Source organism: Vibrio sp. 10N.261.46.A3, assembly GCF_041472995.1.
GTDB classification, from domain to species: domain Bacteria; phylum Pseudomonadota; class Gammaproteobacteria; order Enterobacterales; family Vibrionaceae; genus Vibrio; species Vibrio coralliirubri.
Genome location: NZ_JBFRRH010000115.1, coordinates 1 through 56,928 on the forward strand (window position 1 = coordinate 1; position 56,928 = coordinate 56,928).

The window sequence follows — 56,928 nt, forward strand, 5'->3', positions numbered from 1 at the left end:
TAATTGCGGTGCGCAACTTTATTTCTTAATTCAAAGGTAGGTAGTTATGAATTCTCAACAGTTAAGAGACTATTCTCGTCAAACGGTTCGTTTACTTGGCATGCTTGATAAGCAGTGTGGCGATGTCGACCTCACTCCAGTCCAGGCTCATACTTTTGGTGAAATCCAGTTACAGCCAATCACCATCAACCAATTGGCGCAGCAACTCAACGTAGATAAATCCAATGCTAGCCGCACTGTCACGGGTCTGATCAAGCTTGGTTTAGTTAAGAGCCTAGAGAATCCAGCAGACAAGCGTAGCCAATTAATCGCCCTAACCGCTCAAGGTGTTGATGCGTTATCTCAACTCGACCAGCAGCAAAGCATCTTCTTTGAAAAAGTACTTTCGGCACTCAATGACAACGAACAACAACTGCTTAAGCAAGGACTTGAGAGCTATTTAAAAGGGCTAACGAAAGCATGCCAAGCCGATGAGTTTGTATTACGCCCACTCACAGAGTCAGACAACCAACAATTAGCCGAAGTCATTCGCCAAGTTTCGGCTGAGCATGGACTCACAGAAGATAAAGGCTATGGCGTGGCCGATCCGACACTCGACGATATGTACTCTGTCTATAGCCAAGCGAATGCAATGTACTGGGTTATCGAACACAACGGAAAGATCGTCGGAGGCGGTGGCTTTGCCCCTCTAGCAGGTAAACCCAATGTGTGTGAGCTGCAAAAGATGTACTTCTTACCGCAAACTCGAGGGCAGGGCCTAGCCAAGCGAATTGTCGCTTTGAGCTTAAAGCAAGCCAAACAACTTGGGTATCAACACATGTATCTAGAAACGACGGAATGCTTAGGTGCTGCGGTCAAACTCTATGAGAAGCTTGGGTTTGAGCACCTTGACTCAGCTTGGGGAGAGACAGGCCACGACGCTTGTGAGGTTGTCATGGCCAAATCGTTATAAGTAGAATACACCGCTATAGCGAAAGAAGATGGCGCTAAAATACAAGGAGTTAACGTAGAAAGTTACTGACGCAAGAGGTTGGGTTCAAGGCAACAAAAGAACTCTCTTCTTGCCCATCAAGTACCACTTCTAATGGGTATAGATGCTTAGGGTTAGGATTCTCAATATCAAAAATGATAGGAGCTTCGACCTGGAACACGACGCCAGTATGTTCAGCGCGCACATCAATCGGCATTACGAGAGTCATACCATTAAACTTGATGGATGCCGATACTAACCCCGCCTTTAGCGTTTGATAGATAACATCCACTTTAAACTCACAGCCGCCACCGTGGTGCCAGATCTGCTCTGTGACAACTTGCTCTAGCTTGACGTTTCGAACGAACTGCAGGTATGGCGCTTGCCAAATCCCGATACGTGAATCAGATTTAGCGATAGCTTGTGAAGAGATAGACTCATCCATGTCTTCTTCAAGCAATAGGCTCTCCTCTTCTTCAAGGAAAAGGATCTCGAAACGGTTTCGGCCGGACTGCATATAAGGACGGATATCTTTACGGTATTCAGCTTGGCTGCCATCACAATCAAAAACAGCCACACCATTAAGTCGAACTTCAGCAAAGTAATCGACTCCTGCCATCACTAACTCAACAAATGGACACGCCAACATAGCGTCATCTACTTCGATGTCGTGCATCAGGTGCCACTCTTGCTCTGCAATTTCATTTTCACTCAAGCTATCAGGTAGCTTTGAGCTTAACGGAGCCGGAAAAGTGATGTCATCTTGTGGGATAGAGAGATCCGTCAGTGGCGAAATTTGCCAAAGACCATCGAGAAGCAACCGCATATCATTCCTTGAGCTAGATCAATTTTGACCGCATTATAATGAATGAATGCATATAAAGACATTTATTTTTCTGAGGGCAAAAAAATGCCAGCTCGAGGCTGGCATTTTTTAAAATTGGGAAAGAATTACTCTTCGCCTTCATCATCTTCGTCTGGGTAGATAGCATCTTCACCTTCGTAGTAAGTGCCCCAGCCGTCGTAGATAATGTCAAACTTCTCTGCAAGGTTTACAAGCTTCTCAACTTGCTCATCAATCGCTTCTGCATTCAGAGTACATTGCATCGTTGCATCACAACAAAGTAGCTTATTGCCATCTTCGTCTTCTGTCTCTTCAGCTTCAAGCACTTCAAAGCCCATTTTGAATGCTTCAACAACCGCTTTCTCAAGCACATCGAAATCTTCAGCAAATAGGTGATGCTCGATATCGTATAGAGCTTCAGGATCGCTACCATCTTCAATTAATGCTGTAATGATGTCGCGAGTCTCTTCCTTTTGAAATTCAATTAATTCCGCTACTGATAGATATTCATCTTCGTGAGACATGTGTCTGCTCCAGAGTGTTGACTATGAAAAGATCAAATTTGATTGCCACGAAATATGGCACGGATCGTCCAGAAAAGCCACCCAGATCAAGCCTAGAAAGGTAAGTTTATCGCGAGATCGCAGCGCCAATATCAATTCAAAAGTGAAATCAAAATCACAGAAACAAATTTTCAACATTTTATTAACCGCGCCGTATTTTAGCATTTCGTTTTTGTGGCCACTTTAGAGCTTATTGAATAAAACTTGCGTGATTAGTCACGTTAGGTGCATACGCTAAACCGCTTTTTGGGTGCATAAATCCTCAGCTTGTTATCAAAAAGTGCATAATAGTGAATAAAAAATCACGATTAATAAGCAAAATTCAATTCTAACAAGCCACGAATTGAGCATAGATCCTCAAAAACGTTGTTCCGTTCGATAGCCAGTTAGTTGGAGTTTAATCTGTATAAACTTAAAAATTACAGGTTTTATGACCAATTATTAGCCAAATACCTTGTATTAACTCAATCTACAAAACTTGCATATTACGGACAAGCTTGTCATAAATAGACGCTGGATTAATAGTAAGGATGCAAAATGAGTAAGCTGTACGTTGGCTCCGAAGTCGGTCAATTGAGACGAGTTCTCCTAAATAGACCTGAAAGAGCACTCACCCACCTCACCCCTTCAAACTGTCATGATCTTCTATTTGATGATGTACTTGCCGTTGAAGCCGCTGGTGAAGAACATGATGCCTTTGCAGAAACGCTGCGCAGCCAAGACGTAGAAGTGCTACTGCTGCACGACCTGCTAGTAGAGACGCTTGCCGTATCTCAGGCTCGTGAGTGGTTGCTGAATACTCAAATCTCAGATTTCCGTTATGGGCCGACTTTCGCCCGTGACTTGAGAAACTACCTTGCTCAAATGGATAATGAGCATCTAGCAACGATCTTACTCGGTGGCCTGGCTTACTCTGAGCTTCCTATCAAATCATCATCGATGCTGCCTAAAATGCATCGACCACTCGATTTCGTTATCGAGCCACTGCCTAACCACCTATTTACGCGAGATACTTCTTGCTGGGTTTACGGTGGTGTATCGCTTAACCCAATGATGAAGCCTGCACGTCAACGTGAAACGAACCACCTGCGTGCTATCTACCGCTGGCACCCAGTGTTCGCAGGCCAAGATTTCATTAAGTACTTTGGTGACGAAGACCTTCACTACGACAACGCTAACATTGAAGGCGGTGACGTACTGGTTATCGGTAAAGGTGCGGTACTGGTTGGTATTTCAGAGCGTACGAAACCACAAGGTGTCGAAAACCTAGCGGCTAGCCTATTTAGATCAGGCCAAGCGAGCGAAGTGATTGCGATCGATCTACCAAAACACCGCTCTTGTATGCACCTTGATACGGTGATGACACACATGGATATCGACACGTTCTCTGTCTATCCAGAGATCGTTCGTAAAGACCTCGACACTTGGCGCTTAACGCCAAAAGAAAACGGCGAAATGCGTGTCGAGAAAGCTGAAAACTACCTGTCAGCGATTGAAGGCGCACTAGGCCTTGATCAACTGAAGATCATCACAACCGGCGGTGATAACTACGAAGCTGAGCGAGAACAGTGGAATGATGCAAACAACGTACTGACTGTGAAACCAGGTACAGTGATTGGTTATGAGCGTAATGTTTACACCAATGAGAAATACGATAAAGCGGGTATCGAAGTTCTAACGATTCCTGGCAACGAGCTAGGCCGTGGTCGTGGCGGCGCGCGCTGTATGAGCTGCCCTATCGAAAGAGATGGTATCTAAGTCAAAGAGCTCAGTTAAACCGACACAATAACTTATCTAGGCCAGTATTCATTTACTGGCCTTTTTTATCAAATCAATAAAATAAATATTCACAAATATAGCATTTTTATGTTTAACTAGATTCTTCATTGATTCTATATACGCAAGGAGCGAGAGATGGCCTTTAATCTTCGCAATCGTAACTTTCTAAAACTTCTCGACTTTACTCCTAAAGAGATTCAGTTTTTACTCGACCTGTCTGCTGACCTAAAAAAAGCTAACTATGCAGGCACTGAGCAGAAGAAACTCAACGGCAAAAACATTGCTTTGATCTTCGAGAAAGCATCAACTCGAACACGATGTGCGTTTGAAGTGGCCGCCTTTGATCAAGGTGCTCAGGTCTCTTACCTTGGTCCTTCTGGTTCTCAGATTGGTCAAAAAGAATCAATGAAAGATACGGCGCGTGTATTGGGGCGTATGTACGATGGCATCGAATATCGTGGTTTTGGCCAAAGTATCGTTGAAGACTTAGGCGCTTATGCGGGCGTGCCAGTTTGGAATGGCTTAACCGATGAGTTCCACCCTACTCAGATTTTGGCTGATTTCCTCACTATGCTTGAGCATGGCCGCGGAAAACATCTGCACCAAATCAGCTTTGCTTATCTAGGCGATGCACGCAATAACATGGGTAACTCTCTGTTAGTCGGTGCCGCGAAGATGGGCATGGATATTCGACTTGTCGCACCTAAAGCGTTCTGGCCAGAAGAGCTGCTTGTCGAAGAGTGCCAAGCTATCGCGCAAAGCACAGGTGCCAAAATCACTCTAACGGAAGACGTTGCTGAAGGTGTTAAAGGCTGTGATTTCCTTTATACCGATGTTTGGGTTTCAATGGGCGAGGCGCCAGAAGCTTGGGACGAGCGTGTTGCGGTTATGACGCCTTATCAAGTGAACATGGATGTTATTAAGCTCACTGGTAACCCTCAAGTGAAATTCATGCACTGCTTACCTGCTTTCCACAACAATGAAACCGTGATCGGCCAGCAAGTCGCGGATAAGTATGGAATGAACGGTTTAGAAGTTACTGATGAAGTCTTTGAATCGGATTACTCAATTGTGTTTGATGAAGCTGAGAATCGCATGCATACCATCAAAGCGGTAATGGTTGCGACACTGGGTCAATAGCGAATACTGAAAGTAAACAAAAGCTTGATGTAATCGCTTGCGCTCACAAATTGAAAGCGTATAATTCTCGGCAATTTGTCTGAGAGTAGTGAAAATGACGCCAAGCAATGTTGTGATAAAACATAATGATATTGTGAAAACACATAATAAAATTGTGAAAACACCAAATATTGCTCGTAAGCTAAGATGCTTACCAGGCCGTCTATTCTGCTTTTCAGCACTTTTTTAAAGCCTCCCATTATGGGGGGCTTTTTTATGGCCAATACATTATTGTGGGGAAGAAGATCATGGCGAATTCGCTCTATCAAAAGCACATCATCTCAATTCCAGAGCTTTCTCGTGAAGAGCTAGAATTAATTGTTCAAACGGCAGGTCAGCTAAAGGCTGAACCAAACCCAGAACTCATCAAGAACAAAGTTGTTGCCAGCTGCTTCTTCGAACCTTCTACGCGAACTCGTCTCTCTTTTGAAACTGCGATTCAACGCATCGGTGGTGATGTGATTGGTTTCGACAGTGGTGGTAACACTTCACTGGCGAAGAAAGGCGAAACGTTAGCGGACTCGGTACAGGTTATCTCTTCATACGTTGACGCTTACGTGATGCGTCACCCTCAAGAAGGCGCAGCGCGTCTGGCTTCTGAGTTCTCAAACGGTGTACCTGTTATTAACGCAGGTGACGGCGCAAACCAACACCCAACACAAACGTTATTAGACCTATTCTCTATCGCTGAGACACAAGGCCGCCTCGACAACCTAAACGTTGCATTCGTTGGTGACCTTAAGTACGGCCGTACGGTTCACTCGTTGACTCAAGCACTAGCGAAGTTCGACAACATCTGTTTCTACTTCGTGGCTCCAGAAGCACTGGCGATGCCAGACTACATTTGCGAAGAGCTTGATGAAGCGGGCATCAAGTACCAACTATTGACGGACATGGAAGATGTGATTCCTGAGCTTGATGTCTTGTACATGACTCGAGTTCAAAAAGAGCGCTTCGATGAGTCAGAATATGCGCACATCAAATCCGCATACATCCTGACCGCTTCAATGCTGGAAAATGCACGCGATAACTTGAAGGTTCTGCACCCTCTTCCTCGCGTTGATGAAATTACTGTCGATGTCGATAAAACACCTTACGCTTACTACTTCCAGCAAGCAGAGAATGGTGTTTACGGTCGTGAAGCATTGCTAGCCCTTGTTCTTAACGAAACGCTGTAGAGGAGAGATATCATGTCTAAAGAGACTCAATTAAAAGTTGAAGCAATCAGAAACGGTACTGTTATCGACCATATCCCAGCCAATATCGGGATCAAGGTGCTAAAACTGTTCGACATGCACAACTCTCATCAGCGCGTGACGATTGGCCTAAACCTGCCGTCTTCTGCACTAGGCGGAAAAGACCTGCTCAAGATTGAGAATGTATTTATCACAGAAGAACAGGCGAGCAAACTGGCTCTTTACGCGCCTCACGCAACAGTGAACCAAATCGAAGATTACGAAGTGGTTAAGAAGCTACCACTAGAACTTCCTGAGCAAATCAACGATGTGTTCGAGTGTCCAAACACCAACTGTATTACTCACAATGAACCGGTTGAAAGCAGCTTTAAGATCTTTGAAAAGAAAGAAGATATTCGATTGAAGTGTAAGTATTGCGAAAAAGTCTTCTCTCGCGAGATCGTGACAGAAAGATAACGTCATACGGCAAAGAAGACCGAATGTAAAAACTATCAAATACCTCGCCTGTGCGGGGTATTTTGCGCTTTACCTATCCAAAGTTTGAAGGCACACTGAAAATTGATTTTTATCTAATAACTGATGGAATAAACCAATGACTAAAGTACTTCACACAGAATCTGCTCCAGCTGCAATCGGCCCATACGTACAAGGCGTTGACCTTGGCAACATGGTACTGACTTCTGGTCAAATCCCAGTAAACCCAGCAACTGGTGAAGTATCTGCTGATATCGCAGAACAAGCTCGCCAATCCCTAGACAACGTTCAAGCGGTTGTTGAAGCTTCAGGCCTGACTGTAAAAGACATCGTAAAACTAACGGTATTCGTTAAAGACCTAAACGACTTCGGCACAGTAAACGAGGTTTACGGCAAATTCTTCGATGAGCACGGCGTTGCAAACTACCCTGCACGTTCATGTGTTGAAGTAGCTCGTCTACCAAAAGATGTAGGTATCGAGATCGAAGCTATTGCGGTTCGTAAATAGGTTTTAACCTCTAGAATAAACACCTTCTAATAAACGACTTAGCAGTAATGCTGAATGTTTATTAGATACAAAAAAAGGTTGCCTAGTTGGCAACCTTTTTTATTGTTCATCGTTTCGCTTAGATAATTACTTTTTATTAAGCTCAACCACTTCTTTGTCTAACTCTTCAAGCTTAGCAGCCATCTGATCACGAGCTAGGTTAGCCAGTTCACGAACATTAGACTTGTCGTAGCCTTCAGTGCTGATTGGTGGCAGCATTTCAACAATCACGTGACCATTGTTCCAACGGTTTAGCTTCACGCCACCTGTTGAGCTACACACGATAGGGATGATAGGCAAGCCAGCACCAATCGCAGCATGGAATGCACCTGTTTTGAATGGCAGCAGACCACGGCCACGAGAACGAGTGCCCTCAGGGAACATCCAAACTGAAACATCGCTCTCTTTTAGACTCGTCACGACCTGATCAATCGTACCTACCGCTTTGCTGCGGTTAGCACGGTCAATTAGGATGTTACCCGTCAACCAGTAAAGCTGACCAAATAGAGGCATCCACACTAGGCTTTTCTTACCAACCGTCACCACTTTTGGCGTTACCGCAGATGAAATCGTGAATAGATCCCAGCTGTTTTGGTGGTTCGCTACATAAACATGTTGGCCGCGAGAGTATGCATCTTCTGGGATGCGAAGCTCTAACTTCATGCCGAAGATCTTCGACATGCGACCGAAATAACGGCCAAAGGTAAATACGTGTTTCGGGTTGCGTGGACTTAATAGGCAGTAACCACAACCAAATACAAACATAAGAATCGCAAATATCGCCACTGCGAAAATACGTAATATTGCTATCATTTTGTTCCTCACCGACCGCCAATTTGATTCATCTATTCGCGCAAAAATGAGCAATAGATTTACTTGCGGTAAATACAACTATAAAAAAGCCGAAACCAAGGTTCCGACTTTTATGTTTTCATCTTACTGATTCATGAATCCACTAACCTAGGTTAGCTCGACTCACGAAATCGTGTAATGTTTGCGCCTAAGGCTGACAATTTATCTTCAATCTTATCGTAGCCACGATCGATGTGATAAATACGGTCAACGATGGTTTCGCCTTGAGCGATACAGCCAGCAATCACAAGGCTTGCAGATGCGCGAAGGTCCGTTGCCATTACTTGAGCGCCGCTCAGTTTTTCCGTTTCACCACAGATAGCCGTGTTGCCTTCGATTTCGGCTTTTGCACCCATTCGCTGTAACTCAGGAATGTGCATAAAGCGGTTTTCAAAGATAGTCTCAGTGATAACACCACTGCCCTTCGCCATCATGTTAAGCAGAGTAAACTGTGCTTGCATGTCGGTTGGGAAGCCAGGATGAGGTGCTGTTACGATTTTCACCGCTTTCAGCTCACGACCTGTCATATCAAGGCTGATCCAGTCTTCGCCCGTTTCAACCTTCGCACCCGCTTCTTCAAGCTTCGCTAAGGCAGCTTCAAGAAGATGAGCGTTGGTGTTGCGACAAACCACTTTACCGCCAGAAACAGCAGCAGCAACCAGGAAAGTACCTGTTTCAATACGGTCAGCAACCACAGAGTGTTGGCCACCACCAAGACGTTCAACGCCTTCGATAGTAATCGTATCTGTACCTGCGCCAGAAATTTTAGCACCCAGTTTGTTTAGGAAGTCAGCCGTATCAACAATCTCAGGCTCACGCGCTGAGTTATCAAGTACTGTTGTTCCTTCCGCTAGCGTTGCTGCACACATGATAGTAATGGTGGCACCCACACTTACTTTATCCATCACGATGTGCGCGCCTTTCAGACGGCCATCAACACTTGCTTTCACATAACCATCTTCCAACTTAATGGTCGCACCTAGTTGCTCTAGGCCGTGGATATGTAGATCAACAGGTCGAGCACCAATTGCACAACCGCCTGGAAGTGACACTTGGCCTTCACCAAAACGAGCGACTAGAGGACCTAAAGCCCAGATAGAAGCACGCATTGTTTTCACTAAATCGTAAGGCGCACAAAATTCATTAATTTCGCTGCCATCAACATGAACACTACCATTACGCGATACTTTTGCGCCTAAACGCTTAAGCAGTTCCATCGTAGTATCGATGTCACGTAGGTGAGGAACGTTACTTACTTCTACTGGCTCTTCAGCAAGAATTGAAGCAAATAAGATAGGTAGCGCTGCATTTTTTGCGCCTGAGATCGTCACTTCACCGCTTAGCGGCTTATCCGATCCAATAACTCGAAACTTTTCCATCATAAACCTTAAAGTGACATCAGTTTCTTATCACGTTCCCACTCTTCCGGCGTGAAAGCCTTAATAGAAAGAGCATGGATGTCATTGCGTTGAATGTATTCCATTAGTGGGCCGTAGATTAGTTGCTGCTTCTTAACTCGATTCATGCCGTCAAAACATGGATCAACCGCAACAACTTCGTAATGACTGCCTTCCCCTTTCACGAAAATTTCCTGAAGGTTTAGTGCTTCTGCTAATAATTCTTGTACTTGTGTGCTGTCCACAAATAGCTCCTGCCTAATTTTTTATGTGTTCTGCCATCATTGGCTGGATATTGCTCAATTGGAACAACGTTCGTAATTGTTCTGGCACGAAACTGAGCATTATATGACAGTTTTGATTTTTTGCATGCTCTAATAAGTGAATTAGCATCACCATTCCTGCTGAATCGACACGATTTATATGGCTAAGGTCAATTTCAACGCTCGATTCCGCCGTTTGCCACTTTTCCAATATACGCCAGATTGCAGGGACACTGTCTCGGTCGATATCACCGAGCAGCTGATATTCTTTAAAGCTTAGTGCTTGCCATTGAGAATGGCTCATTATTTGTTACTCTCAAAACGAATTGGTTGTGCGGCTAATTTCTCTAGTTCGTCAGCAACTTGTAAGATGCCTTCTTGACGAATCTTAGTATTCCACTCCGATTGCTTGCTCGACAACAAGCTAATACCTTCGGCAACCATATCAAATGCTTTCCACTCGCCAGATTTCTTGTCTTTGCGAAGCTTAAATTCAAGCTTAATGTTTGGTCGCGGCGTATCGATGATGTCGACCTTGATACTGGTAATGCGGCTATCCGCTTTGATTTTTGGTTCTGGACCAAATTCAATCGTCTGATCTGTGTATTGAGTCAGCACTTGGGCATAAGAAGAAACCAGGTATTTACGGAATGAATCGATAAACACGCCCACGTCTTTTCTATCCGCGCCTTTCAAGTTTGGTCCAAGTAACTTAAGAGCTGCATATTGTGCATTCACATAAGGCATCAACTCTTCTTCCACGATGACCTTCAATAACTCTGGATCTTGGTGGATGTTGTCTTGTTCACTCTTCAAACGCTCAAATGCCACTTCGGCAACTTGAGTCATCATCTGGTAAGGCTGAGTACGGTCAATCGATTCTGCAGCAAAGGCTTGGGTAGAAATAAGCAACGCCATTGCCGCCATAAACATTGATTTCAAGTAACCAATAGCTTTTAAATGACTAATAGTTTTCAACATCATCTTATTCCTTAGCTTCGCTGTCATTAGAACCACCAACGCTATACAGCACTTGGCCAATCAAATCTTCTAGTACTAATGCTGACTTGGTGTCTTCAATTGCATCACCATCGACCAGCATCTCTTCATCATCAAAAATGAAGCCTGGAACCAGACTAATGTACTGCTCACCAATTAATCCAGACGTTAAAATTTGAGCGCTAGAGGTATCTGGAAATTGTGAGTACTTCCCGTCAATAGAGAGTTCAACGACAGGAAGGTAGCTCTCGGTATCGAGCTCAATGCTTTTAACTCGTCCAACAACGACGCCACCCACTTTCACTGGAGAACGAACTTTTAGGCTGCCAATGTTGTCAAAGGTCGCTTTTAGATTGTAAGTATGGTTCGAACCTATGCCTTTTACGTCAGCGACTTGAAAGATCATGATTAAGATTGCGCAAATTCCGGCAATAACAAAGGTGCCGACCCATAATTCTAATTTTCGAGTTTGTTGCATGATTAATTCCCAAACATCAATGCGGTAAGAACAAAATCTAGCCCTAGTACCGCTAGAGAAGAGTGCACTACAGTGCGTGTGGTTGCCTGACTGATACCTTCTGAAGTCGGTACTGCGTCATAACCATTGAAAAGTGCGATCCAAGTTACGGTGATAGCGAAGACCATACATTTGATCATGCTGTTACCAATATCTCGGCCAAGCTCAACTGAAGACTGCATCGCAGACCAAAAACTGCCGTGATCAATGCCTTTCCAATCAACACCAACCAGTTGACCGCCCCAAATACCTACCGCCATAAAAATCATAGCAAGCAATGGCATTGAGATAAGCCCGGCCCAAAGACGTGGTGCAATAATGCGTTTAAGAGGGTCAACGGCCATCATCTCAAGGCTTGAGATCTGCTCTGTTGCCTTCATTAGACCAATCTCTGCAGTGAGTGCTGAACCGGCTCGACCTGCAAATAATAACGCAGTTACCACAGGCCCCAACTCACGTAACAGTGAAAGTGCGACCATTTGGCCGAGGTTACCCTCAGCACCGTAGTCAATTAACACGACATAGCCCTGCAGGCTAAGCACCATGCCAATGAACAGACCCGAAACTAAAATAATAGCCAATGACTGAACGCCAACGCTATAAAGTTGTTTTACTAATAAAGGGAAGTTTTTTAGTCGCGGGATGCCAAACAAAGCCCCAAATAACATCAGGCTTGCTCGACCAAATGACTCACAGATCGCAAGTGTACGCTTACCGACACCCGCAATAGTTTTAGCAATCATATTAAAACAAATCCTTTTCTAAGCTCTTTGCTGGGAATCTAAATGGTACTGGGCCATCGGCTTCACCTTGCAAGAATTGCTGCACTCTCGGATCGCTATTGTTGTACAACTCGTCAGGGGACCCAGCAGCAATGATCTTGCTATCTGCCATGAGGTAAACCCAATCAGCAATACTCATCACCTCTGGCACATCGTGAGAAACAACAATCGAGGTTAAGCCCAAGGCTTGATTGAGGTTTCGGATCAATTCAACCAATACGCCCATAGTGATTGGGTCTTGGCCAACAAACGGCTCATCGTACATGATAAGTTCTGGATCCAGCGCGATCGCACGAGCTAACGCTGCTCGTCTCGCCATACCGCCGGACAACTCACTCGGCATTAATTGCGCTGCCCCTCGTAATCCTACCGCTTCAAGCTTAAGTAATACGATGGTACGAATGAATTTTTCATTAAGTTCAGTGTGCTCTCGCAGCGGAAACGCCACATTATCAAAGACATTGAGATCCGTAAAAAGCGCACCCGATTGAAATAGCATGCTCATTTTCTTACGTGCTTGATACAGCTTTCGACGTGATAATGCAGGGATATTGTCGCCATCAAACCAAACTTCGCCTTCATCTGGCGGCAGTTGCCCACCGATCAAACGCAGTAAAGTCGTTTTGCCGATCCCAGACGGCCCCATGATTGCGGTTATCTTGCCTTGAGGCACCTCTAAACTGATGTCGTCAAAGATAACGCGCTCACCGCGTGAGAAGCTGAGGTTCTTAACTTTCACAAGCTCAGTGTTCAACATATTTTTGTTGTTTCCTTGCTTTAAAAAACGCCAATTATGGCTGCAATAATAATGAGTCTACTTTAGAATTAAAAGCACTGTTCAATTAATTCATATTAGACAGGAATCTATGCAGGGATTTGAAAGCATTAGAAAATTATCTATTGAGCTCTCTTTCTTGCCTGCTAACTGGTAATTAATTTGCCGAGTGACTTCCCTTTTATCTAGCAACAGGTCAGAATTAGCGGTTAATTCTCCGTTTTTTATTAATTTTTTAGGAATCATCATGCTTGAAGCGATTGCGTTTCTTATTATCGGTCTAGGTTTTTTGGTGTGGAGTGCAGATAAGCTGGTTTACGGCGCCGCTGCTCTTGCTCGCAACTTCGGTATCTCACCACTAGTTATCGGTATGACGATCTTAGCAATGGGGTCTTCGGCTCCTGAAATGATGGTTTCTGCGACAGCAGCCCTTGATGGCAAAACAGATACTGCTGTAGGTAACGTATTAGGCTCAAACATCGCCAACATTGCGCTGATTTTAGGTATTACCGCTCTAATCAAGCCGTTATCGATTAGCTCTGGCGTGATTCGCCGTGAACTACCATTAATGATTGGTGTCACTTTATTAGCTGGCGCACTGCTTTGGGATAACCATTTAGGTTTCTATGAAGGCGTGTTGTTGTTTGTTCTTTTCGCCGCTTTCTTATTTGCCATGCTGCAAATCAGCCGCAGTGAGAAGAAGAACGGTGATGCCTTCCTTGACGAGCAAGAATCAGAAATCCCAGAGGGCGTAAGTAACCCTAAAGCCGCAATGTGGGTCGTGATTGGTCTGATCATTCTGCCTTTGGCTGCTGATATGCTGGTTGATAACGCTGTAATCATCGCGAAATACTTCGGCATGAGCGATCTTGTCATTGGTCTAACTATCATTGCCGTAGGTACTAGCTTGCCTGAGCTTGCAGCATCACTAGCCGGCGTTATGAAGGGTGAAGATGATATGGCTGTAGGTAATATCATTGGTTCAAACGTATTCAACATCCTTGCTGTTATGGGTATCCCGGGCATCCTGAACCCTTCGATCTTGAGTGAGTTCGCTATGGGTCGTGACTTCTGGGTAATGCTAGGCGTATCGCTACTGCTTGTTGTGATGGCACTAGGGAAATCTCGTAGCGTGAATCGTATTGAAGGCGGCGTGTTAATTGTGACTTTCGTGGCCTACCAAAGTTACCTACTAATGAACATGTCGGCTTAATTGTTGATTTAACTTCCCGTACTTGGAGTATTTGATGTCTCAGCCATTTGATTACCGCAGCGTTGCAAAACAAGTTTTGGAAACCGAAGTTGTAGGTCTCACTCAATTAGACCAATATTTTAATGATGATTTTTGTAAAGCTTGCGACCTTATCCTGAACAACAAAGGCAAAGTCGTTGTGATGGGCATGGGTAAGTCAGGCCACATTGGCAACAAAATCGCAGCAACATTGGCAAGTACCGGGACATCAGCTTTCTTTGTACACCCAGGTGAAGCAGCGCATGGCGATCTAGGCATGATCGAACCTGGTGATATTGTGATTGCAATATCCAACTCAGGCGAATCGGGAGAAATCCTCAGCCTATTCCCGGTATTAAAGCGTCTTAACATCAAAATCATCAGCATGACGGGTAAGCCAGCATCAAACATGGCAACCTTGTCTGATATCCATTTACAAATTTCAGTACCGGAAGAAGCTTGTCCACTGGGCTTAGCACCAACAACAAGCACCACGGCGACTTTGGTCATGGGTGATGCATTAGCCGTTGCACTTTTGCAGGCTCGAGGCTTCACCGCTCAAGACTTTGCCCTGTCTCATCCTGGCGGCGCTTTAGGTCGTCAACTGCTGTTGAAACTGGACGACATCATGCACACAGGTGACGCACTCCCTGTTGTGGCACCGGATGCGCTAGTTCGAGACGCTCTATTAGAGATTTCGCAGAAAGGCTTAGGCATGACAGCTATCGTTGGTGAAGATGGCCAAATGGCCGGTATTTTTACCGATGGTGATTTACGCCGAATCTTAGACAAACGCGTTGATATCCATAACACGCAGATTGGCGATGTGATGACACTAAACCCGACAATCGCCGAGCCAAACATGCTCGCGGTTGAGGGCTTAAACTTGATGCAAGCGAAGAGCATCAATGGCCTGATGTTATGCCAAGAAGGTAAATTAGTCGGAGCGTTAAACATGCATGACTTACTGAAAGCAGGAGTAATGTAATGACACAGACAGTCGAAACTCTATACGGCACTGTTAACTCAGATGTATTTGCAATCGCAAAAGAGATCAAACTGCTAATTTGCGATGTCGATGGTGTCTTCTCTGATGGTCGCATCTACATGGGCAACAACGGTGAAGAGCTGAAAACTTTCCACACTCGTGACGGTTACGGCATAAAATCACTGATGAACGCTGGCATTGAAATCGCGATCATCACGGGTCGTAAGTCTCAAATTGTTGAGAATCGTATGACCGCTTTAGGCATTAAGCTGATTTATCAAGGTCAAGACGATAAAGTTAAGGCATACCAAGATATTTGCGATAAGCTTTCTGTAAACCCTGAAAATACAGGTTACATCGGAGACGATCTGATTGACTGGCCTGTAATGGAAAAAGTTGGCTTGAAGGTCTGTGTGGCAGATGGTCACCCGCTACTTGCAAAGCGTGCAAACTACGTGACAACCATTAACGGTGGACATGGCGCGGTACGCGAAGTCTGCGACCTGATTTTACAAGCAAGAAATGAACTCGACGTGCATAAAGGTTTAAGCATATGAGTTTTACTCGTATTATCTATTTAATACTCATTTTTATTGCCTCTTGGTCGACCTATTACCTGTACGACAAAGAGCAAACATCAACGATACAAGTAGCTCCAAACTTGGAGCTACCCACGTTTAGTGGCAAAAGCCTGAACAACATTAGCTACGACGAAAGCGGTATTCGCAGCTACCAGGTTGAATCGACGTATTTAGAACACTACTCAGTGGTTGGCGATACGCACTTTCAAAACCCAGTTCTTTCGGTATTCCGTGAAGGGCACACGATTGAATGGCAAGTCACCGCTGATCGCGCGATTATGGATGAGAATCAAGTTGTCACTTTTTATGACAACGTCGTGGCAAAGAACCTGTTGCCAGAAGCCAGCTTCGATACAATGACCACTGATAAAATGGTTGTTGAGTTGCCTAGCCGAGATTTTTATTCAGATACTCCGGTCCATATGATCGGTACATTTTTTGAAACTGAGGGACAAGCAATGAAAGGTAACTTCGGTACCAACAATGCTACCCTCTTTAATTCTGTTCAAGGTAGATATGAAACTCTTACACCTTAGTTTATTCGCTTTGACCCTTGCGGCACCAAATGTCTATGCTCTGTCTTCGGATAGCGAGCAACCTGTCTACATTGACTCAGACAGCCAGCAATTGGATATGAAAAGTAACCAAGTGACTTTCCTTGGTGATGTGAACCTTAAACAAGGCAGCATCAATATCAATGCCGATAAGGTTATTGTTACTCGTAACGCCGTAAATGGTGAGATTGAAGAGATTCAAGGCTTCGGTAAGCCAGCAACCTTCTCTCAGCTTACTGACGACGGTAAGACACTCTACGGTGAAGCTGATGACCTACATTATCAGCTTATTGCCGACCGACTGATCATGACCAAAAATGCGATGCTATCTCAAGATGGCAGCATCATTCGTGGCTCTAAGATTACCTACCAGATCGGTTCTCAGAAATTAGTCGCTGACAGTGGTGAAAACAAACGAGTGTCAACGGTTTTACAACCAACGGAAGTGAATAAGTAACGATGGCTGTTCTTAAAGCAAAAAACCTAGCGAAAACCTACAGTAAGCGTAAGGTTGTTACCGATGTAAGCTTACAGGTAGAGTCAGGCCAGATCGTCGGTCTGCTTGGACCTAACGGTGCCGGTAAAACCACGTCTTTCTATATGATTGTTGGTCTAGTTGCGCGTGATGAAGGTACCATCAGCATTGATGACCGAGACATTAGTATCTTGCCAATGCACAGCCGTTCTCGTCTTGGTATCGGTTACCTGCCTCAAGAAGCATCGATTTTCCGTAAGTTGTCTGTCGAGAACAACATCATGGCGGTTTTACAAACCCGTGATGAAATGACCAACGAACAACGCCAAGATAAGCTGGAAGACCTGCTAGAGGAGTTCCACATCCAACATATCCGCACCAGCAATGGTATGGCTCTGTCAGGTGGTGAGCGTCGTCGTGTAGAGATTGCTCGTGCACTCGCAGCAAACCCGCAGTTCATTCTATTGGATGAACCATTCGCCGGTGTTGACCCGATCTCAGTAATCGATATCAAAAAAATCATTGTTCACCTGCGCGATCGCGGCTTGGGCGTTTTGATTACCGACCACAACGTTCGTGAAACATTAGACGTGTGTGAAAAAGCTTACATCGTAAGCCAAGGACACCTGATCGCTGAGGGTACTCCTGAAGATGTTCTCAATAACGAACAAGTTAAACAAGTTTATCTAGGCGAACAATTCCGTCTATGATTATATAGAGAGTATCGAGAGTTCTAAGAATAATAACTAGGTAAGTCACACTGAATGAAACCCTCATTACAACTTAAGCTAGGCCAACAGTTAGCAATGACTCCTCAATTGCAGCAAGCGATTCGTTTGTTGCAATTGTCTACTTTAGATTTGCAGCAAGAGATCCAAGAAGCACTTGAATCTAACCCACTACTCGATGTCGAAGAAGGCAATGAAGATACGCCAACATCGGAAGAAAAACCTAGCAGTGACGAAAAAGAAACAGTTGAAGCCACAGAGCAAGACTTACCTGATAGCTCAGACTTAATCGAAAAATCAGAGATTGGCAACGAACTAGAAATCGACACAACGTGGGAAGACGTCTACAGCGCAAACACCGGTAATACGGGTATTGCGATTGATGACGACATGCCGGTTTATCAAGGCGAAACTACTCAAAGCCTGCACGATTATCTACTTTGGCAACTCGACTTAACACCATTCACTGACACCGACCGAAGCATCGCTTTTGCACTAATAGATGCCATCGATGACTATGGCTACCTCACTGTAACTTGTGAAGACATCCTTGAAAACTTCGACAATGAAGAGATCGAGCTTGATGAAATTGAAGCCGTACGTAAACGAATTCAGCAGTTTGACCCGCTAGGTGTCGGTTCAGTCAACCTGCAAGATTGCTTGTTACTGCAACTGGCAACCTTTCCCCAAGATACGCCTTGGCTCAACGAAGCTAAGTTAGTACTTACTAGCCATATCGACCAACTCGGCAATCGCGATTACAAACTGGTTATCAAAGAGACCAAGTTGAAAGAAGCAGAACTACGTGAAGTTTTGCAGCTTATTCAACAACTGGATCCTCGCCCTGGCAGTAAGATTACCCCGGATGAAACTGAGTATGTGGTTCCGGATGTATCTGTCTTCAAAGACCTTGGCAAATGGCTAGTGACCATTAACCCTGATAGCGTGCCTAAGCTGAAAGTGAATCAGCAGTACGCTGATCTGGGTAGTAAAGGCAACAGCGCCGACAATCAATACATCCGCTCAAATTTGCAAGAAGCAAAGTGGTTAATTAAAAGCCTAGAGAGCCGAAATGAGACGCTACTCAAAGTTGCGCGATGCATTGTTGAACATCAGCGTGATTTCTTCGAACATGGCGAAGAAGCGATGAAGCCAATGGTCCTTAATGATGTTGCGTTAGCTGTTGATATGCACGAATCCACGATCTCTCGTGTGACGACTCAAAAATTCATGCATACGCCACGTGGCATCTTCGAACTCAAATACTTTTTCTCAAGCCATGTCAGCACTGACAATGGCGGTGAATGTTCATCTACAGCTATTCGCGCACTCATTAAGAAGCTTGTCGCAGCGGAAAATACCGCGAAGCCTCTAAGTGATAGTAAGATTGCTGCTTTACTGGCTGACCAAGGAATTCAGGTAGCTAGACGTACCATAGCGAAATACCGTGAGTCTCTGGGCATTGCCCCATCGAGTCAGCGTAAACGCCTGCTATAAGCTCATTTAGTCGCTAGTGACTTAGCAACTATAATCAGGCAACCAACTGAAAAGGAAAGTCTATGCAAATCAATATTCAAGGCCATCACGTTGATCTTACCGATTCAATGCAAGACTATGTTCACACCAAATTCGACAAACTTGAGCGCTTCTTTGATCATATCAATAGCGTTCAGGTTGTTTTAAAAGTTGAGAAAATCAATCAAATCGCAGAAGCTACCCTGCATATAAATCAGGGGGAAATCCATGCGACAGCAACAGATGAAAGCATGTACGCCGCGATTGATTCATTGGTTGATAAACTCGTCCGCCAACTCAACAAGCACAAAGAAAAGCTAAGTAGTCACTAACATGCAATTAAGCGAAGTACTTTCATTGGACTGCACCAAAAGTGCAGTCCAATGCACAAGCAAAAAAAGAGCCCTTGAGCTCATCAGTCAGATCGCAGCAGAAAGCTGTGGTCAAGATTCAACAGAACTGTTTGAGTGCATGTTGAGCCGTGAAAAAATGGGCAGTACAGGTATTGGTAATGGCATTGCTATTCCTCACGCTCGTATGAATGTCAGTGATAAAGCGATTGCTGTATTACTGCAATGCCAAGATCCCATCGAATTTGATGCGATTGATAATCGTCCTGTCGACCTACTATTTGCCCTGCTTGTTCCAAGTGAACAGTGCAAGGAGCATCTAAAAACCCTTTCTTGTATGGCAGAGCGACTCAACGACAAGCAGACTCTTAAACAGTTGCGTAATGCTCAAAGCGATCAAGAGCTTTACGACATCATGATTCAAGTGCCAACTTGCGAGTAATAACATGCGATTAATCGTTGTTAGTGGCCAATCGGGGGCCGGTAAAAGTGTTGCGCTGCGAGTCCTTGAAGACTTGGGGTATTACTGTGTCGATAACCTTCCAGTAAACCTGCTCAACGACTTCGTCGAATCGGTACGCGAGATCAATCAAAACGTCGCCGTTAGCATTGATATCCGTAACCTCCCGAAAGAGCCTCAGTTAGTCACAGACATGCTAGAACAGCTAGACTCTGCCACTAATATCGATGTGAACGTCTTGTTCCTAGATGCGAGCAAGCAGACGTTACTCAAACGCTACAGCGAAACACGCAGAATTCACCCTTTATCGATCGGCCAAGAAAAGCTCTCTCTTGAGCAAGCGATTGATTTAGAGAAGACACTCCTGACACCTCTCGCAGAGCACGCCAGCATTGTGATTGACAGCAGTGACTGCAACCTCTACGAATTGAGTGAAAAGGTTCGTTTTAAAGTTGAAGGCAAAGAGAAGCAAGAGCTGATCATCGTCTTTCAATCTTTCGGTTTTAAGTATGGCTTACCAAGTGATGCCGACTACGTGTTTGATGTTCGCTTTTTGCCGAACCCTCACTGGGAACCCGCACTACGACCACTAACCGGTCTAGATGCTCCAATTCACTCCTTTCTAGAAGAACACTCAGAAGTTCTGGAACTCAAGCAACAGATCCAAGGCTTTGTTGAACAGTGGTTACCAATGTTAGAGAAGAACAATCGCAGTTACCTAACAGTCGCGATTGGCTGTACTGGCGGCAAACACCGCTCGGTTTATCTAACTCAGAAAATTGGTGAGTACTTCGAGCAACTTGGCCATCAAGTTCAAATCAGACACGCCTCCCTAGAGAAGCACCAACAGGGCTAACCATGGAATTAACTCGAACTGTACTGATCCAAAACCGCTTGGGTCTTCACGCTAGAGCAGCCGTAAAGTTGGTTGAGCTTGCACAAAGCTTTGATGCAACCATCACGATCCATAGCGAAGAAGATAAAACAGCGACAGCAGACAGCGTAATGGGGTTGCTTATGCTGGAATCAGCGCAAGGGCAACATATTACTATTCAAGCAGCAGGCACCGATTCACAGCAAGCACTGGATGCCGTCTGTCATCTCATTGAAGACAAGTTTGATGAGGGTGAGTAGCGAAAACGCTTCACTCGCAACGCCTAAGACTCAAACAACGCACCAACCAATATTAAATCTTAGTTCTATCTAAGTTTATGATTTAAATAAGCCCCAGAATTAAGTTACTATTCCAACCATTGTTAGAATAATGAGATAGGAGGAAAATATGGCAGAGCAATTAGAATTCGACCAAGCTCACCAAACCCTCCAAGAAGTCAGCGAAGCCCTAGAAAACGGCCGATTTGTTCACGTACGCCGACAACTTCAGGACATGGAGCCTGAAGATATTGCACACCTTTTAGAAGCCTCCCCTCGCAAAAGTCGTGACGTACTCTGGCAACTCACCGATCCTGAAGACTACGGTGAAATTCTTGATGAACTAAACGAAGACGTCAAAGATGCTCTTGTGTCGAAAATGGCACCGGAGACCTTAGCAGAAGCAACTGAAGGTATGGAAACCGATGACGTCGCGTACGTACTTCGAAGCCTACCCGACGATGTTTCTCGCGAAGTCCTTTCTCAAATGGACTCCGTCGATCGTGCATTAGTTGAAACTGCCCTGTCGTACCCTGAAGATTCAGCGGGTGCGATAATGAACACCGACGTAATCACAATTCGTGGTGATGTCGATGTTGACGTTGTATTGCGCTACATGCGTATGCGTGGCGAACTGCCTGATGCAACTGACGCTCTGTATGTTATTGATGAAGAAGAACGTCTTATCGGTAACCTATCGCTTACTACACTGGTAACGACTCAGCCTGATGTCGCAGTTTCCGAGGTGATGGAAGATGCAGACGAAGCGATCGCGGTTGAAACCAGCGCTTCCGACATTGCGAGCCTGTTCGAACGTCGTAATTGGGTTTCAGCGCCAGTAGTCGATAGCAATCAACATCTTGTTGGTCGTATCACCATCGATGACGTGGTTGATGTTATCCGTGAAGATGCCGAGCACTCAATGATGAGTATGGCGGGTATGGACGATGACGAAGATACCTTCGCACCAGTCGTAAAATCCGCTCGTCGTCGTAGTGTGTGGCTTGGTGCTAATGTTCTTGCTGCGCTGGCTGCCGCATCAGTATCGAATATGTTTGAAGCAACGCTCGACCAAATGGCAGCGATTGCAGTACTGATGACGATTGTACCTTCGATGGGTGGTGTTGCCGGTAACCAAACCGTTGCTCTTGTGATTCGTGGTTTGGCACTCGGTCATATCGGTGACAGTAACAAACGCGAATTACTACTCAAAGAGGCGGCCATCGGCTTCCTAAACGGCGTGTTATGGGCTGTTATCATTGGTGGTATTGTGGTTGCTTGGAAAGGTAACTGGATACTGGGAGGCATCATCTCAGCGGCAATGATGACCAACTTGATTGTCGCTGGTATCGCCGGTGTAACCATCCCGGTAATGCTGAAAAAGATGAATATCGATCCAGCACTTGCGGGCGGTATGGCTCTGACCACAGTAACCGATGTTATTGGTCTATCGGTGTTCTTAGGCTTAGCAACCATACTTATCTAGCTTGATTACCGACTCGGTAAATACAAAAAGGGAGCCATTGGCTCCCTTTTTTAATGCGTCAGATTTAAATCTCATGTTTAAACTTGGAGTTTAAACTGAAGCAAATTACTCACCCGCGACTTTCATCGACTCAAGCAGGATAGAACCCGTTTGAATTTGCGAACGTGTTTCTACGTCGTTACCCACAGCAACAATCTGAGTAAACATGTCTTTTAGGTTACCGGCGATTGTGACTTCTGATACTGGGTATTGGATCTCTCCGCTCTCAACCCAGAAACCCGCAGCGCCACGTGAGTAATCACCCGTTACGGTATTAACGCCTTGGCCCATCACTTCAGTCACTAGAAAACCAGTGCCCAACTCTTTTAGCATCTGCTCAAAGTTTTGACCGGTCGATTTAACGAACCAGTTATGAATACCACCCGCATGGCCTGTTGGTGTCATGTCCATTTTACGTGCTGCGTAACTCGTCAGTAGATAAGTCGCCAGAACACCATCAGTGATGATTTCGCGATCTTGAGTGAACACACCTTCGCTATCGAATGGGCTTGAAGCCAAACCACGCAGGATATGTGGTCGCTCAGAAATGTTAAACCAGTCAGGTAGGATTTTCTGACCTAGGTGATCCAATAAGAATGACGACTTGCGGTAAAGGTTACCGCCACTGATCGCCATCACAAGGTGACCAATCAAGCCAGTAGCAACATCGTTAGCGAACATAATTGGGTATTGGCCTGTTGGTAGCTTTTTAGCATCCAAACGGCTGATGGTTTTTTCTGCCGCTTCTTGACCAACACGCTCAGGCGCCCATAGCTCATCACGATGACGTGCAACGGTGTAGCTGTAGTCACGTTCCATTTCACCATTAGCGCCTTGTCCAATCACACAGCAGCTCGTGCTATGGCGACTTGAGGCGTAGCTTGCTAGTAAGCCATGGCTGTTACCATAAACCTTAACACCATAATGACTGTCGTAGCTTGCACCATCACTTTGCTTGATCTTGTCGCTATAAGCTAGCGCTTGCTTCTCAGCAGCAATTGCAATCTCAGCGGCATAGTCAGGGTTTGGTTCATCAGGGTGGAAAAGATCCAAATCTGGAATTTCTTTTACCATGTATTCTTTTGCGGCAGGACCTGCAAATGGGTCTTCAGAAGTGTACTGAGCGATATCAAGCGCAGCCGCTACTGTTTGAGCAATTGCCTTTTCACTCAGATCAGATGTAGATGCGCTGCCTTTTTTCTGGCCGCGGTAAACAGTAATACCTAGAGCACCATCACTATTAAATTCAACGTTTTCCACTTCACACATACGTGTTGAAACACTTAAACCCGTTGACTTAGTAATAGCGACCTCAGCTGCGTCTGCACTCACTGATGCCATATCCAACGCTTTAGCTACTGCGGCTTCTAGCTCAACTCTTTGCTGGGCGACTTGCTGTTTTACATCCATATCTATTCTAATTTTTTAGGTCAATATTACGTAGGATAACAAGAATTTCGCTTTCTCCCCAAGATTCTTGCTAAAATAGGCAATATATTCGTTTGAGATAGTGACATAGGCAGAAAAGATGGCTCGCAAAAACCAAAAAGCCCCATGGGAACCAGAAGAAGAAATCATCTGGGTAAGTAAGACAGAAATGAAAACGGACATGGATGCCCTGCAAAAGCTGGGAGAAGAGCTTGTTGGTCTAAAGCCTTCTGTATTAGACAAATTTCCGCTGTCTGAAGATTTGGCACAAGCGATTAAAGATGCACAACGCTTTAAAAATGAAGCGAAGCGTCGTCAACTTCAATACATTGGTAAAGTAATGCGCAATGTCGATCCTGAGCCAATTCAAGCGGCTTTGGATAAAGTACGTAACAAACACTCACAAGCAACAGCTGAGCTACATAAGCTTGAGCAACTGCGTGATCGTGTTGTTGCTGAAGGTGATACGGCTATTTCAGAAGTAATGGAAATGTACCCTGAAGCAGACCGTCAGCGTCTTCGTCAGCTAGCTCGCCAAGCTAACAAAGAGAAATCAGCGAACAAGCCTGCAAAGTCTTCTCGTGAGATCTTCCAAATCTTAAAAGAGCTAAAGCTAGAAGACTAATCGTTATCTCGCTTTACTCATAGAGTGAATAAAAGACCTAGCACATGCTAGGTCTTTTTGTTTTTGACGCACTCGATATCAAGAAACACTCAATATCAATAAGTACTCACAGGAGTGATGAGTCGTCACTCACCCGCTTTAACAAATGAGCTTAATTCTGTCTGCGGATGATCCGCCGTCAGTGCCTCTATCGAGTCTTCAACCAACACCTTACCTAGCGCCACAAACACAAACTTATTCGCGATACTGCGTGCGTCACCTAAATGGTGAGTCACCATCAAAACCGTAATATTTCGCTCTGCCGCTAATCGCTTCACTAAGCTAAGCATCTCTTCGCGAAGCAAAGGGTCAAGCGCAGAGAAAGGTTCATCAAGCAGCCAAATGTCATGTGGCTGAACAAAACAACGCGCTAGTGCGACACGCTGGCGTTGACCGCCGGATAAGTGCTCAGGCAATCTATCCAAATACTCAGAGACGCCAACTTGTGCTGCGGCTTGCTCCACAGCTTGCTTTTGGGTTGCGGTAAGCTTTAAACCTGGGTGCAGACCTAAACCAATATTTTCTCGCACCGTAAGGTGAGCAAACAGGTTATGCTCTTGAAACAACATCGCCAACGGACGTTGGTGTGCCTCTTTACCAATAAGCGATTGCCCAGCCACTGAGATCTCACCCGATGTAGGCTCGATGAAACCAGCAACTAGCGCCAACAGTGTAGACTTACCCGCACCACTCGGCCCCATAAGCGCAACAATATCGCCCTGCTCAGCTTGAAAATCAAAGCTAAACAACTCTCTGTGATAGTGGTAATCCACATCTTTCATCACTAACATCATCGGTTCCTTAATTCTTTAGCATCGAGCTTAGATCTTCGAGTAAATAAGAATTCTATTAAGCTAAAGCTACCGACACTCAATAACAGTAAGCTCACAGAAACTACCGCCGCCGCTTCCATTTGATAACTGCCTAACAATTGGAATAGGTACAAAGGCAGCGTTCTAAAATCTTGGCTACCAAACAAAGCAATCGCGCTTAAGTCACCCATCGCCAACATAAAGCTAATCGAGAAGGCTTGCGCCATCGGCTTACGCAGTGCTCGCCACTCCACCAACCTAAAACGCGTGAAACCTGTCATTCCCAAGCTTGCACACACATACTGGTACTGCTGAGACAAATGCAGCATAGGTTGAGCTAAGGTTTTAATTACGTAAGGTAGCGCCATTAAACTATTGACGGCAATCACGATAAAGAAAGCTAAACTGAATACATCGGTGAATGAACGCAGTAATAAGAAGAGTCCCGTACTGATCACCAGCCCCGGAGTCACTAAGATAATAGTGCCAATCAGCTCGATTTTATCGGCTCGAAAATTCTTGTTCTGTAAACGCCATGCTCGGCTAGTCAGCAGTATCGCAATACCAATACCAACTGCGATAACACTTGCTAATGACGCGACTTTAACCGAGGTCATTAACGCCGCCCAAAACGGCTCGCTGCTGAGTACAGTTAATGCCTGCGAGTTAATTCCACTGACGATAACCATAGCTAATGGCGGCAATACCAGCATTGAGACTATGATGATCCAAAAGCTATCCCAAGCTTTTGACCACCAGCTGTCCTTAACCAAATATTTCTCTTCCGACAACTGACTGGCCGTCACTGAAACAGGTTTCGATAGCCGTTGAATGCTCACTGCTAGCACACCACACAGCAGCATTTGCCATATCGCGAGCAAGGCACCAGCTTGAAGGTCAAAGTCGAATTTAATCGCCTGATAAATAGCGAGCTCGATAGTGGTTGATTTGGGTCCACCGCCTAGCGCCATCACGGTAGCAAAGCTGGTAAAACACAACATGAAGACTAAGCCACACACATGTGGCAATTGCTGTCTTAAGCGAGGCCATTCAACCCATCTGAATTTGTTCCAATGACTCATACCCAAGTGAGCACAAAGCTTGTGTTGCTCGGCAGGCACGGTATCTAACGCTTGCAGAAGTAAGCGACTGGCATAAGGCAAGTTAAAGAAAACATGCGCCAGCAAAATACCATTCAATCCGTATATGGAAAATGGCAATTCAATATCGAAGTTCGCCAAAAACTTAGCTAACCAACCACTATTGCCATAGATCGCAAGTAAGCCAAATACACCGACTAACACCGGCAGGACTAAGGTCGACGCGAACAGCCTTAACAACAAAGCGCGTCCAAAAAATTGTCTACGACACAGCGCATGAGCAATAGGTATAGCAAAGCCAACACTCAGCGCCGTTGAGAGTGTCGCCTGATAAAAACTGAATTTCGTTACATGCCAATAATAGGGATCGGACCATACTTGGCTGATATCAAGAGAAGGGGCATTGCTAAGCAATGCCCCAACCGCTGAAACCACGAAGGCGGTAATAAGTATCGCTACCCAAATCCCAACCTTAGGTGTTTTCTTTATCATAAATTGATTTTTTACCGTAAAAAGTTCACTCAAAGTATATCGAACGAACCTTTAAATACAGAAAGCCTATTTTTTAAAGTAAGTTAGAAGGTAAGTGCACTCTGCCATTCACGAATCCAAGGCTTACGCTTCTCGGCGATTTCTTCAGGCGTAAAGCTCAGAGCTTTCTGCGGTACTGTTAACTGCTCGAACCCTTTTGGTAGTTCGATGTCAGTCACTGGGTACATCCAGTTGCCTGTTGGCATCGCCGATTGGAATTCATCACTTAGGATAAACGCCATAAACTCATCAGCAAGTTTCTCGTTCTTACTGCCTTTAACTTTAGCGGCCACTTCCACTTGAGTGTAATGCCCTTCTTCAAAGCTTGCTGCTGCGTACTTAGAATCGCTCTCAGCAATAATGTGGTAAGCAGGAGACGTTGTGTAAGACAAAACTAAATCTGACTCGCCTTCTAGGAACATTGAGTAAGCTTCAGACCAGCCTTTGGTTACAGTCACTGTTTTCTGGGCAAGCTTCTTCCATGCTGTAGTTGCTTCATCACCGTACACCGACTTCATCCAAAGCATCATGCCTTGGCCAGGTGTTGATGTACGTGGGTCTTGGTAGATAACCTTAAGATCATCACGCTGCTCAACCAACTCTTTAAGGCTCTTCGGTGGGTTTGCCAACTTCTCTTTGTTGTAAACAAAAGCAAAGTAGCCAAAGTCATAGGGTACAAAAGTGCTGTCGTTCCAACCATTAGGAAGCGTTACTGATGAAGTATCAACATTATGCTCAGCCAATAAGCCCGTCGCTTTCGCTTCAGCCATCAGGTTGTTGTCGAGACCTAGCAAGATATCGGCTTTGCTGTTTTGGCCTTCAAGACGTAAACGGTTCAGGATAGACACGCCATCTTCTAGAGCGACAAAATTCACATCACAACCACACTTCTCTTCGAATGCTTTTTCAACGGCAGGACGAGGGCCCCAGTCCGCAGCAAAAGAGTCATAGGTGTATACAGTCAAAGTGTTGTCTGCAGCAAAGGCAGAAAAAGAAATAGCTGTAGTAACAGCAAGGGTAGTTAATGTGAATTTCACTGGACGCTCTCCATGGTCTGAGCGGCACAGGTTTGAGGGAGGAGAACGGTAGATGTTGTTCCTAACTCAATTCCTACGCCAGCATTATCTGGTTCAGGTTTACGGGTCCCAAGCATCTGCTTGATCTCAGCTCGCATTCATTATTTGAATGGTTCGCTCCCCGATGAGTGTTCAGAATTGTAATTTGATTTTTAACAATAAGCTATCAAGTTTGGATCAATTACGTTGATCGTAGCCCCAACGTGGCACTAAACCTTGTTCGATACCTAAGTGATCAAGGATACGCGCTACCATAAAGTCGACCAGATCTTCAATTGACTTAGGTTGATGATAAAAACCCGGGGCTGCAGGCATGATCGTCACGCCCATGGTCGAAAGCTTGTGCATGTTCTCTAGATGAAGCGTCGAAAATGGCGTCTCACGAACCACCAACAGCAGCTGGCCTCGCTCTTTCATGACCACATCTGCTGCTCGCTCAATCAGGTTATCCGACAAGCCATGTGCAATCGAAGCCAAGCTTCCCGCGGAACATGGACACACCACCATCTGCTTCGGTGCAGCTGAACCAGAGGCAACTGGCGAGAACCAATCATCTTTGCCACACACCACCAGCTTTTCAGGGTCGCAGCCAAGGTGTTTAACCAAAGCTTGTTTCGCCGCATCTGGCCCAGCAGGTAACTTAAGTTCATGCTCGGTCGCCAATACCACTCGCGCTGCCGATGAAATCAGCAAGTAGACCTGATAATCGGCTGCCAAAAGGCATTCAAGTAAACGCAGGCCATAAGGCGCACCGGATGCGCCAGTGAAAGCAAGAGTTATCGCTTTATCGTGTTTTGTCATGTTCTCAATTACTTCAAATTATAAGGTCGTGGATGTCGTTAACCTTTGAGTGCCAATCCATCCAACAGTTTTTGGTGAATGCCACCAAAGCCACCATTACTCATTACCAAGATTTGGTCGCCCGCTTGTGCCTCTGAGACAATTTTAGCAACGAATGCATCCATGTCATCACTCACGTGTGCAGGTTGGTGACAAGCGTCTGCAACATCTTGAACTGACCAATCAATGTTATCCGGTTGGAATAAGTAGGTAGAATCCGCCTGCTTCAACGAATCAGCCAGTATTTCTTTGTGTACACCACGTTTCATGGTGGCAGAACGAGGTTCTAAAACGGCAATGATTTTCTTAGTGTCGACCTTATTACGTAACCCGCCGAGTGTAAGTTCAATCGCCGTTGGGTGATGAGCAAAATCGTCATAGACAGACACACCTGCCACCTCGCCTTTAAACTCCAAACGACGCTTAGTATTAATAAAGGTAGCTAGCGATTCACAAGCAAGGTCAGGTGTCACGCCCACATGACGTGCAGCTGCTATCGCCATCAAAGCATTATTTACGTTATGGTCGCCCACTAAATCCCAGTTTACCGTTCCAACACATTCATTTTGGAAGTAAACCTCAAATTGAGAGCCATCTTTGACCAGTTTCTTGGCATCCCAGTCGCCTTGCTCGCCACTCGATTCAGTTTCACTCCAGCAACCGCGAGCTAGAACATCTTGAATAGCGGTGTCTTGCTTAGGTGAGAATATACGGCCATTGCTCGGCACAGTACGCACCAAATGATGGAATTGACGCTTAATTGCTTCAAGATCGTCAAAGATGTCCGCATGATCGAACTCTAGGTTATTCATCACCAAGGTTCTTGGGTGATAATGAACGAACTTAGATCGTTTATCGAAAAAAGCACTGTCGTATTCGTCGGCTTCTACCACGAAGAACATACTTTCACCAAGGCGAGCAGAGATACCAAAGTTACCTAATACACCACCCACTAAGAAGCCCGGTGCATAGCCACAATCTTCCAAGATCCAAGCCAACATGCTTGATGTCGTGGTCTTACCGTGCGTTCCCGATACTGCTAATACCCAACGGTCATGCAGCAGGAACTCTTGCAACCACTGAGGGCCAGAGGTGTATCTAAGGTTGTTATCCAACACATACTCAACACACGGATTACCGCGGCTCATTGCGTTACCGATAACCACGAGATCTGGCCTTGGTTCTAATTGGCTAGGGTCGAACCCTTCAATAATTTCAATCCCTTGCGATTCCAACAAGGTGCTCATTGGTGGGTAAACATTCGCGTCACTACCCGTAACCTTGTGACCTAATTGACGAGCCAATACCGCAGCACCACCCATGAAGGTGCCACAAATTCCTAAGATATGAATATGCATAAGTTGCTTCCAAACGCTTGGCTAAATAAACGATGCCTAATTAAAACGGCTTGCACTCATTATCATTAAATGGCGATTAAAAGCGAGCGGCAATGCAAAACAAATTGAGTCGACATAGTAAGTGAGATCTGTGTCGCTTAGTTCATTACCATTAAAAAGATCTAACCTTTAGAATTTAGGTAAGCGTCTAGATGAATAAAGCCCACTCAAGAGGCCGAATCTACAGTGCTCAAATCCCCCCTAATATTGAGAGAAGTTTAAGGAAATAACATGTCTGAGATGCGCACCCTTGGTGAGTTCATTGTTGAGAAACAGAGTGACTTCCCCCATGCAAGCGGTGATCTATCATCCCTTTTGTCGTCTATTCGACTTGCTGCAAAAATTGTTAACCGTGAGATCAACAAGGCTGGCCTAGTCGACATCACTGGCGCTGTTGGTACAGACAACGTGCAAGGTGAAGAGCAACAAAAGCTAGACCTTTACGCGAACGACAAATTTAAAGCGGCTCTAGAAGCCCGTGACCAAGTTTGTGGTGTTGCAAGTGAAGAAGAAGACGAAGCAGTCGCCTTCAATAAAGAGCTCAACAAAAACGCAAAATACGTTGTACTGATGGATCCACTTGATGGCTCTTCAAACATCGATGTGAATGTATCGGTTGGTACAATTTTCTCTATCTACCGTCGAGTATCACCGATCGGTACGCCACCAACACAAGAAGATTTCCTACAGCCAGGACACAAGCAAGTAGCCGCGGGTTACGTGATTTACGGTTCTTCAACCATGCTTGTATACACAACAGGTGCTGGCGTAAATGGCTTCACCTACGACCCATCACTGGGTACCTTCTGCCTATCTCATGAAAACATGATGATTCCAGACGAAGGTAAGATTTACTCAATCAACGAAGGTAACTACATCCGCTTCCCTACGGGTGTTAAGAAGTACATCAAGTACTGCCAAGAGAATGAGCCAAGCGACAACCGCCCTTACACATCACGTTACATCGGTTCTCTAGTATCAGATTTCCACCGTAACCTTTTGAAAGGCGGCATCTACTTGTACCCAAGCACGCAAAGTCACCCTCAAGGTAAACTGCGTCTGCTTTACGAGTGCAACCCAATTGCTTTCCTTATGGAACAAGCGGGCGGCATCGCTTCAGACGGTGCTCAACGTATCATGGACATCAAACCAACTGAGCTACACCAACGTGTACCTTTCTTTGTTGGCTCAACAGACATGGTTCGCAAAGTAGAAGAGTTTCTTGAGCTGAACCGAGACTAAACCTCTCGTTCATTTCTCAAAATAGCGTCATTAAAAAAGCCAGCATTCACATGCTGGCTTTTTGTTGTTCGCTGAGTTAAACAATCACCGAATTATTGAACGCTATATTTTGATTCAGCACCACGTTCGTAATTAAAACGGAACCATTTATCGACGTCATCGCAAATGCCAAGGTAGGTCTCACCACGGCGTCCTAGCGCTCGCGGGTTCTGCGAACAGTACTGAGTTTTACCCACTTCATAGCCTTGGTCATAAGCCGCATACAAATCGGCATCAATAGATGGTGAAGACGCAGCTTCTGCCAAACTTGCTTCAGTCTGTTTGGTTTTTCCTTTTAGCGCCATTTCTTCGCCAAAGCTCTGCCAATCGGTCGTGTTCATTGATGTTGGTGGCGGAGTTTGCGCACAACCAAATAGCATTACTGATAGCACCAATAATAGATATTTCATAATTTCCTCCTGATGGAAAAAGACTAGCCTGTACATTGAGACTTTTAGCTATTACGTCAGAATGCTTCCAGTAGTTCATTCACTATAGCGGGTTGTTCCGCTTACACCAGTTACCCGAAAGTATTTCTTTATTAGCTGTTAGATCAAGCTGATACAAATATACCCATGCTAATCCAAATATAGTCTCTATTTGCTCGCGACGATACTCAACAGGAACATCTTCTAGCCGATCGAGCGACTCTAAAATTTCGTCGTTAATGATATAGACCTCACCAGCGACACTTTTCTTTCCAAGAATCATCGCCGGATAGGCACCTAAATCAAAAAGTGCGTATTCCTTAGGTGTATCAAACTGCCCTAATAATTCGCAGCCCTTCAAATAGTGGTGATTGGACTGACCTTGCCTCAAGGTTCCATAGACAAAAACAAGATGCTGCATATGCCCTCCCATACGGCTCTACTCGAACTCAAATTGATACAGAAGGTCTACAGCACTGTCGAGACCTGACACAGCTTCAACATAAAGATCCTGCATCAGTCGATAACGAACGGTAAACTCACCTAAAGAGTTGAAGATACCCACACCATACTTCACCTGTAAACCAGGCAGGATGTAACCACTTACCGTCACTTGAGAGTCATCGCCAGACCCTGCGGTATCCAGTTGCAAATCTTGTACACCAAAGGCTTCACCAATTTCGCCGACAACCTTACCGCTCTTCGCCAAACTCAAACCGATTAAGGTCGTTGTCATCGAACCGCTCGATTCACCGTCGATATCTTGGCCACGCAAAATATAAGACAGTGCGTTCGCTTGTGGCATCGCTGGATCAGAGTAAATCTCGATGGTTGGCTCTGTCGCAGGGCCTGTCACTCGAATACCTGCGGTCACGTCATCCTGAGTATTATCAGGATTACGAATCGCATTGATGGCTACGTATGGCTGATCCGGTGGACCATTCATTAGAATCTTACCCTCTTCGATTAAGAGGTCTTGGCCGAATGATTGGTAAGTACCATCGACGATGTTCACTTCACCTGTAATAAATGGACCTTGGTCTTTTTGAGCCACGTTGAGCTTACCGACCAAATCACCCTCAAGACCGAAAGCAGACAATTTAAAGTCATCACCAATGGAGATATTAATATTCGTCATCACGTTGAATGGGATCGTATCTTCGTTTTCTGGCTCTAGATCTTTATTCAAAATAACCTGATCAGAAGAGACGCCAACCGCTGACGGTGGTAAATCTTCAACAACAATTCGTCCCCATGGTAAGGCAATATCACCGGTGATTTTCGCCAGTTCTGGTGTGACATCAATGGTCATATCAGGCACGACCTTCACCTTAACCATAGGTGGGATATCAACCATCAACTCATCAGCGAAAACTCTAACGTTAGAGTGCCATGCTTTAAGATCTTGCCAATCTCCGGTTCCCTCAATATCAAGGTGACCATCAGGCGTTTCCACATTCGCATCCAGTTTTGCACTATAACCATCAAAGTCGAGGTCGATGCGGCCATCTTTCACATCAACAGGCGTGACGTCGCCTTTCACTTGAATACCATCAACAGAGAATTGGCCGAATACTTGAGGGTGCATCAGAGAGCCTTTAACTTGAAGATCACTCTCAAGGTCAGCTTTCAATAAGCTGTATTCACCTAGAATGGGTTGTAAGAAATCAAGATGGAACGTGGTCAGCTTAATTGCAGCATCGACAATTTTGTCTTCGGCAAGAATATTCGGTAACGACACCGTGCCAGACAGGTCACCATTGTCGGAAACATCCAACTTAAAGTCGGCATCCAGTTTGTTGTCTTTCAGTTGGGCATTCAATGCAATGCTTTCCCAACCCAGTGTAATTGGCTCACCCACTTGTTGAACAACCTGACCTTTCGGCATATCAACGCTTACCGTAACCTCAGGCTCACCTTGTTCAGACCACTTAGCATGAGCGGTCGCATTGACTAAGCCCTGTAATTGCGTCTCTTTAGGCACAAAGGCTTTAATCTGATCGAAATCGAATTGATTGATGGCTACCTTGGCCTCACCCGATTTTCCGACACGAACGTCTTCATCCAAACACACGCTCGAACCCGATTGTTTCCAACAGTGCGCTTGAACATCGGCAAACTGTTTATCAACATCCGCCTTTATCGCGACAGGTTGGTCTAATACCCAAGGGCCTTGCTGAGTGGTGATTTTGACTCTATCTAACGACCCATCCCAAATAAGAGAAGGCTTTTGAATCAACTCTCCGGAAATAGCTAAGCTTGTAGACACGATGTCGGATATCACATCAAGTGTCACTGTGTGTTTCTTCTCACCACCACTCACCGTGAGATCAATGCTTTCTACGCTCTGATCTTGATAGGTTAGGTTGTTAGCTTTTAATTCAAGATCAGCTTGAGCTTCAGGCAATGGCAGAGGAACCACAGAACCATTAAGCGACAAGGATTCTAGTGTTGCTTCGTTATTCCAATCTACCTTATCCACATTTAGAGCGAGATCGACTTCAGGCTCTTTCGTTGGACCACTGAGCTGGATGTTACCAATCACTTTACCTTTCAAATCAGGGACGCTTTTTACAAGCTCAGGGAAATTAATCTCAACGCCCATATCCCATTTCTTATCAAGCTCACCCTGAGCCTTAATCGAGTTAACACCATGAGCCAAACTCAAACCACTGGTTTTCAGTTTTGGTTCACCGCTCGCGCTGCGATCCGACGCTGACAACTGACCTTCGATATCCAGAGGGTATTCTCGCAAGATCCCTTCAATATCCAATTTAGGCAGTTCAATCGCCCAGCCGCCCGCTTCCGTCAACTCACCAGAGGTGACGATGCTTCCGCTAATGTTGCCCTCGGCTTCTGGCCACTGCAGACCCGGTTGAATATCTTTGAGTGTCACGTCAGCTTGCCAGTTAACGAGACTCTTCCAGTTCGCTTTAACGACACCGTTAAGCTCACCGCCTAGCGTGTTGAGCTTTAGACGCTCGAGCTCAATTTGTTCCGTCGTGCCTTTACCCTTTAGATCGATGGCTAATTCAGGGATTTCCTTACCATCGGCTTCACCTTTAAGAAGAACATTGAAACCATCTAGTGAGCCATCAGCTTTGAATTGCTCAATTGTCGCTTGGTAATCGCTTTTTCCGGTAAGGGGCCATTGCGCTTGCCCGCCCTCTAGAAGAAGGTCAAATGGTAAAGTCGGCTCTAAGGGTTCGATATCCCCAGACAACTTTGCCTCAATCAGCTCAGAAAATTGGGAATCTAGGTTTAGCTTAGCCACGCTGCCTTGTGCTTTCAGAGACAACTTCTGACCAGCAAGGTCGGTTTCTTTCACTAACGCATCCAAAGAAAGCTCTAACGGATAATCGCCCTTGAGCTCAACCTTCGTGGTTAGATTTGCGCTTGCTTGTGGCATATCGAGTTCGAGAGTGGAAACATCAACCGTGTGTTTGCCCGCGCGAGCTTCTAGCCCAAGGTGGTTCACAACGATTGGTGTTTCTTGTTCTAAGGTGAAACGGTTGAGATCAAAACGCTCCAACACAACCTGCAGAGGAATCCAGACTTCCGGCAATTCGATAGCCGTTTTCTCGGTAGCCTCTGGCTCAACCTTTTCGGCTTGCGGTTCTTCTGTCGACTCCGCGAGTTTAACCTTAAGATCATTGAATAAGGTTGGCGATACCGTTAGCTTCTCGCCCTGCATGCTCAAAGCCGTAGAGAACAGGCTCCATTCAATTTCATGCCCTAAGATATTCAACTTGATATCAGATAAAGCGATACGGTTGATTACGATTGGTAGCGGTGTTTTTACCGATGTTACGGGCGGAGTCTGTTCTGTTTCTTCTGTAGAGGCAGGAGGCAGTTCAGTAAATGCGAAGTCCAACCCTTGAATCGCTAAACGATCAACACACAGCTTAGGATCAAGCAAACAACGAGGGTTAATAGCCAAGTTCAGCTTTTGAACCTTGGTATCGATATGAAGGCTATCATCTTTGAACTGGACATTATTAAGCGTAAAACTTGGGAAAAGTGCTCCTTTGGTGCTTTCCACTTTAAGTTGTGGCAATGCTTTTTCAGCGCCCCACAGCACAGTGTTCAATCCTGGGTTGGTGAACAAAACAAAACCTAGCAGGGCTATCAACAACAGCAAAATAGACGTCAATGAGATCGACGTCCACTTAATGAACTTGCCCATTACTTTGATCATAATTCTGGCCCTAAACTAAAGTGTAACTGGAACTCATCACCTTTTGCTGCATCTAGACCCCAAGCAAAATCTAAACTCACTGGACCAACAGGTGACGCCCAACGAACACCGACACCAGTGCCGTGTTTCCATTCAGGTTTATCATTAAATGCATCACCAATGTCGTAGAATGCCGCGCCCCACCAGTTTCCAACCAAGCGGTATTGGTATTCAAACGAACTGGTTGCCATGAATTTTGCACCCGTTAGTGCACCACTTTCATCTCTAGGAGAGATCGACTCATAACCATAACCACGAATGCTATTGTCACCACCAGCAAAGAATCTTAGGGAGGGAGATAGCTTATCAAACTCGTCAGCAAAGTTGCCGCCAAATTGAAGTCGAGTTAAGCCTCGGTGATTGTCGCCAATGCTTCGAATCCAAGCGGTTTGACCTTGAAAACGGACAACCTTAGTTGCAGATAACAAGGTATCATCAGCAGCTTCAAACATAATGGTTTGTTTGTCGCCCCACATCGGCATCGAACCACCTCGTGTTCGAGTGCGTGAGAAAGCAATACCCGGCAGTACAAATTGCGCCAAGTCATCCTGCAAACCTTGTTCATAGTTTTCGACCAAGTATCGAATGAACACCGTGCGTTGCCAGCCGTTATCCAGGCGCCAATATCTTTCTAAGGCAAGGTTTGATTCCAAACTCTTGGTATCACGATTATCCAAATTCTTCATACCGTACTTAACTTGGTAGTAGTCATTAAGTACGTCATCCAATGGGATTTTATAAGCTGCCGTGATCGTCTGCTCAGGCTTCGAGATCGACAAGCTACTATTGAAGCTATGGCCTCGATCATTAACCCAAGGTTTTTTCCATTTGAGAGTGCCTTTCACACCAAGGTCGGTTGAGACACCGATACCCGTTTCGATTTGGTTACGAGCTTGCGGAGCAAGGCTAACCTTCATCGGGATTTCTCGGCCTTCGCCTAACTGGCTTAAATCTGGTTCAACAAATACCGAGGAGAACCAATCCGTATTGGACAGGTTTTGGTTGTACTCACCGACTTTGGTGATTGAGTAAGGTTCGCCATCCTCAAATGGTTTAAGTGACTGCACCTTATCTTCTTCTATCTGGCTACCAGTAACCTGAGTAGTACCAAAGTGATAGCGGATACCACTGTTATAATGAAGACGAACATAAGCGCGATTCAATTCAGGAGCCACTTCTAGCTTACTTAGATCATACGCCCCATCGAAGTAGCCTTTCGCTAATCCAAGGTTGCGGATCGACGATTTCAAAGAGTCATAATTACCATGATTCAGAGTCGAACCTTTAGACAAGCTACTCTTCGCTATCAAGGCTAAAAAGTCTGGGTCATCTTTGGCTTCACCCGTCAGAACGATATCTGAAGTATAAATAACAACAGGCTCTCCCGGCTCAACCGTAACGGTCATTTCGGTATCATCTTCGGAGTGAGTAAATGTGATTTTAGGGTGGTAGTAGCCTAACGCATTCAGAGCTTCTTTAATCATAGATTCCAAGCGGGATTGGAATCTTAGTGAAACCGAATACTCTTCTTCAGGGATCGCACTCAGATAAGCATCAACATTATCCTCAAGCGCTCCATCTAGCCCTTTGATTTCAAGGGAAACGTCAGCGAAAGCGAGCGTCGATGACAATAGAGTGCCAATCAGAACTGGTAAAGTTTTTCTTATCATGTTTAATTGGTGAAGAAGTTATCAATACGTTAATAAGTGAAAAGAAATAATACCGCTAAATAGGCATTGAGTCTGTAATAAATCCTGGAATAACACGGTCTAATTTAAAGACTTATTCAATATTGACCAACAGTTAATATGAACCCACGTTAAATAAAAGCCAGCGCGGTAAACGTATGTGAAAAGGAATATAACATGCTAAACAAACAACAACTGGTTTCTGCAGCAACCGCACTACCGGGAAATGCTGACCCAATTCGAATCACTGAGCGCCATTTCGTCAACCAAACCGACCTGCTCGATGCGCCTACGGACTCTCAACAAGAAGTCCTGTTTGGTATGGGATGCTTCTGGGGAGCTGAGCGTTTGTTTTGGCAATTGGATGGCGTTATTTCAACATCCGTTGGTTACTCTGGCGGATACACAGTTAATCCCACTTATGAACAAGTATGTACTGGGCAAACCGGCCATACCGAGGTCGTTCGTGTCATATTTGATAGTGAACAAACCTCTCTAGCTCGAATACTTGAGACCTTTTGGGAGCGTCATGACCCAACTCAAGGAATGCGGCAAGGCAACGATTTAGGAACTCAGTACCGTTCTGCGATTTACACCTTCAGTGAAGAACAACAATCTATCGCTGAGCACTCTAAACGTGAATATCAACGAGCAATGACTGAATCTTTAGGCAACGAGATCACGACGGAAGTTCTGCCTGCTGGAAAATATTTTTTCGCAGAAACCTACCACCAGCAATACCTGGCTAAAAATCCGAATGGGTATTGCGGGTTGGGTGGAACAGGTGTCTGCTTCCCTCCACAATAAAGTGCCGTTCGACATACCAGCGAGAACGACACGCATTAAAAAAGGGCTTCCATTAATTAGGAAGCCCTTTTCATTGTTAATCTATTCAGTGCAAACAAATCGATAAAGCGCAGTTACACCGGCAACGCTGCAATCGTGCCGTTAACTTCTTTAAAAATAGTGAGCTTTTGTTTGTCTGAAACTTCAGGAAGAAGCACCTTGCCTTGGTCGAAGCGAAACTCTCCAACACCTTCAATAGCAAATTGGCCTTTGAACAGGACTTTAACGAAACGCGCCACCTGATGTGGACGGTAAGTAGAAAATTTTCTTAACACAATACAACCTCAATTCCATTTGAGTACTACAGTCACATACCTGAACAGCGTCGCTGTTCAAAGCACATTTAATCGCTAATTCCTTTAGCAAACAGCAAGATAATCTATTGTTCATCTCGATATTGATGCATTATACCTTTTGGTAACAAGCCTGCAACTTCTTTCTACGTCGTACGATAAAAAAGTTAAAGAGGCATTTTTCAAATTTCATATTATACTTCCTGTGCAAACCAATAAGCGGAACAAAAATATAATGAAAAACAAAACTCTACTGGCTTTTCTAGCCGCAGCCTCTCCACTCTTCGCCAATGCTCACAACCTATCAGTAGGCGCTACCCTGCCTGCCGTCGATGTGAGTAACTATGGTGAGATTGTTCTAAACGACGGAAATACTGGATATCAAGCTTGGGCAACCAATGATCTTCTAGGTAAAGTTCGCGTCGTTCAAGCTATCGCTGGCCGCAGCAGCTCTAAAGAGCTCAACGCACCACTGATGGCAGCCATTACCGCATCGAAGTTCTCAGAAGACAGCTACCAAACCACCACCATCATCAACCAAGATGATGCGATTTGGGGGACTGGGTCTTTTGTTAAGTCATCAGCCGAAAGCAGCAAAGAAGAATTTCCATGGTCTTCTATGGTCCTAGATGAAGACGGCGCCGTTGCGTCATCATGGGCTCTAAAAGAAGAAAGTTCAGCGATTATCGTTCAAGACAAGCAAGGTAAAATCTTGTTTGTAAAAGAAGGTGCATTAAACGAATCAGAAGTCACTCAAGTCATTGAGTTGATTAAAGCGAGTCTTTAATAAGATATTCGCGTCTTTTTCGAGACCTAACCAAAGGATATTGTTATATTATAACAGTATCCTTTTTTAATTCTGTGGTTAATCATCCTGATGTGGCAAAACACACCCAACAATGTGAAACGCAAAACAGGCTTCTTGCTTGGGCTTATGCTCATGTTAAGCGTGTTAGCCGCAACACACATCGTGGATATCGCACCAGAGCACCACACCTCACACCATTGTGAGCTGTTTTCGCTTAATCAGTTCATCACAGCGCACTCACTACCACAGATTCCAGAGTTCCATTCGGAATTTACTGTCGCTATCACAGAGTCAGTAACTTCACTACAGCGGCTATATTTCGCTTATTTGGCACGCTCACCTCCTGTAAATATCGCTTAATTACCACTACTTTTTAATTAACCTTTATTCAGGAAAAAAACATGAAACCTACTATTTTAGCCGTTGTTATCGGCATGACTGTCTCTACAAATGTTCTAGCTAACGAAGAGTTCCGCTCTCATGATGCACACGTACATGGTCAAGTTGAAGTAAACATCGCGCAAGATGGGCAAGAACTGCTTGTTGAAGTAACAGCTCCAGGCGCGGATGTGGTTGGGTTTGAACATGCTCCAGAAACTGCAGAACAGAAGAAAGTGTTTGAGCAGGCTATCGCACAATTAAACAAGCCAGAAGAGCTGTTTAGTTTTAACAATGCGAATTGTACTCTGAAGTTCAAGTCAGTGGCAAACACCTTAGAAGGCGATCATGACGACCATGAAGGCCATGACCATGCAGAACACGGTCATGACGACCACGAAGGCCATGACCATGCTGAGCACGATCATGACGACCACAAAGGCCATGACCATGCGGAACACGGTCATGACGACCACGAAGGCCATGACCACGCTGAGCACGATCATGACGACCACAAAGACCATGACCACGCTGAACACGATCATGATGACCACGAAGGTCATGACCACTCTGAAGGTGGCCACGGCGAATTCACCGTTGAGTACCATTACCAATGTTCAGACGTTGCTAAGCTAGACACAGTTAGCACTCAATGGTTCTCTAAGTTCGGTAATACAGAAAAAATGACTGTGAACTTACTAACAGACACAGCTCAAGTACAAGAAGTGCTTAACGCAGAGCGTATTAGTTTCCGATTCTAATCACTCCTAGATCGGATTAAACGTAAAATAAACAGTCAGGTAAGTCATCGCTTACTTGGCTGTTCAAATCGGTGTGTCTGGGGAATTTATGCTTCAAATTACTGTCCAGTAGATACACCGCTTTAATTATTGGAGCTAGCATGTCTTCTGACAGTTCATCATTTGTGGTCAAACTCGAAAATATCAGCTTTCGTTGGAAGCCTGAATTACCACCAACGCTAGAGATCCCCTCTCTTCACATCCAAGCCCAAGAGCACCTTTTTATTAAAGGGCCAAGTGGTTGTGGAAAATCAACTTTGTTAGGGCTACTGACCGGAATCAACCAAGCTGAGCAAGGAGAAGTCTCTATCCTTGATCAAGACCTCACTCAGCTTACACCTCGTCAAAGAGATAAATTCAGAGCCGATCATATTGGTTATATTTTCCAACAATTTAACCTGCTTCCTTATCTATCAGTTATCGATAACGTGACGCTTCCTTGCCAGTTTTCACAGATACGTAAACAGCAAGTCGCTGAAAGCCAGAAAAGCTTACAAGAGACGGCTCGAGAGTTGTTACTCCGATTAAAACTACCTCAAGCTTTAATGGACAAGCCCGTTACCGAGTTGAGCATAGGTCAACAACAACGTGTTGCTGCCGCTCGTGCTTTGATTGGCCAACCCAAAATCATTATTGCCGACGAGCCAACCTCGGCTTTGGATCATGACAACCGAGAAGCTTTTATCGAACTGTTGTTAGAACAAGCCAACCAGGCAGGGTCTACTCTTATCTTTGTTAGCCATGATCCAACACTAGAAAAGTTGTTCACTCGAACCATAGATTTAAAAACCGTTAACCAAGCTAAGGTTGTCGTATGAAAGTAATTACTCACTTAGCCTTAAAAAGCGTACTCAACCGTAAAGCCACGGCTATTCTCACTATTCTCACGGTAGCTGTATCTGTCATTCTCTTGCTCGGCGTAGAACGCGTTAGAACCGAAGCAAAAAGCAGCTTCGCCAATACGATTTCAGGTACTGACCTTATCGTTGGTGGCCGTTCTGGTCAGGTCAACCTGCTGCTTTACTCAGTATTCAGAATCGGTAATGCGACCAACAACATCGACTGGAAAAGCTATGAAGAATTTAGCCAGCACAACGCAGTAAAGTGGGCGATACCAATCTCATTGGGCGATTCACACAAAGGCTTCCGTGTGATGGGTACCAACCATAGCTACTTTGAAAACTATCGCTATGGAAGTAAGCAATTACTTACTTTCCAACAAGGTAAAGAATTTGAACAGCTATTTGATGTAGTGATTGGTGCCGATGTCGCGAAGAAGCTAGATTACAAAATCGGTGATCAAATCATTCTTGCGCACGGTATCAGTGATGTTGCGTTTAGCCGTCACGATAATCTGCCCTTCAAGATTGTGGGAATACTCGCGCCAACCGGAACACCAGTAGACAAAACCGTACACGTATCGCTCGAGGCAATCGAAGCGATTCACGTTGGCTGGGAATCAGGTGCTAACCTAGGACACACGCCGGATGCCGAAACCTTAAAAACTTTTGATTTCCAACCGAAGCAGATTACCGCGATGATGCTCGGGCTGAATTCGAAAATTCAAACCTTCGCACTGCAACGAGAAATCAATAACTACCGCCAAGAACCTTTGAGCGCCATTATGCCGGGCATTGCACTTCACGAATTGTGGGGAATGATGGCTGTAGCAGAACAAGCACTACTGATTGTTTCAGGGTTTGTTGTTGTCGCCGGTTTATTGGGCATGCTCAGTAGCCTACTTACTAGCTTGCAAGAAAGGCGTCGAGAGATGGCTATCCTGCGTGCGATGGGCGCAAGACCTCGTCATGTGTTTGGTTTACTGATCAGTGAAGCCAGTGCGCTAACCTTCCTTGGCATTACATTAGGTGTTGCGGTGTTGTTTGCGCTGATCGCAGTGGTTGCTCCTATTGTGCAACAAAGCTATGGTATCAACATATCGATATCCGCAATCACACCGCATGAGTGGAAACTGCTTATGCTGGTACAAGTTGCCGGAATCATTATCGGCTTTATTCCCGCTTTCAGGGCTTACCGCCAGTCATTGTCTGATGGCATGACGATTCGAATCTAAAATAGGAACCTACGATGCAACGCAAATTCCTACTGATACTTGGGCTACTTCTGTTCCCATTTATCAGTACAGCTCACGCTGAAACCACTCAGAATGACGAATCGGTATTAACACTTGAATGGATTGATTTGATTCCGGAATCAGAGCGCGCTCAGCTAGATTCATTTGGTATGCCGATGGTTGACCACAATAGTATGGACAAACCTCAACAATCGACACTTGGTGCTGTTCGCCCAGAATTGAATGGCAGCACAGTGAAGATTCCTGGCTTTGTGATTCCATTGGAAGGTGATGAGAATATGATCACTGAGTTTCTGCTGGTACCGTACTTTGGCGCATGTATCCACGTGCCACCGCCGCCACCGAACCAAATCATCTACGTGAAGTTCCCGAAAGGTGCACCAATACAGCAGTTATGGGATGTAATCTATTTGGTCGGAACGCTGAAAACTGAGTCAATCAGCCATGACTTAGCGCAAACCGGTTATCTTATTGAAGGTACTGCGATTGAAGAATATGACGACATGTAGTCATTAGAAGGGTGGCTCAAGGATGAGCTGCCGTCACTGAACGAGTGTGATCATTCAATAACAGTTTAATAACGATAATTTTCTTCTGAATTACGCGATGTAATTAGATAAGTAAGCTAGAACAGCGACATAAGTCGCGAGTAATAACCCTATACTAAGCTGTTTCTTCAGCTTGTTATCATTGGCTTGATTCATAACTCCTCCTTGAGAATTACAACAAATTTAACATTTTATTATCATTAGCAAAAGTAAAATTTTGTTGAAACCTTCAACTCTGCACGCAAAATCTAGCCACCAATAAGATAAAGAGTTACATTTTAGACAGTTATACCAATCACAATAAGTAAGTGTTCAGAAATAGCGTAGAAAAAAGGCTTGAGAACAAGGCGGATCTTTTTGATAAGTAGTTATTCTACAATCAAAAATTCTAACGGATTTATCGAGCGTTTTAACAAGCTAGAGCGAGCAATTATTTACTACGATTGGTTTTGAGTCGTCTCCTAACGGTACTCTTATGTCAGAAACCAAACAGCCAGTGATCATTGAGCATGCTAGCGACACACAGCATAAGCATGAGAAAAAGCCTCATATTGCCGACAGTGCCAGCAGAATGCTGCACATCGCACAAAGCTTCGGCCTCGATTCCTTAATTAGTCATAGTGCAAAGCCAAACGATAAAGCTGAGAGTACGCTTATCGAACGGGCACTATTGCGAGAGAAGAAACGTAGAGAGCTTCGCCAAAAGAACCTAGAACAGATTCTAAAGTTGGCACACTCTTCGTGTAAGGATGAAGCGGCTGGAGACCCAGATCAGGACTGGCTATACCGTTTCTTCGATATGGCACAAGAGATCCACAATACATCGATGCAGAGGCTATGGGCTCAAGTACTGAAACGAGAAGTCACCAACCCAGGCTCGACGTCGATGAAGGCACTGCAAATCTTAAAAGACATGACACCAAAAGAAGCGTTAACCCTACAAAGAGCGGCATCACTGGGTTGTAGCTTTGGTAGCGATAACAGCAGAAAGCTCTTACTCGGTTTTAAATCTCATGCTGGGTTATTCAGCTTTGGCAAAAGGGACACCACCAACACCATCAACCTTGGTGGACACAACCTGCCCTACTCCAGCCTACTCCACTTGATAGAGCTCGGGATTATTCTGGGTACAGAGTTAGAGTCTGGTGAGATTGATTTCGACCCAGCACTGCACCTAACCTATCAAGGTAAGAGCATGTCGCTGGCACCGTTATCAAAAGGGGTAAAGCTGGTTTACTATCGATTCAGCCCAACCGGTAATGAGCTTTGTACCTTGCTTGGCAACAAGCCAAACTCGCAGTACTACGACCAACTGATTGCTCTACTGAGCCAGAAATTCACGGTTCAGACAGAAGTGAAAAGCAGCGTGAATTACACCGTCTAGACACTTGACGGTGCAAAGAATAGACGGTGTAAAAAGTGAAGTATTGAGAGGAATAAAGAGAATCTAGAGGATAGGTTTCTTGTCTCGGTAAACCAAGGCTGTATTACTTATCAGTCATGAATAAGTCGATAAGTAAGTGGACAGCCTTAGTCATACCAACGCTCTCAATTGGCTAAAATATTTCGCTTCTCCAACGCATCAATACACAGTTCAACCAATTCATCGAGAGTCTTCTCACCTGCGGGTAGATCAATCTCAGGGTTCTGAGGTGCTTCGTACACTGAACTAATACCTGTGAAGTTCGGGATTTCTCCGGCACGTGCTTTCTTATACAGACCTTTAGGATCACGCTGTTCGCAAACCTCTAATGGCGTATTGACGAACACCTCAAGAAACTCACCTTCCGGCAATAAGTCTCGCACCAACTGCCTCTCCGCTTGATGTGGAGAAATAAAAGCAGACAACACGATCAAGCCTGCATCTGCCATCAATTTAGCAAGCTCACCAATACGACGGATGTTCTCTCGACGATCTTGCTCAGAGAAGCCAAGATCACTACATAAGCCATGACGCACATTGTCGCCATCCAATAAATAAGTATGGTAACCAAGCTGTGCCAAGCGATTTTCTAATGCACCTGCGACTGTCGATTTACCAGAACCAGACAGCCCCGTGAACCAGAGCACTGCTGGCTTTTGTGATTTCAGATCCGCGCGAAATGTTTTATCAATCGAGTGTTGATGCCACACAACATTCTCATCTTTGGGTTTGAGTACTGCGGTCATAATTAGTCCTTTAAATAAACAGCATTAAAATGGGAAAAAGTAAGGAATTAGGGTCAGCACCAAGCCCGAATAAACAATCGAGATTGGAATGCCGATACGTAGATAATCCGTTAAATGGTAATTACCTACGCTATAAACAAGCAAGTTGGTTTGGTAGCCGTATGGAGAGATAAAACTGGCACTGGCACCAAACAGTACCGCCATGATGAACGGCATAGGGTCAACGCCATAACCTACTGCCATACTGTAGCCAATCGGAAATGAGAGTGCTGCGGCCGCATTATTGGTCACCAGCTCCGTCAGAACCAAGGTCATAAAGTAGGTAGCAACTAACGCTCCGAATACGCCCCAACCATTAAACGCCTCCATGAACATCAGCCCCATGCGCTCAGACAAACCCGATGAAATCATCAGTTGAGCAATAGAAAGTGCAGAGCCCACGATCACCACAATATCAACCGGAAAACGGCGACGGAGCTCACCCAGCTGTACCACGCCAAATGCCACCAGCAACAGTAGAAAACCAGCTAAGCCTTTGATAATTGGTACTGCATCGATAAGGGCTAAACCAATCACGCTGGCAAAGCCGAGCAACACGAACGTCGATTTATCGGCATCAAGCTTGGCACTCGAATCTAAGTCATTCATCAACACAAACTCTTTATTGTGTTGTTGGCGCTGTTCTTCAAAGCGTTTACCTGGAACCAAAATCAAAGTATCACCAGCGGTCAATGTGATGTTTCCAAGGCCACCTTCAAGGCGTTCATGACCACGACGAATAGCAACCACAACCGCATCGAAACGGTCTCTAAATTGGCTGGTTTTCAGGGTTTTGTTACAAAAGCTTGCTGACGAACTCACCACCACTTCAACGAAGCTCTGGCCGTTCAAGTGGTGCTGACCAAACAGAGTCAGGCCTTGGATTTCTTGCAGTGTCGCCACGCTCTCGACATCGCCACAAAACAGCAATCGGTCACGAGCTTGAAGTATGAAGTCAGGGTCTATCGAAGCCGTGGTTTTACCGTCGCGAATCACTTCCGCTAAGAACAGTTTTCTCAATGCTCTGAGGTTGTTTTCACTGACGCTACGACCAACCAACGGTGAGCCAGGTTCCACTCTTGCTTCTAGAAAGTAAGGCAAATCATCTTGGGAGCCATCATCGTAGCTTGGTAAGAAGTAACTCAGAGGGATAAGGATCAACACACCACCGACCAAGACCGCTAAACCGATCAAGGTTGGTGTAAAAAAGTTTAAGCTCGGCAATCCTGCGTCTTCAACAAAGCTATTAATGATCAAATTGGTTGAGGTGCCGATCAGTGTCAGGGTGCCACCTAAGATGGCAGCGTATGACAAAGGGATAAGTAACTTAGACGGCGCGTGCTGTTGATTACGTTTGATCGCCCCGATCAAAGAAACAACTACCGCCGTGTTATTAGTAAAAGAAGAAAGTAACGCTGTGGAAATACCCAACTTCGCAACCACGGTACCTAACCTACCTTCAGAGATATTGCGGCTAACCCAGCTGATTAAGCGAGTTTTCTCCAACGCACTTGATGCGAGGATCAGAAGAATTAAAGTCAGTAACGAGGAGTTAGTGAAATTATTGGCTAGGCTCGACAAGTCGATCATGCCAGCCATAAAAGCAATAAACGCCGCGCCAGCAAAGATAAAGCTTGGCTTAATACGGGTAACGAGCAGGCAAGTAATGATGCCGAGCAAAATCGCTAATACAAATCCTTGTTGCCACATATACCCGTCCTTTATGGCGGAAACGATCGGTTTCCGCCTGATTCAATAAGCTGTTACTTGGTCGTTTATGACTTCAGTAGTTGGCTTAGATCTTTGGCATCCCAATGAGGGAAATGTTTGCGAACCAATGCGTTGAACTCAAGTTCAAATGCAGAGAAATTACCGACTTGCTGCTCAACTGAGTCCAAACGGTCTCGAATCAAACCCGCGCCAACCGTCACGTTGGTTAGTCGGTCGATAACGATGAAGCCACCGGTATCGGCACTCTCACGGTATTTATCTAGCGCGACAGTCTCGTTCAGTGACCATTCACACAAGCCAATGCCATTCAATGGCAACTCATCGACAGCGTGAGTCGATAGGTTGTTGATGTCGTATTGGTGACGAACTGTTTCAACCTGACCAACGGTTTTCTTGCCTGCGATCTTGATGTCGTAAGCTTTGCCCGGTTGCAGTGGTTGCTCTGTCATCCACACGATGTCAGCCAATACGTGGTTAGTGGATTCAATCTGCGCGTTTTCTAGCACAATCAAATCACCACGGCTGATATCAATCTCATCTTCAAGGGTCAGCGTTACCGCCAAGCCCGCTTGTGCAGATTCCAAGTCACCATCAAAAGTCACAATGCGTGCAACTTTAGAGGTTTTACCCGACGGCAGCGCCTTGATTTCATCACCCACACTGACACGGCCAGAGGCAACGGTGCCTGCAAAACCACGGAAGTCTAAGTTGGGACGGTTTACGTATTGAACAGGGAATCGGAATTCACCCGCAGAACGTTTTTGATCGATGTCGACATTCTCTAACACTTCAAGTAGAGATGGGCCGTCGAACCATGCAAGCTCTTTACTTGGTGCAGCAACGTTGATGCCTTCAAGCGCCGATACTGGCAAGATCTGAATATTAGTTTCGCCTTCTAGGTTTTCTGCAAACTCTAGGTATTCATCGCGAATCTCTTCAAAACGATCTTGTGCGTAATCCACCAGATCCATCTTATTTACAGCGACGATGAAATGCTTCAAACCAAGCAGGTTAGAAATAAACGAGTGACGACGGGTTTGATCCAGAACACCCTTACGAGCATCAATCAAGATCACCGCCAGATCACACGTTGAAGCGCCTGTCGCCATGTTGCGCGTGTACTGCTCATGCCCTGGAGTATCAGCAATAATGAACTTACGTTTTTGCGTCGAGAAGTAGCGGTAAGCCACATCGATCGTGATGCCTTGCTCACGCTCAGCCTGCAGACCATCAACAAGCAGTGCCAAATCAGGTTTCTCACCTGTCGTACCCACTCGTTGGCTATCCGAGTGAACCGCCGCTAGCTGATCTTCATAAATTTGTTTTGTATCATGGAGCAAGCGACCGATTAGCGTACTTTTACCATCATCTACCGAGCCACAAGTTAAAAATCTAAGCATAGATTTATGCTGATGCTGACTTAGATAACCTTCAATCCCTAGTTCAGCCAATTCGGCTTCTACTGCACTATTCATTTTTCTTTCCTTAGATTCTTAGAAATAACCTTGGCGCTTTTTCAGCTCCATAGAGCCCGACTGATCATGGTCAATCGCTCGACCTTGACGCTCACTAGACGTCGCCACCAGCATCTCTTCAATAATGCCTGTTAGCGTATTCGCCTCAGATTCAACCGCTCCGGTTAGTGGGTAACAGCCTAAAGTACGAAAACGAACGCTTTTCTCTTCAATCACTTCACCTTCTTGCAGCTCCATGCGGTCATCATCAACCATGATCAGCATGCCATCACGCTCAACAACTGGGCGTTTATCAGAAAGGTAAAGCGGAACAATATCGATGCTCTCTAGATAGATGTATTGCCAGATATCCAGTTCAGTCCAGTTTGATAATGGGAATACACGAATGCTTTCGCCCTTATTCACCTGACCGTTGTAGGTGTGCCATAACTCTGGACGTTGATTTTTTGGATCCCATGTGTGGTTCTTATCGCGGAAAGAATAAACACGTTCTTTCGCACGAGATTTCTCTTCATCACGACGCGCACCACCAAAAGCCGCATCGAACCCATACTTGTTTAACGCCTGCTTAAGGCCCTGTGTTTTCATGATGTCTGTGTGTTTCGAAGAACCATGTACGAATGGGCTACAACCCATCTCGATACCTTCAGGGTTCTTATGTACCAAAAGGTCAAAACCGTACTTTTCTGCAGTGCGGTCACGAAACTCAATCATCTCGCGGAATTTCCAATCTGTATCAACGTGTAATAGTGGGAATGGAATCTTGCCTGGGTAAAACGCTTTGCGAGCTAAATGAAGCATCACAGAAGAATCTTTACCGATGGAGTACATCATCACTGGGTTATCAAACTCAGCCGCCACTTCACGGATAATATGAATACTTTCCGCTTCGAGCTGTTTTAGGTGGGTTAAACGTTCTTGGTCCATTTCAGTGCTTCCTTTAAGGCTCGCGTTACGAGCAATTCATTACTTGGTCTTGCCAAGCATGGGATTTAACTCATCCACTTGAGTGAATGGGAGTATTGGCACTAGAAGAAAACAGAAGCTTCGTGTTGAGCTATCCTTGCTATTCATCTGCCTGATACGTCCTTGATATAGGCATTATGACGAGCCTCTCATATTACTGGAAATTCTAAAATTTCATTTTTTATTCGAAAAGCTGATAAGGGATTGAATTTACCGATAAGCAGGTGAAATGAATGGACTAATATTATCGATATCAGTTGCGCATCGATTGAACAGCTTTGGGAGGCGTCTTGCAGAACACCATAAAGTAATCGATCTAAGTCACGAATTAACATTCGTTGTAATCATTGTTTCATTCCATTTTGTTACATTACGCAACGAATTTTCTACTATCCACTTTGGAGCTACAAAATGAAAGTTGCAATGAAACCTTTGTCATTGGCTGTACTTGCGGGTCTTGGTTTGACTCTAGCAGGCTGTACAACAACACCAGATACCGATGAAGTGATTAAACTACGTGTCGTAGAGACAACGGACATCCATACCAACCTAATGGATTACGATTACTACAAAGACAAGCCATCGAAAAAAATCGGCTTAGCACGTACTGCAACTCTAGTAAAAGAAGCTCAAAACGAAGTAACCAACAGCGTATTAGTTGATAACGGTGACTTGCTGCAAGGTAGCCCAATGGGTGACTACATGGCAGACAAAGGCATCGAAGCTGGTGAAGTTCACCCTGCATACAAAGCTATGAACCAGCTAAGCTACGACGCTGCAAACCTAGGTAACCACGAATTCAACTACGGTCTTGAGTTCCTAGAAGAGTCAATCAACGACGCTGATTTCCCGTACATCAGTGCTAACGTTTACGACGCAAAAACCAAAGAACACTACTTCACGCCTTACATCATCAAGACGCACACGTTTGAAGATACTGCTGGCGTAGAGCATGAAGTAAAAGTCGGCTACATCGGTTTCGTTCCACCACAAATCATGACGTGGGATAAGAAGAACCTTGAAGGTAAAGTAATCGCTCGCGATATCATTGAGACGGCTAACGAGTTAGTGCCTCAAATGAAAGCAGAAGGAGCTGAAGTTATCATTGCTATCCCTCACTCAGGCGTATCAACTGACCCATACAAAAATGGCGAAGAGAACTCAACGTTCTACCTATCTGAAGTAGACGGCATTGATGCAATCGCATTCGGTCACTCTCACGCAGTTTTCCCAGGCAAAGGTTTTGATGACATCCAAGGCATCGACAACGAAACGGGCACAATGAACGGCGTTGCAGCAGTAATGCCAGGTCGTTGGGGTAGCCACGTTGGTGTTATGGACCTAACACTTGCACAAAAAGACGGTAAGTGGGAAGTAGTAAAAGGCCAATCAGAAGCACGCCCTATCTACGACAAGATCGAGAAGAAATCACTTGCAGCTGCTGATGAAGGCATCGTAACAGCACTAGAAAAAGACCACGCAGGTACTCGTGAGTTTGTTAACCAACCAATTGGTAAAGCAGACGATGTGATGTACAGCTTCCTGTCTCTAGTACAAGACGATCCAACAGTCCAGATTGTTAACCTTGCACAAAAAGATTACGTTGAACAGTTCATCCAAGGTGACCCAGACCTAGACGGTACACCAGTACTTTCAGCTGCTGCGCCATTCAAAGCGGGCGGCCGTAAGAATGATCCAGCAAACTTCACTGAAGTTGAGTCTGGTCAACTGACATTCCGTAACGCGGCTGACTTATACCTTTACCCGAACACGCTAGTTGCAATGAAGGTAACAGGTCACGAAGTAAAAGAGTGGCTTGAGTGTTCTGCAGGTCAGTTCAACCAAGTGGATGTTAACTCAACCGCACCACAACAGTTGATCGAGTGGGATAACTTCCGCACTTACAACTTCGATGTTATCGACGGTGTTGATTACCAAATCGACGTAACTCAACCTGCGAAATACGATGCGAACTGTAAAGTGGTTAACCCTGATTCACAGCGTATTGTTGGCCTAACTTACCAAGGTAAGCCAATCGACATGAAGCAAGACTTCCTGATCGCAACCAACAACTACCGTGCATACAGTGCTAAATTCCCAGGCACAGGTGAAGACTTCATCGCATTTGATGCACCAGATGAGAACCGTACTGTTCTTGCAAACTACATCTCTCGCGTAAGCAAAGAGCAAGGTCAAGTAAGCCCAACGGCTGACAACAACTGGTCATTTGCACCAATCAAAACAGATAACAAACTAGATATCCGCTTTGAAACGTCGCCAAGCGCGAAAGCAGCAGAGTTCATCAAAGAGAAAGGTCAATACCCGATGAAACGTGTTGCGACTGACGATGTTGGTTTCGCTGTTTACCAGATTGACCTAACTAAATAGATTGCTTAAGTAATCCATATTTAACCTTCTAAAAGGCTGAGTTTAACGACTCAGCCTTTTTCCTTTCTTCTCAATATTCACTCCAAAACCTTACGTTTCTAACCCTTTAACATCCTCTGATGCTGCACCGAAACCGCATACCTCAAACCACTCATTGCATTCAATCAGCACAAAAAAACACTAATCAGCTGTAAGTTTTTATCTGCTCCTCGTGTCTATTTAATTTACTACACTCAATGAATGGTCATTAAGCCATTCATCTATAGGATAGAAAAGGACATTTGATGAGCACGGTCGAGAGCATTCAAGCATGGTTACATTCAGGGGAGGAGTCGCTGCTATGGTTGATGCTTGGCATTATCGCGCTTTCTTACCTGCTTGAAGATCTTGCGATTGTTACCGCTGCCGGTTTAGCCACGCAAGGACTCATTCTTCCTCAATATGCGCTGCTTGCCATTTTCATCGGTATTGCCACAGGTGACTTGGGCCTCTACTACCTAGGAAAATCAGGACGTTACTTCCGAGGCGTTCGATATAAAGCCCTCACCAATAAGTACTTTCGTTCGCTTCGTACCAAATTACGCCAAAACGCATTCAGCAGCCTTTTTGTTATCCGCTTTATTCCTGGGCTACGCACCGTTGGTTTTACCCTGAGTGGCTTTTTCGCTATCCCACTGCCTACTTTCTTGTTTGCCGTCATCAGCGCCACTGCGCTCTGGACTGGCATTGTCTTCTCTGCCATCTACTATTTAGGGACATCAGCGTGGCTGCAAGCCTCTGAATATCAATGGATCATCATCCCGTGTGCCATCGTTTTGCTGTTTATCGGCAATCGATTAATGAATAAAACCTACTCTAGAGGATTATCATGAGTTCACCGCAAGATATTCGCATCATTCCCGCACATCAAATTAATGCAGGCATGCCTCTGCTTGAAAAAGATACCGTGCGCAGTGTCTCTCCTTATGAGTTTCTTCCGACCTGGTTCTTCTACACGCCAGTGGTCATTCAAAGCCTGATGCAAGGGTTACGGCACTTTGACTGGGCGCTGCCACTCATCGCCAATCCAAGCATCAAGTTAAGCGGCATGGTAGGTGAATCAAAACACGAGATATTGAGCCTTGCCGGATCTTCAAGTCGGCGCTGGATCTCACCGTTTATTACCCTAACCAAAACGGATCTCAGCAGTAAAAAACAAGCCGAAGACGCACGCAGCGCACTCATCCAATCTGATCTTGATTTCCCTATCGTGGCAAAGCCGGATCTTGGCTGTCGAGGTGTTGGAGTAAAGCTGATCAACAACCAAGATCAACTTGAGCAATATGTCGAATCTTTCCCAAATAATGCTCGCTTTCTACTGCAGAAAAAGGCGCCTTATCAAGCCGAAGCGGGTGTTTTCTATGTTCGTTACCCAAACAAAAAGCAAGGCGAGATCATCTCGATCACACTCAAATACGCACCAATGGTGATGGGTGATGGCAAGTCGACACTCAAACAGTTAATTGAAAATAGCCCGCGTGCTGGGCAGCTTAGTCACCTGTATCTACCGAGACATGAAGATAAATTGGATCAAGTGCTCGCAGAGGGCGAAGAGTTCCAACTCGCGTTTGCAGGCAGCCATAGCCGTGGCTGTATCTTCCGAGACGGTAATCAATACATCACTCAGGCTTTAACCGAACGCTTAGACGAGATATTCGACGACTTCGATGGCTTTCACTTTGGTCGACTCGACGTCAAGTTTAAGGACATGCACAGCCTAATGAACGGCGAGGATTTCACGATTCTTGAGGTCAATGGCGCAAGCAGTGAGGCTGGACATATCTGGGATCGCAACACCCCATTGCGAGAGATATTTTCCACGCTACTTCTGCAATATCGCATTCTTTTTGATATTGGCGCTCAGCAAAAACAACGAGGCCACCAATCCCCTTCTTTCAAGAGCTTATTTGCGGCGTGGCAAGAAGAGCGACGTCTTGTTCAACAATATCCGACTACCGACTAACTTTTCACGAGGATCATGAATGAACCCCATAGCCCAGCCGAGCGCCCTTACTTCTTTCTCTCCTAGCATCAAGGGAGCGGTAGAGATATTGAATCAGGGTCTAGAGTTTTTGTTAGCGATTTCTGACAGCGATTACCTAACACGAGCAAAGCCACACGTTACAAGCTCTATCGGTGAACATACTCGTCACACACTGGATCTTTTTCACGCCTTGATTTTAAAAGAGGATGAGACCGTTGATTACAACACTCGTCGTCGTGGTCATCCCGTCGAATACGACCGCTCTATTGCAGTTAAAGAGATCCACTATGTGATCAACTGGCTTGAACGATTAGACCGTCGAGATCTCGAAGCGCCTATCATGATCCAAACTGAGGTTTCGATGGATGCTCAAGTGTTCGCAAGCCTGCCTTCAACGCTCGAAAGAGAGGTCACCTTTGCCGCGCTGCATGCCAATCATCATTACGCGATGATCAAGGTGATCACCACCTTCTTAGATATTGAAACCTGCAACACCTTTGGTTATGCCCCAACCACCAACAGCTATCTGAGGGAGCAATAATCATGTGTTCAGTATCTTGGCTGCTTGAAGAGAATGGCTATCAGGTCTTTTTTAATCGTGATGAACAAAAGACGCGAGCACTGGCAATGCCACCCAGACAATATCGAGTCAACGGTGTCGATATCATCATGCCACTCGACCCAACTGGCGGGGGTAGCTGGATAAGTATTAATGAGTTCGGGCTTTCGCTATGCCTACTCAATAACTATCAAGGCACAGTGCCCGTTGGGCCTTTAGTAAGCCGCGGTTTACTACTTAAAAACCTATCATCGAGTCGTAATATCAGTCAGCTCTCTGAAGCATTTCACAAGCTAGACCTATACTCTTTTGCCCCATTTACCTTGCTGGCTTTCGCGCCCAACCTAACCCAACACAATGGTCTGGTTATCGCCTACATGTGGGATGGTATTCAACAGCAAATAGTCGACACTGATTCTCCACTGTTCTCATCCGGTGTTGATTTAGAGCGAGTGCAAGCTTACCGACAAGCAAAATACGATCAGCTTATGGCAACAGGTAAGAATCAACAGAACTTACTTAAGTTTCACTCTCACCATCACAACGAACAACCTCATTTAGCAACCTGTATGCATCGCGAAGACGCACATACCGTGAGCTTTACACACTTACGTAATCTGCATGGCCAAGCCTCTATGTTTTATGCACCCGGCTCACCATGCGAACCCATTAAACCATGCCAGATAAATCAGCAACGCTTTACCTTTGATTTATCACCCGCAATCAATCTATAGATGGAGTCCATCATGAGAAAACTATTCACCATGGTTCTGCTACTTGTTAGTCCGTACGTCTTTGCCGCCGATGAAATCTACACTGGCTTCTTTAGCAGTAAGGCTCTCGATGGCTACGATACCGTCGCGTATTTCACTTCCGGTAAGCCCGTTGAAGGCAGTAAAAAATTCAGCACTGAGTACAAAGGCGCGGATTGGTATTTCTCTTCTGAAAAGAATCTGACTTTATTTGTTAATAATCCTGAAAAATATGCCCCTCAATATGGTGGCTATTGCGCTTGGGCAGTATCAGCGAAGAGTGACTTTGCACCGGGTGACCCACATCAATGGACGATTGTTGATAACAAGCTTTACCTAAACTACGACCAAGAGATTAAGCAGCGTTGGGAACAAGACCAAACACAGCATATTCAACAAGCCGATAAAGTTTGGCCGCAACTGATTAAGTAAGGGAATAACGATGACATTCACTCCAGCCAAACATATCCCTGCGGCATTTATCGCGTTTGTGTTTATTCAGTCGCTGTTCTTTAAGTTCACTGGCTCATACGAGACTGAACATATCTTTGGCACACTCGCGACATGGTCAGGGCTCAGTTGGTTTGGCTCGTTTGGCGGTTACTTGATTGGATTCGCTGAATTGATTGCGGCCATATTGCTGTTCACGCGTTGGCATGGCCTGGGTGCCATCATGAGCGTGGGGATCATGAGCGGTGCGATATTTTTCCACCTGTTTACGCCGCTCGGTATTCAGATGCCTGAGTTCAACGCAGCGGGTGAAATTGTCGGTTACGACGGCGGATTATTGTTTGGCATGGCATGCCTAGTCTGGTTATGCGGTGCGTTTTTAAGTGTGAAAGATTTCAAGAATCAAGACGGTTTCCTAAACAACTTTAGT

At 45.2% G+C, this 56,928-nt stretch carries 60 protein-coding genes and 1 riboswitch (1 of these 61 only partly in view); of the genes, 35 read left to right on the plus strand and 25 right to left on the minus strand.

Features of this window, described 5'->3' with window-relative positions:
• The first annotated feature begins 46 nt into the window (after window positions 1–46).
• Window positions 47–952, plus strand: coding sequence for a GNAT family N-acetyltransferase (locus tag AB4484_RS22910; protein ID WP_372080551.1), 906 nt, complete (start codon window positions 47–49; stop codon window positions 950–952).
• Between the two features lie 49 nt (window positions 953–1,001).
• On the opposite strand, the gene AB4484_RS22915 is transcribed toward AB4484_RS22910, so the two are convergent.
• Both AB4484_RS22915 and rraB read right to left on the minus strand, forming a co-directional pair.
• Complete coding sequence (locus AB4484_RS22915) at window positions 1,002–1,796, minus strand: glycosyl hydrolase 2 galactose-binding domain-containing protein (RefSeq protein ID WP_050643246.1); 795 nt, start codon at window positions 1,794–1,796, stop codon at window positions 1,002–1,004.
• A gap of 125 nt (window positions 1,797–1,921) precedes the next feature.
• On the minus strand, window positions 1,922–2,338 hold the full coding sequence (rraB, locus tag AB4484_RS22920) for a ribonuclease E inhibitor RraB (RefSeq protein ID WP_017058930.1): 417 nt from the start codon (window positions 2,336–2,338) through the stop codon (window positions 1,922–1,924).
• A 576-nt stretch (window positions 2,339–2,914) separates the two neighbouring features.
• Between rraB and arcA the strand changes: the two genes are divergently transcribed.
• The 5 genes from arcA (at window position 2,915) to AB4484_RS22945 (ending at window position 7,513) form a co-directional block, all read left to right on the plus strand.
• Window positions 2,915–4,135: an arginine deiminase gene (gene arcA, locus AB4484_RS22925; protein ID WP_017069412.1), complete on the plus strand. Its 1,221-nt coding sequence runs from the start codon at window positions 2,915–2,917 to the stop codon at window positions 4,133–4,135.
• 156 nt (window positions 4,136–4,291) lie between these two features.
• On the plus strand, window positions 4,292–5,296 hold the full coding sequence (locus AB4484_RS22930; protein WP_372080553.1) for an ornithine carbamoyltransferase: 1,005 nt from the start codon (window positions 4,292–4,294) through the stop codon (window positions 5,294–5,296).
• 287 nt (window positions 5,297–5,583) lie between these two features.
• A complete protein-coding gene (pyrB, locus tag AB4484_RS22935) occupies window positions 5,584–6,513 on the plus strand; it encodes an aspartate carbamoyltransferase (RefSeq protein WP_372080555.1) in 930 nt (309 codons plus the stop codon).
• A gap of 12 nt (window positions 6,514–6,525) precedes the next feature.
• On the plus strand, window positions 6,526–6,987 hold the full coding sequence (gene pyrI / locus AB4484_RS22940) for an aspartate carbamoyltransferase regulatory subunit (RefSeq protein ID WP_017058927.1): 462 nt from the start codon (window positions 6,526–6,528) through the stop codon (window positions 6,985–6,987).
• A gap of 136 nt (window positions 6,988–7,123) precedes the next feature.
• Window positions 7,124–7,513: a RidA family protein gene (locus tag AB4484_RS22945; protein ID WP_004735319.1), complete on the plus strand. Its 390-nt coding sequence runs from the start codon at window positions 7,124–7,126 to the stop codon at window positions 7,511–7,513.
• Between the two features lie 126 nt (window positions 7,514–7,639).
• Here AB4484_RS22945 and AB4484_RS22950 read toward each other — a convergent pair whose 3' ends face one another.
• The 8 genes from AB4484_RS22950 to mlaF all read right to left on the minus strand — a co-directional run bounded on the left by AB4484_RS22950 (window position 7,640) and on the right by mlaF (window position 13,119).
• Window positions 7,640–8,365 (minus strand): 1-acylglycerol-3-phosphate O-acyltransferase, encoded by a 726-nt coding sequence (locus tag AB4484_RS22950; protein WP_050622168.1) that lies wholly within the window; start codon window positions 8,363–8,365, stop codon window positions 7,640–7,642.
• Between the two features lie 152 nt (window positions 8,366–8,517).
• A complete protein-coding gene (gene murA / locus AB4484_RS22955) occupies window positions 8,518–9,783 on the minus strand; it encodes a UDP-N-acetylglucosamine 1-carboxyvinyltransferase (protein ID WP_048605883.1) in 1,266 nt (421 codons plus the stop codon).
• Between the two features lie 8 nt (window positions 9,784–9,791).
• Window positions 9,792–10,046: a BolA family iron metabolism protein IbaG gene (gene ibaG, locus AB4484_RS22960; protein ID WP_372080557.1), complete on the minus strand. Its 255-nt coding sequence runs from the start codon at window positions 10,044–10,046 to the stop codon at window positions 9,792–9,794.
• A gap of 13 nt (window positions 10,047–10,059) precedes the next feature.
• Window positions 10,060–10,368 carry a lipid asymmetry maintenance protein MlaB gene (locus AB4484_RS22965; protein ID WP_050622167.1) on the minus strand — a complete coding sequence of 103 codons (309 nt, stop codon included), beginning with the start codon at window positions 10,366–10,368 and terminating at the stop codon, window positions 10,060–10,062.
• Window positions 10,368–10,997: a phospholipid-binding protein MlaC gene (locus AB4484_RS22970; protein WP_120459707.1), complete on the minus strand. Its 630-nt coding sequence runs from the start codon at window positions 10,995–10,997 to the stop codon at window positions 10,368–10,370. Before AB4484_RS22970 ends, AB4484_RS22965 begins: the two co-directional genes overlap by 1 nt.
• Before the next feature lie 52 nt (window positions 10,998–11,049).
• Entirely contained in the window at window positions 11,050–11,541 is a 492-nt protein-coding gene (gene mlaD, locus AB4484_RS22975) for an outer membrane lipid asymmetry maintenance protein MlaD (RefSeq protein WP_046224439.1), read from the minus strand.
• 2 nt (window positions 11,542–11,543) lie between these two features.
• Window positions 11,544–12,323, minus strand: coding sequence for a lipid asymmetry maintenance ABC transporter permease subunit MlaE (gene mlaE / locus AB4484_RS22980; RefSeq protein WP_008220420.1), 780 nt, complete (start codon window positions 12,321–12,323; stop codon window positions 11,544–11,546).
• A gap of 1 nt (window position 12,324) precedes the next feature.
• Window positions 12,325–13,119: a phospholipid ABC transporter ATP-binding protein MlaF gene (gene mlaF, locus AB4484_RS22985; protein WP_048618660.1), complete on the minus strand. Its 795-nt coding sequence runs from the start codon at window positions 13,117–13,119 to the stop codon at window positions 12,325–12,327.
• Window positions 13,120–13,384: 265 nt separating this feature from the next.
• Between mlaF and AB4484_RS22990 the strand changes: the two genes are divergently transcribed.
• From AB4484_RS22990 to mgtE, 12 genes are all read left to right on the plus strand, one after another.
• Complete coding sequence (locus AB4484_RS22990) at window positions 13,385–14,350, plus strand: calcium/sodium antiporter (RefSeq protein ID WP_048612607.1); 966 nt, start codon at window positions 13,385–13,387, stop codon at window positions 14,348–14,350.
• A 34-nt stretch (window positions 14,351–14,384) separates the two neighbouring features.
• A complete protein-coding gene (gene kdsD / locus AB4484_RS22995) occupies window positions 14,385–15,356 on the plus strand; it encodes an arabinose-5-phosphate isomerase KdsD (protein ID WP_372080560.1) in 972 nt (323 codons plus the stop codon).
• Window positions 15,356–15,913, plus strand: coding sequence for a 3-deoxy-manno-octulosonate-8-phosphatase KdsC (kdsC, locus tag AB4484_RS23000; RefSeq protein ID WP_017058916.1), 558 nt, complete (start codon window positions 15,356–15,358; stop codon window positions 15,911–15,913). The genes kdsD and kdsC overlap by 1 nt, the downstream gene beginning before the upstream one ends.
• A complete protein-coding gene (gene lptC / locus AB4484_RS23005) occupies window positions 15,910–16,473 on the plus strand; it encodes an LPS export ABC transporter periplasmic protein LptC (protein WP_372080562.1) in 564 nt (187 codons plus the stop codon). Before kdsC ends, lptC begins: the two co-directional genes overlap by 4 nt.
• The gene (gene lptA / locus AB4484_RS23010) at window positions 16,454–16,948 is read left to right on the plus strand and encodes a lipopolysaccharide transport periplasmic protein LptA (protein ID WP_048605896.1); all 495 of its coding nucleotides are present in this window, start codon (window positions 16,454–16,456) and stop codon (window positions 16,946–16,948) included. The genes lptC and lptA overlap by 20 nt, the downstream gene beginning before the upstream one ends.
• A gap of 2 nt (window positions 16,949–16,950) precedes the next feature.
• Complete coding sequence (gene lptB / locus AB4484_RS23015) at window positions 16,951–17,676, plus strand: LPS export ABC transporter ATP-binding protein (RefSeq protein ID WP_004735304.1); 726 nt, start codon at window positions 16,951–16,953, stop codon at window positions 17,674–17,676.
• 54 nt (window positions 17,677–17,730) lie between these two features.
• Window positions 17,731–19,191 carry an RNA polymerase factor sigma-54 gene (locus AB4484_RS23020; protein WP_017058913.1) on the plus strand — a complete coding sequence of 487 codons (1,461 nt, stop codon included), beginning with the start codon at window positions 17,731–17,733 and terminating at the stop codon, window positions 19,189–19,191.
• 62 nt (window positions 19,192–19,253) lie between these two features.
• A complete protein-coding gene (hpf, locus tag AB4484_RS23025; RefSeq protein WP_009847742.1) occupies window positions 19,254–19,541 on the plus strand; it encodes a ribosome hibernation promoting factor in 288 nt (95 codons plus the stop codon).
• Between the two features lies 1 nt (window position 19,542).
• On the plus strand, window positions 19,543–20,001 hold the full coding sequence (ptsN, locus tag AB4484_RS23030; RefSeq protein ID WP_048605899.1) for a PTS IIA-like nitrogen regulatory protein PtsN: 459 nt from the start codon (window positions 19,543–19,545) through the stop codon (window positions 19,999–20,001).
• A 4-nt stretch (window positions 20,002–20,005) separates the two neighbouring features.
• Entirely contained in the window at window positions 20,006–20,875 is an 870-nt protein-coding gene (gene rapZ / locus AB4484_RS23035) for an RNase adapter RapZ (RefSeq protein ID WP_050052759.1), read from the plus strand.
• A 2-nt stretch (window positions 20,876–20,877) separates the two neighbouring features.
• The gene (locus AB4484_RS23040) at window positions 20,878–21,153 is read left to right on the plus strand and encodes an HPr family phosphocarrier protein (RefSeq protein WP_017066670.1); all 276 of its coding nucleotides are present in this window, start codon (window positions 20,878–20,880) and stop codon (window positions 21,151–21,153) included.
• A 148-nt stretch (window positions 21,154–21,301) separates the two neighbouring features.
• Window positions 21,302–22,657: a magnesium transporter gene (gene mgtE, locus AB4484_RS23045; RefSeq protein ID WP_048605905.1), complete on the plus strand. Its 1,356-nt coding sequence runs from the start codon at window positions 21,302–21,304 to the stop codon at window positions 22,655–22,657.
• A 105-nt stretch (window positions 22,658–22,762) separates the two neighbouring features.
• Here mgtE and pmbA read toward each other — a convergent pair whose 3' ends face one another.
• A complete protein-coding gene (pmbA, locus tag AB4484_RS23050; protein WP_372080565.1) occupies window positions 22,763–24,106 on the minus strand; it encodes a metalloprotease PmbA in 1,344 nt (447 codons plus the stop codon).
• Window positions 24,107–24,224: 118 nt separating this feature from the next.
• On the opposite strand from pmbA, the gene yjgA reads away from it, so the two are divergent.
• On the plus strand, window positions 24,225–24,749 hold the full coding sequence (gene yjgA / locus AB4484_RS23055) for a ribosome biogenesis factor YjgA (RefSeq protein ID WP_132764297.1): 525 nt from the start codon (window positions 24,225–24,227) through the stop codon (window positions 24,747–24,749).
• A 125-nt stretch (window positions 24,750–24,874) separates the two neighbouring features.
• On the opposite strand, the gene thiQ is transcribed toward yjgA, so the two are convergent.
• The 5 genes from thiQ to mpl form a co-directional block, all read right to left on the minus strand.
• Window positions 24,875–25,579 (minus strand): thiamine ABC transporter ATP-binding protein, encoded by a 705-nt coding sequence (gene thiQ, locus AB4484_RS23060; protein WP_372080567.1) that lies wholly within the window; start codon window positions 25,577–25,579, stop codon window positions 24,875–24,877.
• Entirely contained in the window at window positions 25,579–27,192 is a 1,614-nt protein-coding gene (gene thiP / locus AB4484_RS23065; protein ID WP_372080569.1) for a thiamine/thiamine pyrophosphate ABC transporter permease ThiP, read from the minus strand. Before thiP ends, thiQ begins: the two co-directional genes overlap by 1 nt.
• 83 nt (window positions 27,193–27,275) lie before the next feature.
• Window positions 27,276–28,268, minus strand: coding sequence for a thiamine ABC transporter substrate binding subunit (gene thiB, locus AB4484_RS23070; RefSeq protein ID WP_372080571.1), 993 nt, complete (start codon window positions 28,266–28,268; stop codon window positions 27,276–27,278).
• A 53-nt stretch (window positions 28,269–28,321) separates the two neighbouring features.
• Window positions 28,322–28,441: riboswitch (TPP riboswitch) on the minus strand.
• A gap of 43 nt (window positions 28,442–28,484) precedes the next feature.
• Window positions 28,485–29,108 carry a flavin prenyltransferase UbiX gene (locus AB4484_RS23075; RefSeq protein WP_016787846.1) on the minus strand — a complete coding sequence of 208 codons (624 nt, stop codon included), beginning with the start codon at window positions 29,106–29,108 and terminating at the stop codon, window positions 28,485–28,487.
• Window positions 29,109–29,146: 38 nt separating this feature from the next.
• Window positions 29,147–30,505 carry a UDP-N-acetylmuramate:L-alanyl-gamma-D-glutamyl-meso-diaminopimelate ligase gene (gene mpl, locus AB4484_RS23080; RefSeq protein WP_172380808.1) on the minus strand — a complete coding sequence of 453 codons (1,359 nt, stop codon included), beginning with the start codon at window positions 30,503–30,505 and terminating at the stop codon, window positions 29,147–29,149.
• Window positions 30,506–30,775: 270 nt separating this feature from the next.
• Between mpl and fbp the strand changes: the two genes are divergently transcribed.
• Window positions 30,776–31,786 carry a class 1 fructose-bisphosphatase gene (fbp, locus tag AB4484_RS23085; RefSeq protein ID WP_017097551.1) on the plus strand — a complete coding sequence of 337 codons (1,011 nt, stop codon included), beginning with the start codon at window positions 30,776–30,778 and terminating at the stop codon, window positions 31,784–31,786.
• A 92-nt stretch (window positions 31,787–31,878) separates the two neighbouring features.
• On the opposite strand, the gene AB4484_RS23090 is transcribed toward fbp, so the two are convergent.
• The 4 genes from AB4484_RS23090 to AB4484_RS23105 form a co-directional block, all read right to left on the minus strand.
• Window positions 31,879–32,235 carry a DUF2799 domain-containing protein gene (locus AB4484_RS23090; RefSeq protein WP_048618645.1) on the minus strand — a complete coding sequence of 119 codons (357 nt, stop codon included), beginning with the start codon at window positions 32,233–32,235 and terminating at the stop codon, window positions 31,879–31,881.
• Between the two features lie 82 nt (window positions 32,236–32,317).
• Window positions 32,318–32,674 (minus strand): gamma-glutamylcyclotransferase, encoded by a 357-nt coding sequence (locus tag AB4484_RS23095; protein ID WP_372080574.1) that lies wholly within the window; start codon window positions 32,672–32,674, stop codon window positions 32,318–32,320.
• An 18-nt stretch (window positions 32,675–32,692) separates the two neighbouring features.
• The gene (locus AB4484_RS23100) at window positions 32,693–36,451 is read right to left on the minus strand and encodes a translocation/assembly module TamB domain-containing protein (protein WP_372080576.1); all 3,759 of its coding nucleotides are present in this window, start codon (window positions 36,449–36,451) and stop codon (window positions 32,693–32,695) included.
• Window positions 36,448–38,160, minus strand: coding sequence for an autotransporter assembly complex family protein (locus AB4484_RS23105; RefSeq protein WP_048605926.1), 1,713 nt, complete (start codon window positions 38,158–38,160; stop codon window positions 36,448–36,450). Before AB4484_RS23105 ends, AB4484_RS23100 begins: the two co-directional genes overlap by 4 nt.
• A gap of 195 nt (window positions 38,161–38,355) precedes the next feature.
• On the opposite strand from AB4484_RS23105, the gene msrA reads away from it, so the two are divergent.
• On the plus strand, window positions 38,356–38,985 hold the full coding sequence (gene msrA / locus AB4484_RS23110) for a peptide-methionine (S)-S-oxide reductase MsrA (protein WP_048605928.1): 630 nt from the start codon (window positions 38,356–38,358) through the stop codon (window positions 38,983–38,985).
• 113 nt (window positions 38,986–39,098) lie between these two features.
• On the opposite strand, the gene AB4484_RS23115 is transcribed toward msrA, so the two are convergent.
• The gene (locus AB4484_RS23115; protein WP_019821424.1) at window positions 39,099–39,299 is read right to left on the minus strand and encodes a DUF1107 family protein; all 201 of its coding nucleotides are present in this window, start codon (window positions 39,297–39,299) and stop codon (window positions 39,099–39,101) included.
• Between the two features lie 253 nt (window positions 39,300–39,552).
• Here AB4484_RS23115 and AB4484_RS23120 point away from each other — a divergent pair, with 253 nt between their 5' ends.
• The 7 genes from AB4484_RS23120 (at window position 39,553) to AB4484_RS23150 (ending at window position 45,330) form a co-directional block, all read left to right on the plus strand.
• A complete protein-coding gene (locus tag AB4484_RS23120; RefSeq protein WP_048605931.1) occupies window positions 39,553–40,104 on the plus strand; it encodes a YtfJ family protein in 552 nt (183 codons plus the stop codon).
• Window positions 40,105–40,194: 90 nt separating this feature from the next.
• The gene (locus AB4484_RS23125) at window positions 40,195–40,485 is read left to right on the plus strand and encodes a DUF2607 family protein (protein WP_017063722.1); all 291 of its coding nucleotides are present in this window, start codon (window positions 40,195–40,197) and stop codon (window positions 40,483–40,485) included.
• Window positions 40,486–40,526: 41 nt separating this feature from the next.
• The gene (locus AB4484_RS23130) at window positions 40,527–41,264 is read left to right on the plus strand and encodes a DUF2796 domain-containing protein (protein ID WP_372080579.1); all 738 of its coding nucleotides are present in this window, start codon (window positions 40,527–40,529) and stop codon (window positions 41,262–41,264) included.
• A 140-nt stretch (window positions 41,265–41,404) separates the two neighbouring features.
• Complete coding sequence (locus tag AB4484_RS23135; RefSeq protein ID WP_248339190.1) at window positions 41,405–42,121, plus strand: ABC transporter ATP-binding protein; 717 nt, start codon at window positions 41,405–41,407, stop codon at window positions 42,119–42,121.
• Window positions 42,118–43,377, plus strand: a complete 1,260-nt coding sequence (locus tag AB4484_RS23140; protein WP_171733238.1) for an ABC transporter permease — start codon at window positions 42,118–42,120, stop codon at window positions 43,375–43,377. The genes AB4484_RS23135 and AB4484_RS23140 overlap by 4 nt, the downstream gene beginning before the upstream one ends.
• A 14-nt stretch (window positions 43,378–43,391) precedes the next feature.
• The gene (locus tag AB4484_RS23145; RefSeq protein ID WP_017058892.1) at window positions 43,392–43,907 is read left to right on the plus strand and encodes a DUF3299 domain-containing protein; all 516 of its coding nucleotides are present in this window, start codon (window positions 43,392–43,394) and stop codon (window positions 43,905–43,907) included.
• A gap of 514 nt (window positions 43,908–44,421) precedes the next feature.
• Entirely contained in the window at window positions 44,422–45,330 is a 909-nt protein-coding gene (locus tag AB4484_RS23150) for a TIGR03899 family protein (RefSeq protein WP_372080581.1), read from the plus strand.
• Window positions 45,331–45,494: 164 nt separating this feature from the next.
• Here the strand turns inward: AB4484_RS23150 and cysC are convergent, their stop codons facing one another.
• From cysC to cysD, 4 genes are all read right to left on the minus strand, one after another.
• Window positions 45,495–46,115 carry an adenylyl-sulfate kinase gene (gene cysC, locus AB4484_RS23155; RefSeq protein ID WP_017067555.1) on the minus strand — a complete coding sequence of 207 codons (621 nt, stop codon included), beginning with the start codon at window positions 46,113–46,115 and terminating at the stop codon, window positions 45,495–45,497.
• A gap of 24 nt (window positions 46,116–46,139) precedes the next feature.
• Window positions 46,140–47,864 carry an SLC13 family permease gene (locus tag AB4484_RS23160; protein ID WP_017067554.1) on the minus strand — a complete coding sequence of 575 codons (1,725 nt, stop codon included), beginning with the start codon at window positions 47,862–47,864 and terminating at the stop codon, window positions 46,140–46,142.
• 65 nt (window positions 47,865–47,929) lie between these two features.
• A complete protein-coding gene (gene cysN, locus AB4484_RS23165) occupies window positions 47,930–49,360 on the minus strand; it encodes a sulfate adenylyltransferase subunit CysN (protein ID WP_048605942.1) in 1,431 nt (476 codons plus the stop codon).
• A gap of 18 nt (window positions 49,361–49,378) precedes the next feature.
• Window positions 49,379–50,323, minus strand: a complete 945-nt coding sequence (gene cysD / locus AB4484_RS23170; protein WP_258954156.1) for a sulfate adenylyltransferase subunit CysD — start codon at window positions 50,321–50,323, stop codon at window positions 49,379–49,381.
• Window positions 50,324–50,737: 414 nt separating this feature from the next.
• Between cysD and AB4484_RS23175 the strand changes: the two genes are divergently transcribed.
• The 7 genes from AB4484_RS23175 to AB4484_RS23205 form a co-directional block, all read left to right on the plus strand.
• On the plus strand, window positions 50,738–52,714 hold the full coding sequence (locus AB4484_RS23175) for a bifunctional 2',3'-cyclic-nucleotide 2'-phosphodiesterase/3'-nucleotidase (RefSeq protein WP_372080584.1): 1,977 nt from the start codon (window positions 50,738–50,740) through the stop codon (window positions 52,712–52,714).
• A gap of 284 nt (window positions 52,715–52,998) precedes the next feature.
• Entirely contained in the window at window positions 52,999–53,586 is a 588-nt protein-coding gene (locus AB4484_RS23180) for a DedA family protein (protein WP_050622152.1), read from the plus strand.
• Window positions 53,583–54,716, plus strand: a complete 1,134-nt coding sequence (locus tag AB4484_RS23185; protein WP_372080586.1) for a D-alanine--D-alanine ligase — start codon at window positions 53,583–53,585, stop codon at window positions 54,714–54,716. The genes AB4484_RS23180 and AB4484_RS23185 overlap by 4 nt, the downstream gene beginning before the upstream one ends.
• A gap of 19 nt (window positions 54,717–54,735) precedes the next feature.
• A complete protein-coding gene (locus AB4484_RS23190; RefSeq protein WP_248369736.1) occupies window positions 54,736–55,278 on the plus strand; it encodes a DinB family protein in 543 nt (180 codons plus the stop codon).
• A gap of 2 nt (window positions 55,279–55,280) precedes the next feature.
• Window positions 55,281–56,030 carry an NRDE family protein gene (locus tag AB4484_RS23195; RefSeq protein ID WP_372080587.1) on the plus strand — a complete coding sequence of 250 codons (750 nt, stop codon included), beginning with the start codon at window positions 55,281–55,283 and terminating at the stop codon, window positions 56,028–56,030.
• 12 nt (window positions 56,031–56,042) lie between these two features.
• Window positions 56,043–56,480: a YHS domain-containing (seleno)protein gene (locus tag AB4484_RS23200; RefSeq protein ID WP_372080589.1), complete on the plus strand. Its 438-nt coding sequence runs from the start codon at window positions 56,043–56,045 to the stop codon at window positions 56,478–56,480.
• Window positions 56,481–56,490: 10 nt separating this feature from the next.
• Window positions 56,491–56,928, plus strand: partial view of a hypothetical protein gene (locus tag AB4484_RS23205; RefSeq protein WP_017096575.1) — the 5' portion only. The gene runs 6 nt beyond the window's last position; 438 of the gene's 444 nt are visible here — the first part of the coding sequence; its start codon is at window positions 56,491–56,493; its stop codon lies beyond the right edge, outside the window.

Excerpts from the sequence above, each read along its gene's own strand:
- AB4484_RS22910 (WP_372080551.1), top strand. The coding sequence starts at position 47 with ATGAATTCTCAACAGTTAAGAGACTATTCTCGTCAAACGGTTCGTTTA.
- AB4484_RS22915 (WP_050643246.1), bottom strand. The coding sequence starts at position 1,796 with ATGCGGTTGCTTCTCGATGGTCTTTGGCAAATTTCGCCACTGACGGAT.
- rraB (WP_017058930.1), bottom strand. The coding sequence starts at position 2,338 with ATGTCTCACGAAGATGAATATCTATCAGTAGCGGAATTAATTGAATTT.
- arcA (WP_017069412.1), top strand. The coding sequence starts at position 2,915 with ATGAGTAAGCTGTACGTTGGCTCCGAAGTCGGTCAATTGAGACGAGTT.
- AB4484_RS22930 (WP_372080553.1), top strand. The coding sequence starts at position 4,292 with ATGGCCTTTAATCTTCGCAATCGTAACTTTCTAAAACTTCTCGACTTT.
- pyrB (WP_372080555.1), top strand. The coding sequence starts at position 5,584 with ATGGCGAATTCGCTCTATCAAAAGCACATCATCTCAATTCCAGAGCTT.
- pyrI (WP_017058927.1), top strand. The coding sequence starts at position 6,526 with ATGTCTAAAGAGACTCAATTAAAAGTTGAAGCAATCAGAAACGGTACT.
- AB4484_RS22945 (WP_004735319.1), top strand. The coding sequence starts at position 7,124 with ATGACTAAAGTACTTCACACAGAATCTGCTCCAGCTGCAATCGGCCCA.
- AB4484_RS22950 (WP_050622168.1), bottom strand. The coding sequence starts at position 8,365 with ATGATAGCAATATTACGTATTTTCGCAGTGGCGATATTTGCGATTCTT.
- murA (WP_048605883.1), bottom strand. The coding sequence starts at position 9,783 with ATGGAAAAGTTTCGAGTTATTGGATCGGATAAGCCGCTAAGCGGTGAA.
- AB4484_RS22965 (WP_050622167.1), bottom strand. The coding sequence starts at position 10,368 with ATGAGCCATTCTCAATGGCAAGCACTAAGCTTTAAAGAATATCAGCTG.
- AB4484_RS22970 (WP_120459707.1), bottom strand. The coding sequence starts at position 10,997 with ATGTTTATGGCGGCAATGGCGTTGCTTATTTCTACCCAAGCCTTTGCT.
- mlaD (WP_046224439.1), bottom strand. The coding sequence starts at position 11,541 with ATGCAACAAACTCGAAAATTAGAATTATGGGTCGGCACCTTTGTTATT.
- mlaE (WP_008220420.1), bottom strand. The coding sequence starts at position 12,323 with ATGATTGCTAAAACTATTGCGGGTGTCGGTAAGCGTACACTTGCGATC.
- mlaF (WP_048618660.1), bottom strand. The coding sequence starts at position 13,119 with ATGTTGAACACTGAGCTTGTGAAAGTTAAGAACCTCAGCTTCTCACGC.
- AB4484_RS22990 (WP_048612607.1), top strand. The coding sequence starts at position 13,385 with ATGCTTGAAGCGATTGCGTTTCTTATTATCGGTCTAGGTTTTTTGGTG.
- kdsD (WP_372080560.1), top strand. The coding sequence starts at position 14,385 with ATGTCTCAGCCATTTGATTACCGCAGCGTTGCAAAACAAGTTTTGGAA.
- kdsC (WP_017058916.1), top strand. The coding sequence starts at position 15,356 with ATGACACAGACAGTCGAAACTCTATACGGCACTGTTAACTCAGATGTA.
- lptC (WP_372080562.1), top strand. The coding sequence starts at position 15,910 with ATGAGTTTTACTCGTATTATCTATTTAATACTCATTTTTATTGCCTCT.
- lptA (WP_048605896.1), top strand. The coding sequence starts at position 16,454 with ATGAAACTCTTACACCTTAGTTTATTCGCTTTGACCCTTGCGGCACCA.
- lptB (WP_004735304.1), top strand. The coding sequence starts at position 16,951 with ATGGCTGTTCTTAAAGCAAAAAACCTAGCGAAAACCTACAGTAAGCGT.
- AB4484_RS23020 (WP_017058913.1), top strand. The coding sequence starts at position 17,731 with ATGAAACCCTCATTACAACTTAAGCTAGGCCAACAGTTAGCAATGACT.
- hpf (WP_009847742.1), top strand. The coding sequence starts at position 19,254 with ATGCAAATCAATATTCAAGGCCATCACGTTGATCTTACCGATTCAATG.
- ptsN (WP_048605899.1), top strand. The coding sequence starts at position 19,543 with ATGCAATTAAGCGAAGTACTTTCATTGGACTGCACCAAAAGTGCAGTC.
- rapZ (WP_050052759.1), top strand. The coding sequence starts at position 20,006 with ATGCGATTAATCGTTGTTAGTGGCCAATCGGGGGCCGGTAAAAGTGTT.
- AB4484_RS23040 (WP_017066670.1), top strand. The coding sequence starts at position 20,878 with ATGGAATTAACTCGAACTGTACTGATCCAAAACCGCTTGGGTCTTCAC.
- mgtE (WP_048605905.1), top strand. The coding sequence starts at position 21,302 with ATGGCAGAGCAATTAGAATTCGACCAAGCTCACCAAACCCTCCAAGAA.
- pmbA (WP_372080565.1), bottom strand. The coding sequence starts at position 24,106 with ATGGATGTAAAACAGCAAGTCGCCCAGCAAAGAGTTGAGCTAGAAGCC.
- yjgA (WP_132764297.1), top strand. The coding sequence starts at position 24,225 with ATGGCTCGCAAAAACCAAAAAGCCCCATGGGAACCAGAAGAAGAAATC.
- thiQ (WP_372080567.1), bottom strand. The coding sequence starts at position 25,579 with ATGTTAGTGATGAAAGATGTGGATTACCACTATCACAGAGAGTTGTTT.
- thiP (WP_372080569.1), bottom strand. The coding sequence starts at position 27,192 with ATGATAAAGAAAACACCTAAGGTTGGGATTTGGGTAGCGATACTTATT.
- AB4484_RS23075 (WP_016787846.1), bottom strand. The coding sequence starts at position 29,108 with ATGACAAAACACGATAAAGCGATAACTCTTGCTTTCACTGGCGCATCC.
- mpl (WP_172380808.1), bottom strand. The coding sequence starts at position 30,505 with ATGCATATTCATATCTTAGGAATTTGTGGCACCTTCATGGGTGGTGCT.
- fbp (WP_017097551.1), top strand. The coding sequence starts at position 30,776 with ATGTCTGAGATGCGCACCCTTGGTGAGTTCATTGTTGAGAAACAGAGT.
- AB4484_RS23090 (WP_048618645.1), bottom strand. The coding sequence starts at position 32,235 with ATGAAATATCTATTATTGGTGCTATCAGTAATGCTATTTGGTTGTGCG.
- AB4484_RS23095 (WP_372080574.1), bottom strand. The coding sequence starts at position 32,674 with ATGCAGCATCTTGTTTTTGTCTATGGAACCTTGAGGCAAGGTCAGTCC.
- AB4484_RS23100 (WP_372080576.1), bottom strand. The coding sequence starts at position 36,451 with ATGATCAAAGTAATGGGCAAGTTCATTAAGTGGACGTCGATCTCATTG.
- AB4484_RS23105 (WP_048605926.1), bottom strand. The coding sequence starts at position 38,160 with ATGATAAGAAAAACTTTACCAGTTCTGATTGGCACTCTATTGTCATCG.
- msrA (WP_048605928.1), top strand. The coding sequence starts at position 38,356 with ATGCTAAACAAACAACAACTGGTTTCTGCAGCAACCGCACTACCGGGA.
- AB4484_RS23120 (WP_048605931.1), top strand. The coding sequence starts at position 39,553 with ATGAAAAACAAAACTCTACTGGCTTTTCTAGCCGCAGCCTCTCCACTC.
- AB4484_RS23125 (WP_017063722.1), top strand. The coding sequence starts at position 40,195 with ATGTGGCAAAACACACCCAACAATGTGAAACGCAAAACAGGCTTCTTG.
- AB4484_RS23130 (WP_372080579.1), top strand. The coding sequence starts at position 40,527 with ATGAAACCTACTATTTTAGCCGTTGTTATCGGCATGACTGTCTCTACA.
- AB4484_RS23135 (WP_248339190.1), top strand. The coding sequence starts at position 41,405 with ATGTCTTCTGACAGTTCATCATTTGTGGTCAAACTCGAAAATATCAGC.
- AB4484_RS23140 (WP_171733238.1), top strand. The coding sequence starts at position 42,118 with ATGAAAGTAATTACTCACTTAGCCTTAAAAAGCGTACTCAACCGTAAA.
- AB4484_RS23145 (WP_017058892.1), top strand. The coding sequence starts at position 43,392 with ATGCAACGCAAATTCCTACTGATACTTGGGCTACTTCTGTTCCCATTT.
- AB4484_RS23150 (WP_372080581.1), top strand. The coding sequence starts at position 44,422 with ATGTCAGAAACCAAACAGCCAGTGATCATTGAGCATGCTAGCGACACA.
- cysC (WP_017067555.1), bottom strand. The coding sequence starts at position 46,115 with ATGACCGCAGTACTCAAACCCAAAGATGAGAATGTTGTGTGGCATCAA.
- AB4484_RS23160 (WP_017067554.1), bottom strand. The coding sequence starts at position 47,864 with ATGTGGCAACAAGGATTTGTATTAGCGATTTTGCTCGGCATCATTACT.
- cysN (WP_048605942.1), bottom strand. The coding sequence starts at position 49,360 with ATGAATAGTGCAGTAGAAGCCGAATTGGCTGAACTAGGGATTGAAGGT.
- AB4484_RS23175 (WP_372080584.1), top strand. The coding sequence starts at position 50,738 with ATGAAAGTTGCAATGAAACCTTTGTCATTGGCTGTACTTGCGGGTCTT.
- AB4484_RS23180 (WP_050622152.1), top strand. The coding sequence starts at position 52,999 with ATGAGCACGGTCGAGAGCATTCAAGCATGGTTACATTCAGGGGAGGAG.
- AB4484_RS23185 (WP_372080586.1), top strand. The coding sequence starts at position 53,583 with ATGAGTTCACCGCAAGATATTCGCATCATTCCCGCACATCAAATTAAT.
- AB4484_RS23190 (WP_248369736.1), top strand. The coding sequence starts at position 54,736 with ATGAACCCCATAGCCCAGCCGAGCGCCCTTACTTCTTTCTCTCCTAGC.
- AB4484_RS23195 (WP_372080587.1), top strand. The coding sequence starts at position 55,281 with ATGTGTTCAGTATCTTGGCTGCTTGAAGAGAATGGCTATCAGGTCTTT.
- AB4484_RS23200 (WP_372080589.1), top strand. The coding sequence starts at position 56,043 with ATGAGAAAACTATTCACCATGGTTCTGCTACTTGTTAGTCCGTACGTC.